This is a genomic window from Comamonas composti DSM 21721, assembly GCF_000429845.1.
Taxonomy (GTDB): domain Bacteria; phylum Pseudomonadota; class Gammaproteobacteria; order Burkholderiales; family Burkholderiaceae_C; genus Comamonas; species Comamonas composti.
Genome location: NZ_AUCQ01000030.1, coordinates 1 through 56960 on the forward strand (window position 1 = coordinate 1; position 56960 = coordinate 56960).

Consider the following 56960-nt stretch of genomic DNA (forward strand, 5'->3'; position numbering starts at 1 on the left):
CAAGGGGATGACGGGCTGTGAACAACTTCCCAAAAAATGTCTCGGAACTTGAGGTTATCGAAGATACAAGGGGGAAGACGCGCAGCGCCTCAGGGGGTGCTTGTATATTCCCGGAGATACCGCAAATTGCGCTGCGAGGTGAACGAGGGAATGGTGCAGCCCGGCGCCAGAATGAAGTTCTGGCGGCCCGCCTGGGCAAAGCTGTCCTCGACCTCGGCCGCGATCTCGGGCAGGGTACGCTCCTGGATCTTGGTCTCGTCGATGCCGCCCATCAGGCACTTGTCGCTCATGGCGCGCAACTGGCTGAGGTTGGGGTTGCTGGGCAGGCGGTCGGAGACGCTGAGCACCTCGAACGGATAGCCTTGCACGCGCTCCATCTCCAGCGAGCTGCCATGCACATGCAGCACACGCGCCATGCCTTCGGCGGCCTGGAGCACGGCCACGGTGAAGGGCTTCTGGAACACCTCGTGCTGCTCCTCGGTGGCACCACGTGCCACATGGGCGGGAATGGCGCCGTTGATGGACAAAAACATGCCTTCAATGCCCATGGCCTTGACGGCGGCGATGTACTCGCTCATCACCTCGGTCACCACCTCCAGCGCGGCCAGGGCCTCGCCACGGTGGCGGTAGAGGTTTTGCACCTGGGAAAAGCCGATGTTGCGCACGATCTGCTGGTAAGGCTCGAAGCCGGTTTCCAGCAGCGGCGTATCCGGGCAGGCGTCCTGGATGCGCTGCAGGCATTCGAGCTGGGCCACAAAGCTCGGGTCCTTGAGCGAGATGCGCTGGTAGGCGCGCAGGCTGGAGACATCTTCCAGGGTCTGCACTCCGGCCGGCACGGGATAGCGGTAGTCGTTCATGACCTTGAGCACGTCCCACTGGTACTCGCGCAGGAACTCGATATGCAGGTCGGCGGTCTGGCGGCCTTGCAAATGGTCGGACAGAAAGTGCACCCAGGCCGTGACCGGGGGGCGGTCCACGGGCTGGCCCTTGACGGCGGCGTGAAAGCGTTGGCGTTGATTCATGTTGTTATCGAAAGGCAAGACTACAAAACTCTGCAGAACTCAGGCAGCGCTCACTGAGGCTGGACATTGGCGCCGCGCAGCAGCTCGCCCACGGTGAGCATGCTGTCCTGCAGGCGCTTTTGATAGGCCACAGGCGAAGCGCTGGGCGCGGGGAACATGGCCTGGCCCTCGACGGCCGAGCGGAACTCGGGGTCGTTGACCACCTTGGTCACCTCGGCGTAGAGCTTGTCGATGATGGGCTGGGGCGTGCCGCCAGGCGCGGCCACGCCGATGCGCGTCACAAAGCGGTAGTTGGGAAAGCCGGCCTCGGTGGTCGTGGGCACCTCGGGCAGCATGGGCAGGCGCTTGGCCGAGGTCACGGCCAGGGCCTTGAGCTTGCCGCTCTGGATATGGGGCATGGGCGTTTGCGGCAGATCGAACATGACCTGGATGCGGCCGGCCAGCAGATCGAGAATGGCCTGCGATGCGCCCTTGTACTGCACGTGATTGAGCTGCACGCCGGTCTGGCGCGAGAAGTTCTCGCCCGCCAGGTGCAAGGTGTTGCCCAGGCCTGCCGAGCCGAAGTTGACCTCGCCCGGATGGGCCTTGGCGTAGTCCACGAACTCCTTGAGGTTGGCGGCCGGGAACTGCGGCGGCACCGAGACCACCAGCGGCGACTCCACAAGGTTGGTGATGCCCGCAAAGTCCTTGACCGGATCGAAGGGCAGCTTGGCGTTGAGCGCGCTCAGCGAGGCATGGGTGAGCTCGCCAATCAGGTAGAAGGTATAGCCATCGGGCTTGGACTTGGCGATATGTTCGGCCGCGATGATGGTGTTGCCGCCAGGGCGGTTGTCAACGATGAAGCTGTGCTTCATGTTGTCACCCATCTTGCGCACCAGAAGCCGCGCCAGAAAGTCCGAAGAGCCGCCGGCTGCATAGGGCACGACCAGGCGTATGGGGGTATTGCCCGAGGGATAGGCGGTAGCCTGGGCCTGAACCGAGGCGGCGGCCAACAGGGCGCCTGCGCCCAAGGCAAAACTGCGGCGGGAAATAAAGGACATGCTTGTCTCCTTCTTGGGGGTCAGAAAAGTCACAGAAAGTAATCTAAGGTTACTCTTGAAATAAAGTTGACTCAGGCTACGGATACCAGAGCCGACACCTTGTGCTGCGTGCAGTGCTCGGCGGCCTCCAGCCCCTGCAGCAGATCGGCCGCGAGGTCGCCCGCATCCTCCAGTCCCGCATGGATGCGCACCAGCGGGCCTTGCAGATCCCAGGAACGGGTATCGCGCCGGGGCCTGTCCATGGGCACGACCAGGCTTTCATAACCGCCCCAGGACAGGCCGATGCCGAACAGTTGCAGGTTGTCGATGAAGGCTGCCAGGGCCTGGCGGTCCATGGGCTTGAGCGCAATCGAGAACAGGCCGCTGGCGCCCAGGAAGTCGCGCTTCCACAGCGCATGGCCGGGGTCGGTGGGCAGGGCCGGATGCATGACGCGCTCCACCAGCGGATGGCGCTGCAGCACCTGGGCCAGGTGCAGGCCCGTGGCCCAGTGCTGCTGCATGCGCAGCGCCAGGGTGCGCATGCCGCGCAGCGCCAGAAAGACATCGTCCGGGCCTATGGTCTGGCCAAAATCCTGCACCCCCTTGCGCAGCAGCGGCCAGGCGCGCTCGTTGGCCGTGACCAGACCCAGGATGGCATCCGAATGCCCGACCAGGTACTTGGTGCCGGCCTGCACGGACACGTCCACCCCATGCTCGAAGGGCTTGAAGAACAGCGGCGTGGCCCAGGTGTTGTCCATGACCACATAGGCGCCCACGGCATGGGCCTTGCTCGCGATGGCAGGAATGTCCTGCATCTCGAAGGTGCCCGAGCCCGGCGCCTCCACGAACACCACGCGGGTGCGCAGGCGGATCTGGTCGGCAATGCCCGCGCCTATGCCGGGATCGTAGAACTCGGCCTCTATGCCGAAGCGCGGCAACACCTGCTCGGCAAAGGCGCGCGTGGGGCCGTAGACGCTGTCGGGCACAAGCACATGGTCGCCTGCACTGACCATGGCCAAAATGGCATGCGTGCAGGCCGCCAGGCCCGAGGGCAGGACCAGAGAACGGTAGCCGCCCTCGGCCTGGGCCACGATTTCCTCCAGCGCGCCCGTGGTGGGCGTGCCAAAGCGGCCGTAGGAAGCATAGGGGTTGTCGGGCTGCTTGCGGCTTTCCCACTGATCCAGCGTGGAAGACAGAATGGTCGAGCCCCGGTAGATGGGCGTGTTGACCATGCCGTGGTGCTGCTCGGGGCGGCGGGCGGCATGGGCAAGAAAGGTCGAGGCTTGAGGTTTTTTGGACATGGAGGCAGGAAAACGAGGCTGGTTGCTGGGTCTTGTAATGCGCTCCAGTCTAGAAACGATGGCGTGGAAAAGGGATTCCTTTTTAGAGGCTTTTTGACACTTAGTGGCAAAATAATTCCACATAAGAATTCATATATAGAATTTTTTACTCATGGACCGTATAGACATAAAAATCCTGTCGCTGTTGCAGGAAGATGCCAGCCTGTCGCTGCAGCAACTCAGCGAAGCCGTCCACCTCTCGCCCACGCCCTGCTGGCGCCGACTGCAAAAGCTGGAGCAAGAGGGCTTCATCCAGCGGCGCGTGGCCCTGCTGTCGCCGCAAAAGCTGAATGTGGGCGTGACGGTGTTTGTGTCGATACGCACCACCCAGCACAACGACCAGTGGATGCACGAGCTCACGCGCGTGATCAACGAGATCCCCGAGATCGTGGAGTTCTATCGCATGAGCGGCGATATCGACTATCTGTTGCGCGTGGTCGTGCCCGACGTGAGCGCCTATGACGCGGTCTACAAGCGCCTGGTCAAGGGCATAGAGCTGTCGGGCGTGTCGTCGAGCTTTGCGATGGAGCAGATCAAGTGGACTACGGCCTTGCCGCTGGGGTATATATCCCCCCCCTGAGTCGCCTTTGGCGCCCTCCCCCTGAACTGGGAGACAAAGGGACAGCACCTTCGCCGCGAGGCGGCTCTTGCTGGACGTTCCTGGCTTGAGAGCACTCTCGATGAAGAGGCCAAGCAACTCTTTTTTGATAGCTGCCAGCGCTTGCTACACAAGCGCTAGAGGCCTGAAACACCAAGAATCAGGCCAGGGGCTTGGTCATCAAGACCGTGGTCAGGCCGCTTTCCCACTCCTCGTCGGGGTAAGTGGCTTCGCACTGGTAGCCGTTGCGCTCGTAAAAGCCTATGGCGGCCTGATTGAAGGTATCGGTCTCCAGCCTGGCCTTGCCATGGCCTGCGGCACGCATCGCGGCCTCGGCATGGGCCAGCAGGGCACGGCCCAGGCCTTTGCCCTGAAAGGCAGGCAGCACATGCAGGGCGTGAACGAAGTCGTCCTCCCAGTCCAGCATCGCGGCCACCACGCCGTCGCACTCGGCCAGCCAGAACAGCTCGCCGCGCGCTTTCACATACCGGGCGGGATTGTCCTCGGCGCAGATCTTGGCGTGCTTGGCCGCCGTGATCTCGGGCTTCCAGGTGGTTTCATATGTGGCCCACAGGATGGCGCGCAGGGCCTGGGCATCTTCGGGCCGTGCCTGACGCAGCACGGGACTCGGGGATAAGAACATCACAACTCACTTCAATGGACTGGAACGCAGGCGGTCGACCTCGGCATGCAGGTCCTTGGCCCAGGCTCGGCGATCGCGCCCCTGGGCCTGCTGGGGCTGGCCATAGTGGACCACGGCCACCAGATCGTCGGCGCACAGCGTGCGCCAGATCGAGCCCAGCAGGTTTTCATCGCCCTCGTAGCTCGGCGCCCGGCTGATGGCACCTGTCCCACCTTCGACAAAGCGCAGGCCCACGGGCAGCACCGGGGCATCGACCTGCACGGCGGCCTGCAGCAGGTTCGAGTGGAAAGGCAGCAGATCATGGCCGTTGCCGGTCGTTCCTTCAGGGAACACCGCGAGGATCTCGCGGCGGCTCAAAGCCTCGGCCATGCTCTCCATCATGCGCCGCGCATCGCGGCGCGAGCTGCGCTCTATGTAGAGCGTGCCCGCAGCCGTGGCCAGCCGGCCTATCAGCGGCCAGCCCCTGACGTCGGACTTGGAGATGAAGCGGCAGTGTCTTGCCGCATGCAGCACGGGGATATCGAGCCAGGAGATATGGTTGCTCACCATCAGCGCAGGCCCGCCCTGCGGCACCTGGCCCTGGATCTGCAGCCTCACGCCGGCCTTGGCCATGAGCTGGGCCGCCCAGACTTGCACATGGGCCTGCTGTCGCTGCTCGGACAGGCGCGGAAAATGCAGCAGCACAATCCACAGGCCTTTGAGCACATGGCCGAGCAAGCACAAGGAGCGGCAGACGGCTCTTGCCTTGCGGGTCAGAAGGTCTTTGCGGGTCTTGGCGCTGATTTCCATGATGGGGAGGTAAGAGCGGAGCGATTCAGCAGTTTTTCATGCAGGGATGCGATCACGCCGCGTCAGGAAAAGCCAGGGCCCGGTCCGCAAAGCCTGCAGGGCCGGTCTCCAGGCCCGATCGTAAACCGATTCCCGGCCTGCTTTTCTCTAGCCGCAGCAAGCCCTGCTCAGCCCAAAGCCAGCGCCGTCACGCCCGCAGCAATGCAGACCGCGCCCGCAATGCGCACCAGGCGGTCGCCTTCGCTGAGCAAATGCCCACCGATCAGGGCTGCAAACAGCATGGAGACTTCGCGCGCGGGCGCCACATGGGACAGGGGCGCCTGCTGCATCGCATAGAGCACGAGCACGTAGGCAATGGGACTGACCAGGGCCACCAGGGCCGCAAAACGCCATTGCTGGCGCCACAGGCTGCGCGCCTCGGGCAGGTTGCGCAGCACCACGGGCGCCAGCAGGGCCACGCGCACGAAGTTGCCCATGTAGTCGATGAGAATCGGCGACATCAGCAGCAGCTTCACGCCATAGCCGTCGACCACGGTATAGCTTGCGATGAAGGCGCCCGTGAGCAGCCCATACCAGAGGCCGTGCCTGAGGCGCTCATGTGCCTGGGGGTCGCTGCGCAGACGCAGCAGGCCGGGCCCGCCCGCGATCAGAAAGACGCCGCCGACCACGCCGGCAATGCCCACCATGCCCAGCGAGGAGATCTGCTCGCCCAGAAAGACGATGGCCACCATGGACGACAGCAGCGGCCCGCTGCCGCGCGCCAGCGGATAGACCACGGTGAGATCGGCCTTGCTGTAGCCGCGCAGCAGCACCACGAAGTAGCCCACGTGCAGCAGGCCGCTGGCCGCGACGATGCCCCATTCGGCAGCGCCCCACAGCGGCACGGCCTCGCGCCCCATCCACCAGCCCAGGGGAGCCCAGATCAGCATCATGATCGCCGAGGTGAAGAACGCGAAACGCGAATCGCCGCCAGCCTTCTTGGCAACGATGTTCCACAGCGCATGGATGAGTCCGGCGACGATGATGAGGGCAAAGGCTTGCAGGGACATCGCAGAGAAGGCGGCAGGCCACGGGGCCGTCGAAAAAGAAAAGGCCGCGCAGAGCGCGGCCCCTGGGGGTGAATGGCCTAGCGGTTGCGGCCTGGCAGCAGAGCCAGGAATTCGCGGCGCAGATCGGTGTTCGTGAGAAAGGCGCCGCGCATCACGGAGTTGAGCATCTTGCTGTCCATCTCGCGCACGCCGCGCCAGGACATGCAAAAGTGCGAGGCCTCCATGACCACGGCCAGGCCGTCGGGCCGGGTCTTTTCCATGATCAGGTCAGCCAGCTGGATGATGGCCTCTTCCTGGATCTGGGGGCGGCCCATGATCCAGTCCACCAGACGCGCGTATTTGGACAGGCCGATCACATTCGTGTGCTTGTTGGGCAGCACGCCGACCCAGATCTTGCCTATCACCGGGCACAGGTGGTGGCTGCAGGCGCTGCGCACCGTGATCGGGCCCACGACCATGAGCTCGTTGAGATGCTCGGCATTGGGGAATTCGGTGATGGCGGGCTGGGGCGCATAGCGGCCCTTGAACACCTCGTTCACATACATCTTGGCCACACGGCGTGCCGTGGCCTGGGTGTTGTGGTCGTTGCTGGTGTCTATGACCAGGCTGTCGAGCACACCCTGCATTTTTTCCTGCACTTCGTCGAGCAGCTTTTCGAGCTCGCCGGGTTCGATGAAGCCGGAAATATTGTCGTTGGCATGAAAGCGCTGCTGGGCCTGTTTCAAGCGTTCGCGAATCTTGACCGAGACGGGCGTGCCCTCGGTCTGGCTGTCTTGTTTCATGTCAACGAGATCTCTGAACATGGCAGGCATGGTACCAGCGAAATTTTCAACCGGCTGGGCAAGGGGCTAGTGCATGAAATCCACGGCCACGCTGGCCGCCAGCGCTCACCAATCCATAGCAGCCGCACCAGATCAGAGCTGGAACTCGGCAATCAGCGGCAGGTGGTCGGACATGCGCCACCAGATACGGCCCTGGGGAACATAAAGCCCCAGCGGCCGCAGGCCGCGCACATAGATGTGGTCCAGCTGGGCCAGCGGCAGGCGCGAGGGGTAGGTGAAGACGTCGCGCGCACCCTCGAACTCGAACAGGCCGAAGCCCGCAAGCATGCGCTTGATCTCGTTGCCCCAGTCGTTGAAGTCCCCGGCCACGACCAGGGGTGCATCGGGCGGCACCTCGCGTTCGATGAAGCGGTGTATCTGGGCGATCTGGCGCAGACGGCTGCCCGCGATCAGGCCCAGGTGCACGACGATGGAGTGCACGCGCCGGCCCATGATGTCCAGCTCCACATGCAACAGGCCGCGCTGCTCGAAGCGGTGGTCGGAGATGTCCTCGTGCTGGTGGCCGACCACGGGCCAGCGCGTGAGCAGGGCGTTGCCATGCTCGCCATGGCGGGTATAGGCATTCGTCTGGTAGACCGACTCGTAGCCCAGGGGCGCAAGATACTCGGCCTGGGGCACTTCGGGCCAGCGCTCGAAGTAGGCGGCCTCCTTGTGGTTCATCTTGCGCACTTCCTGCAGGCAGACGATGTCGGCATCGAGCTGCTCCACGGCCAGGCCCAGGTTGTGGATTTCCAGCCTGCGCACAGGCCCCAGGCCTTGCACGCCTTTGTGGATGTTGTAGGTCGCAACGCGCAGTATGGGGGAGGCGTCGGCCTGGGTCGTATGGTGTTGTTCAGTCATGCACAAGTCAGGCTCGCGAAACGCGAAGACCCGGCCCTAATCCAGGCCGGCGCAAAAGCTGGGCAGCAGGAGCACGGCTTCCGCGTTCGAGGGTGAATAGCAACGATTGGCAGCTTGGCGCCAGTTATGCCACTCAAATGCGGTGTGTTCGCGCGGATTCAAGCGTGGGCGGATGTAGGACGGTATCCGCAGGCCGAAAACGCGCTCGCGGTTTTCCCAGACGCCGGGAGCATAGCGGTGCTGCCACGCAGGGTAGATGGTGTAGATGTTCTCGAGTTCCCAGTCGCGCAGCAGACAGTCTCCGGCCAGCGCGTCGATGCCGGTTTCCTCGGCCACCTCGCGCACGGCCGTTGCCTGCCAGGATTCGTCCTCATGATCCTTGCTGCCGGTCACCGATTGCCAGAACGCCCCGCCCTCGGGCGCGGGTGCCGTGCGCCGCAGCAGCAGCACCGTGCCGTCATCGCGGTAGATGACGACCAGCACCGACTGCGGAATCTTGTACATGGGCAAAACCGGGCTCCCGCAGCGATCAGCCCCGGCCCGCGCGCGTGGCCACGGGCGGCGGCAGCTGCTTGGCCTGCAAGGCGCGCAGCTGAAAGACCAGCTGGTTGTGGGCATGCAAAAAGGCCGCGGCAATCACCTTGCCCTCATTCGTATTGCTCCAGCCCGCGCCCCCGGCACCGCCGATCTTGCCCAGCACCAGACCGCCCACGCCCAGATCGGTGGCGCGCGCCGAGCCCGTGGAGGCCGCGACCTGCTCGGTGGTTTCGGTGTCCGACAGGAACAAGGCCGTCTGCGCCTCCTTGAGCTTGACCTGCTCGGCCAGGCCCACGAGCCCTGCCACATCGCGCAGCACGGGAATCGCGCCCACAATGCCGCCCAGGCCACCGCCCGCGTTCTGTTCGCTGAAGGTCAGGCTGGGCACCATCTGGTACTGGGCCTCGTAGCCGCGACCCTTTTGCACCGTGCCACCCTGGCGCAGCACGCCCGAGTCGCGCAGCTCGCCCTCGCGTATCGTGCCCTGCAGGCCGGCGTTGCGGTCGACCACGCGAAAGCAGCCGCTTTGCTGGGCCAGCAGGCGGATCAGCGGCACGGGCGAGGGCGGCAGCTGGCCGTTGCCATAGGGCATGACATAGCCGCGCGGATTCTCGACCAGGGCCACGGTGGCAATCGGCGCCTCGCATTTCTCCAGCGAGGGCGCGGCATTGCGCGCGCCCTCGGGCCCGGCCGAGCCCGAAATCTCCGATCCACCCTCCCCCAGCTGGGTCTGCTGCCTTTCGCAGCCCGCGAGCAGCGCCACCCCCAGCACGCCGAGCCACAGACTGTAGCTAGCAATATTCATAGCTGACACCGCCCGGTGGGCTTGGTTTTCAACCTTCATCTTGTGTCAAATCCAAGTGGAGCCAGCGCTGCCAGCTATCAATAAAAAAGCGCCAGAGGCTTTCGGCCGTCTGGCGCTCGCACTATCGCACAAAGACTTTTCAGCACAAAGTCCCGGGCGCGGTTTGGCTTCGCAAGGATTCGCCGGCGCCCGGGCAGGGGCGCCGCCGCTCAGGGAGTGCCCGCAGGATTGCGCAGACGGATGTGCAGCTCGCGCAGCTGCTTTTCGTCCACGGGCGAAGGCGCTTGCGTGAGCAGGTCCTGGGCGCGCTGGGTCTTGGGGAAGGCGATCACGTCGCGGATCGATTCCGAGCCCGTCATCAGCGTGATCAGACGGTCCAGGCCAAAGGCCAGGCCGCCGTGCGGGGGCGCGCCGTATTGCAGCGCATCCAGCAGGTAGCCGAACTTGGCGCGCTGCTCCTCGGGCGTGATGTTCAGGGCCGCAAACACCTTGGCCTGCACTTCGGCGCGGTGGATGCGCACCGAGCCGCCGCCGAGTTCCCAGCCGTTCAGCACCATGTCGTAGGCCTTGGCAATGCACTGGCCGGGGTCCGTGTCCATGAGGTCTTCATGGCCGTCCTTGGGGCTGGTGAAGGGGTGGTGCACGGCCACCCAGCGGTCGGCTTCCTCGTCATGCTCGAACATGGGGAAGTCCACCACCCACAGCGGCGCCCAGCGGTCCTCGAACAGGCCATTGGTCTTGCCAAATTCGCTGTGGCCGATCTTGATGCGCAGCGCACCGATGGCGTCGTTGACGACTTTTTCCCTGTCGGCGCCGAAGAAGATCAGATCGCCGTCCTGCGCGCCCGTGCGCTGGAGGATCTCGGCAATCGCCGCGTCGTGGATGTTCTTCACGATGGGCGACTGCAGGCCCTCGCGGCCCTTGGCGACTTCATTGACCTTGATCCAGGCCAGGCCCTTGGCGCCGTAGATCTTCACGAACTCGGTGTAGCCGTCGATCTCGCCGCGCGAGATCTGGGCGCCGCCGGGCACGCGCAGGGCGACGACGCGGCCGCCCTTGGTGGTGGCGGGCGTGGAGAAGACCTTGAAGTCCACGTCCTTCATGACGTCGGTGAGCTCGGTGAACTCGAGCTTGACGCGCAGGTCGGGCTTGTCCGAGCCAAAGCGGCGCGCCGCATCCTGGTAGCTCATGATCGGGAACTGGCCCAGCTCCACGTCGAGCTGGGTCTTGAAGACCGCGCAGATCATGCGCTCGAAGATGGCACGGATCTCCTCTTCATTGAGAAAGGAGGTCTCGCAGTCGATCTGCGTGAACTCGGGCTGGCGGTCGGCGCGCAAGTCCTCGTCGCGGAAGCACTTGGTGATCTGGTAGTAGCGGTCGTAGCCGGCCACCATGAGCATCTGCTTGTACAGCTGGGGCGACTGGGGCAGAGCGAAGAATTCGCCGTCGTGCACGCGCGAGGGCACGAGATAGTCGCGGGCGCCTTCGGGCGTGCTCTTGCCCAGCATGGGGGTCTCGATGTCGACGAAGCCTTCGGCATCGAGGAAGTTGCGCACCTGCATGGCCGTCTTGTAGCGCAGCATCATGTTGCGCTGCATGGCCGGGCGGCGCAGGTCCATCACGCGGTGCGTGAGGCGCGTGGTCTCGGACAGATTCTCGTCGTCCATCTGGAACGGGGGCGTGACCGAGGCGTTGAGCACGGCCAGCTCATGGCACAGCACCTCGATCTGGCCGCTCTTGAGCTTGTCGTTGGTCGTGCCCTCGGGGCGCGCGCGCACCAGGCCCTTGACCTGCACGCAGAACTCGTTGCGCAGGTCTTCGGCGGTCTTGAACATCTCGGGGCGATCGGGATCGCAGACCACCTGCACATAGCCTTCGCGGTCGCGCAGATCGATGAAGATCACGCCGCCATGGTCGCGGCGACGGTTGACCCAGCCGCAAAGCGTGACGGTTTCGCCCATCAGGGCTTCGGTCACAAGACCGCTGTAGTGGGAACGCATGGCCATTTCAAAAATCTTCCTGCGCCTTGGGAGGCGCCAACAGTTTGTTATTTGGAATCCGTGACGGCGGTGACATCGGGTGGCACCACCACGCCCATGGAAACAATGTATTTGAGCGCCGCATCCACGCTCATCTCCAGCTCGATGCAATCGCTTTTGCGCACGATCACAAAGTAGCCGCTGGTCGGGTTGGGCGTGGTCGGCACGAAGATGCTCAGATACTCGTCGCGCAGATAGGCCGCGACCTCGCCGCTGGGCGTGCCCGTGACAAAGCCCACGGTCCACACGCCTTCACGCGGCCACTGCACGAGCACGGCCGTGCGAAACGCATTGCCGCTGTCCGAGAACACCGTGTCCGAGACCTGCTTGACGCTGGAGTAGATCGAGCGCACCACGGGAATACGGCTGACCACGGCATCGCCCCAGGCCACGAGCTTGCGACCGATGAAGTTGCTGGCCGTAGCGCCGACCAGCAGCAGGATCACCAGGGTGAGCAGCACGCCGAAGCCCGGGATGTGAAAGCCCAGCAGCCGGTCCGGGTGCCAGGCCTCGGGCAGTATGGTCAGCGTCTGGTCCAGCGTGCCGATGATCCAGTTGAGCACGCCCAGCGTGATGACCAGCGGAACAATGACCAACAGGCCGGCAAACAGCCATTTGCGCAATGCGGACATGAACTTCCTTGTCAATCAGCCGCCGCCGTGGCTGCGGGCGCAGGCGCGGTGGCCGGTGCTGCAGCAGGTGTGGGGGCTGGCGCGGGCGCAGCGCTGCCGCTGTTCTTGAAGTCCGTGGCGTACCAGCCCGAACCCTTGAGCTGAAAGCCCGGTGCCGTGAGCTGTTTGGCAAAGGCCTGTGCCCCACAGTCGGGGCAGGCGGTCAGCGCAGGATCCGAGAGTTTTTGCAGCACGTCCTTGGCATGGCCGCATGCGCCGCACTTGTATGCATAAATCGGCATGGTGCGTTATTCGAAAGAGATAAGACAAAAGCCCTCGATTATAAGGCTGCGCCCGTTTTTGCTGCGCCGCCATATCAAACCCCGTGCAGGCAACCGGGCTCAGAGCGTGTTCACGCTCTCAGGCCTGGCTCATGCCCACAGGTTGTGCGGGCTCCTGGCGGTTGCTGAACTTTTGCGGCAGCAGCGATCCCGCGACCATGCCGCCCATGGCCCCCAGCAGGCCGGCGAGCTGCTGCGGAAAGGCCTCGTGCAGGGCCGGGGTGAGCATGAACACGCACCACACGCCAATCCCCAGGGCCACGGCGCACAGCGCGCCCTGGGTGGTGGCGCGCTTCCAGTACAGGCCGAAGACCAGGGGCACGAAGGCACCGACCAGGGGCACCTGATAGGCGCTGGAGACCAGCTCGTAGATCGGCGTGCCCTCCATCCTGATCGAATACCAGAGCACGGCGATCGCAAACACCAGCACGCTGATGCGCATGGTGAGCAGCATCTCGCGGTCGTCGGCACCGGTGCGAAACTGGCGCCAGATGTTCTCGGTAAAGGTCACGCTGGGCGCGAGCAGGGTCGCCGAAGCGCAGGACTTGATGGCCGACAGCAAGGCACCGAAGAACAGCACCTGCATGATGAAGGGCATTCTGTCCATGACCAGGCTGGGCAGCACCTTCTGCGGATCGTCCTTGAGAAGGGCCGCCGTCTCCTCGGGCATGATGATCAGCGCGCTGGCCACAAGAAACATGGGCACGAAGGCGAACAGGATATAGGCCGAGCCGCCGATGACCGTGCCATGGGTGGCGGCCTTTTCGCTGTCCGCCGACATCACGCGCTGGAACACGTCCTGCTGGGGGATGGAGCCCAGCATCATGGTGATGGCCGCGCCGAAGAAAAAGAGGATCTCGTGCCAGCTGGGCTCGGGCCAGAACTTGAACAGATCGCGGCTCACGGCCAGGTCAATCACCTTGCCCGCGCCGCCGGCCATGTCGCTCGCGAACCAGGCCAGCACCAGCAGGCCGCCGACGAGGATGATCATCTGGATGAAGTCGGTCACGGCCACCGACCACATGCCGCCCCACAGCGTATAGACCAGGATGGACAGCACGCCGATCGTCATCCCCATGGGAATGCTGATGGAGCCGCCCGACAGCAGGTTGAACACCAGCCCCAGGGCCGTGACCTGGGCCGAGACCCAGCCCAGATAGCTGAGCATGATGATCAGCGAGCAGATGATCTCGATGGAGCGGCCGTAGCGCTGTCGGTAGTAGTCGCTGATCGTCAGCAGCGTCATGCGGTAGAGCTTGCCCGCAAAGAACAGGCCCACCAGGATCAGGCACATGCCTGCGCCGAACGGGTCCTCGACCACGGCGTGCAGTCCGCCCTCGATGAACTTGGCGGGCACGCCCAGCACGATCTCCGAGCCGAACCACGTGGCAAACGTGGTCGTGATGATCATGTACATCGGCAGATGGCGACCGGCGACCGCGAAGTCCGCCGTATTCTTGACCCGCTTCGCGGCCCACAGACCGATGCCTATGGTCACAAGCAGATAGAGAACAATGAACGTGATCAGCATGGTGCCGGCCTCCGAACTCCCTGGGGTGGTCAAAAAACAGCTGCGGATTATGGGCGTTGCCACCCCCTGTCACGCTGCTGTAAAGCCCTGCTCGTCAAGATTCGTTGAATTAGTCTGATCGGCACCACAGCCACTATAAAAAAGAGAGCTGCAAGCGCTTGACCATCAACAAATTCAGTTATCAACACAACTAAAACCGTTTAATGACCTGTGCTTGCAGCTCTCTTTTTCAGAGCATCATACGTTTACCAAAGCATTTGCACCAAGACCCTCATGGCCAGAAGGCCTAACAGGAAACCCATACCGCCATAAAGCAAGGCCTGCAGCAGCCGGTTGGTGCGCTTTTGCTCGCGTATCAACTCCTGCAATGCCTTGTGCTCGTCCTGCCCCTTGCGGCCCAGGAAGTCGTACAGCAGACGCGGCAGCTCGGGCAACAGCTTGGCGTAGCGCGGCGCCTCGGCCTTGAGCTCGCGCCACAGGCGCTGCGGGCCCATTTGCTCGAGCATCCACTTCTCCAGAAAAGGCTTGGCCGTGCTCCAGAGGTCGAGGTTGGGGTCGAGCTGGCGCCCCAGTCCTTCGATGTTGAGCAAGGTCTTTTGCAGCAGCACCAGCTGAGGCTGTATCTCCACCTGGAAGCGCCGCGAGGTCTGGAACAGGCGCATGAGCACCATGCCCAGCGAGATCTCGGCCAGCGGGCGGTCGAAATAGGGCTCGCAGACCGCGCGTATCGCGGCCTCGAGCTCGTTGACCCGGGTCTCGGGCGGCACCCAGCCGCTTTCTATGTGCAGCTCGGCCACGCGCTTGTAGTCGCGGCGGAAAAAGGCCGTGAAGTTCTGCGCCAGGTACTCCTTGTCGAACTCGGTCAGCGTGCCCACGATGCCGAAGTCCAGCGAGATGTAGCGACCAAAGGTCTGGGGCTCCAGGCTGACCATGATGTTGCCCGGGTGCATGTCGGCATGGAAGAAGCCGTCGCGGAACACCTGGGTGAAGAAGATGGTCACACCATCGCGCGCCAGCTTGGGGATGTCGACCCCGGCCTCGCGCAGGCGCTCGATCTGGTTGATGGGCACGCCCTTCATGCGCTCCATGACCATGACCTCGGTGCGGCAGAAATCCCAGAAGATCTCGGGGATCAGCACCAGATCCAGGCCTTGCATGTTGCGCCGCAGCTGTGCGGCGTTCGAGGCCTCGCGCACCAGGTCCAGCTCGTCGTGCAGATAATTGTCGAACTCGGCCACGACCTGGCGGGGCTTTAAGCGCTTGCCGTCGGCCGACAGGCGCTCCACCCAGCCGGCCATCATGTGCATCAGCGCCAGATCCTTGTCGATCACGGTCTTCATGCCCGGACGCAGCACCTTGACCGCCACCTCGCGCTCCCGGCCCTGGGCATCGCGTATCAGCGCAAAGTGCACCTGGGCAATCGAGGCACTGGCCACAGGCACGCGCTCGAACTGCACGAACAGCTGCTCCAGCGGCTTGCGAAAGGCACGCTCTATGGTGTCCACCGCGATCTGCGAATCAAACGGCGGCACGCGATCCTGCAGCTTGGCCAGCTCCTCGGCCACGTCGGGCGGCATGAGGTCGCTGCGCGTGGACAGCACCTGCCCGAACTTCACGAAGATCGGGCCCAGCTCCTCCAGGGCCTCGCGCAGACGCTGGCCGCGCGGCTTGTCCAGCCGGCGCCCAAAGGTCAGCACGGCGCGCATGCGGCGCAGCCAGGGGTGGCTGAAGCCGGACAGCACCAGCTCGTCCAGGCCGTAGCGGAGCACCACCCAGACGATGGTCAGGCCACGCAGAAAACGGCTCATGGCTGACCGGGTTCCATGCCGGGCATGGCCACCACGGCCGCCTTGCCAGGAGCCGGCGCATCGTGGCCCGAGGCTGCGGTCGGCTGCGGCTCTGCGGAGCGCGCCATGCGCGAGCCCACAAAGCCGCGCAGGCCCTGGGCCGCCGTGCGCGCCAGCGTGGCCAGCGTATGCGCGGGCGCATCGCCGATGACGCGCGCCAGGTCTTCCTCCACATCCCATTCAACATGGTCGACCAGCCAGTTGATCTCGGCCGCCAGTTGGACATCGCCTTCGATGCGGATCGGCGGCTTGTCGCCGCGCAGCGCGGCCTGGGCCAGGGTGATGGGCGAGGTCTCGGTGATCTCCAGCCGCAGATCGGGCTCGGCACCCTCGGGCGCCACATTGAACAGCCCTGCAGGCGTGATCTGCAAGGCCATGGAATAGGCACGCCACTGCACGCGCGCAATCCGCCCCTTCTGGCGCACCAGCCTGTCCATGGCCTCCTGCTCCTGCATCAGCACATGGTTGAGAAAAAGCACCAGACGCTGATGCACTTCATGCACCAGCCACTGCGGCGGCTGCGGTCCAGCCATCACGCGTTCCATGAGGCCGTTCAGAAAGGAAAAGGGGGACTGTGTTGGCATAAGTCTGATTATCACCCCCTGAGTCGCTTACGCGCCTTCCCCTCTCTCTTCGGGAGGGGGACGACAGCCTCGCTGCGGGGGCGACCCTGGCTCGCTGCCTCTGGCTTCAGGCAGCGCCGGCATCAAGCGCAAGGCTTATTGCTCGGAGCAGTATGAAATGATGGGATAAAGGTCTTGAATTTTGAAAACAGTGGCTCGCCTCGCGAGGAAAGCAACAGCCTGCCATCTCTTGGCTTGGGCTGCGCGGGCATCTTCGAAGCGTATTGAGCGCTTGATCTGAGAACGTGTTTACGATCTCCTCGGTGCCGCGCCAGTGTCTTTGCGGGATGGGATGCAAGGCGCGATACCGCAGCAATAGCCGTGCTATTGCGAGGATTCGCAACGCTGTAGACCGCCCGCAAAGGCACTGGCCCGAAGGGTTGGAGCGAAATCGGGCGATTTCTTCGCGCTGGCCCTTGCTTGCACCCCGGTGCAAGCTGCGCCCCATCGCTTTGAACTCATCCCGATTGCGCTCCAACGCGGCAGCGTAGAGATCGTAAACACGTTCTAAGCCCACAACAACAATACAGCCCCTCAGGCTGGGTGCCGGACCACTGACCGTACTTTCGTACGGCAAGGGCCGGCAACAACGCATGAGGGGCTGTATTGGCGTCTTTCAACGACTAGCCAGCCGATCGAAAGATCACAAGATTTATTGCAGCGCCTGCACTCCCGCGACCAGCCAGCCGCTGGTGCCGCTCTTGGGCTTGGTCATGTTCCAGACCTCGCGGAACGGTGTGGGACCGGCGCCCGCCTCCTCGCGGATCATGCCCGAGAACTCCACGCTGGCCATGTAGTCCTGGCCCAGATCCTCGATGCCCAGCAGTTGGGCGTCGAGCATGACCACATCGGTGTGATTGGGCTCGCCAGGGCGCTGGGCCTCGCGTTCGGACAGCTGGGAGCGGATCTCGGCCAGCATCTCGTCGGTCATCATGGAACGCAGCGTGACGATGTCCGAGCGATCCCAGGCTGACTGCAGGTTCACGAAGTTGCGCTTGGCCGCTTCCAGAAAGCCGGGAGCGTCAAAGTCGGCAGGCGCACCCCAGCCTTGGGAGCCAGCCAGCGCAGAGCCGATCTGCGCGCCGCAAGAGGCCGTGTCATGACCATGTTCCCAGGGGCGGGCCGAAGCGTCATTGCCAACCTTCTCGGGGTTGTACTGGCGCGCCATCTGGGCATTGCCGCTCGCACCCTGAAAGGCGAAGGGGCTGTTTTGCACCGCAGGGCGGCGTGAGCGCATGATCCAGCCGATGACGGCCACGGCCACCAGCGCCAGCAAGGCCATCAGCAAGATATTGGCAAAGGCTGCCCCCAGACCCAGGCTGTTGGCCAACCAGGCCAGGCCCAGGCCCGCAGCCAGGCCGCCCAGCATGGCGCCCCAGGGCTTCTTGGGCTGGGCCGCAGGCGGCGTTGCGGGCTTGGCCGCGTTCTGAGTCGCCGCGTTCTGCGACTGCTGGGGATTGTTCTGTGCAGGTGCGCGCGAAGCCTCGCGCTGGGTCACATTGCTGGACTGCCTGCCCATCGACGAGCCACCCCCCATGCGCTTGGCATCGGCCACGCCATGGGCCACGACAAGCACAGCAACCAAGACTACCGACCACAGCTTCTTCATGTCTTCTCCAGATTCATAGTAATTGAGCCAACCATCGTGCGTCCTGCACCTTCAACACTTGATACCGACGTGCAGTGCTGCCACCCCCGCCGTCATGTTGTGATAGTCCACATGGCCAAAACCGCTGTCCTGCATCAAGGCCTTGAGCTCTTCCTGAGCAGGGTGCATGCGTATCGATTCGGCAAGATAGCGGTAGCTTTCCGCATCCCCTGCCACCAGGCGCCCCATGAAGGGCAGAATATTGAACGAATACCAGTCGTAGGCCTTTTGCAAGGGCTTGGCCACGGTGGAGAACTCCAGTACCAGCAGCTTGCCGCCAGGCCTGAGCACGCGGTTCATCTCCCTGAGCGCTTGATCCTTGTGCGTCATGTTGCGCAGACCGAAGGCCACGCTCACAAGATCGAAGTAGTCGTCGGGAAACGGCAGGGCTTCGGCATCGCAAACCAGGGTCGGCAAAATCACACCCTTGTCCAGCAACCGGTCCCGCCCAACGCTGAGCATGGACTGGTTGATGTCCGTGTGCACCACCTGCCCCGAAGCACCCACCTTCTTCGAAAAGGCCAGCGCCAGATCGCCCGTGCCGCCCGCGATGTCCAGCGCCCGGTCACCCTCCTTGAGGTTGGCCACCATCACCGTATAAGCCTTCCAGGCTCGGTGCAGGCCGCCCGACATCACATCGTTCATGACATCGTATTTGGAGGCCACCGAGTCGAACACGCCACGCACGCGGCGAGCCTTGTCGCGCTCATCTACTGACTGGAATCCGAAATGTGTGGTGCTCATGACAAGAATGCTAAGCAAGCAGCAGTGATGCGTACAGCCACTGCCCCTCTACGAGCTCAGGCTTTGCAACACCAGGGTTTTCAATGACAGGCCATTGCAAATGGCTTTGGCTCCATCGTTTCTAGCTACTTTTAATATAGCACCACGGGAAATAACCTTTGCTTCCGGCCCAATTACCGCCCTCTTGAAACGCAAGAGGTAATACAAAAAAGATACAGATTCAATGAGAGCTGCAGCCGTGACCGGCGCCGCCCTTGCCCACCATGGGCGCATCTCGCTCCAGACCTGCGGCCTCCAGCTTGTGCAGATACTGCTGCCAGAAGTCCTGCTGCCGGCTGCCCAGCTCGTACAAATACTCCCATGTATAGAGGCCGCTTTCGTGGCCATCGCTGAACAGCGGCTTGATCGCGTAATTGCCCACGGGCTCGATGCCGTTGATGACCACCTCGCGCTTGCCGGTCTGCAGGGTTTCCTGACCAGGGCCGTGGCCTTGAACCTCGGCCGAAGGCGAATAGACACGCAGCAACTCGAACGGAATGCGAAAGCTCGCACCATCGGTGTAAGCCACCTCGAGCACACGCGATGCTCCATGCACGGTCAATGCCTGGGGGCTTGGTGTATCGGGTTTCAGTCCTGCCATGATTTCTCTTCCTCTCTATCTATCCGTGTACACCTGCCAGGCTTGCAAGGCCTGGGCCAGGGCCGCATCAACTTCGGCCAGCCGGGCCGCCACTGCCGCTTCGCGCTGCGCATCGCGCTCGCGCTGGGGAGCAGCCCAGACTGCACCCGGGAAATGGCTGTCCCAGTCGAAGCGCGCAATCACATGCCAATGCAGATGGGCCACCATGTTGCCCAGCGCCGCGAGGTTGATCTTGGTCGGCGCCAGCTGCTCGCGCAGCACCTGTTCGACCAGGACCACGGCCTGCATGCAGTGCAGCCGGCCGGCTTCGTCGAGATCCGAGAACTCGGCCACATGCGTATTCCAGACCACGCGGTAAAAAGCCGGAAAGCCCTCCTCCCGGGCACGGATCACGCGCAGATGCCGGCCTTGCCAGACCGACAGGCCGCCTTCATCCACACACAGTGGACACTGCCCTACCAACATATCAGCACTCCCGGGCGCAACGGACGAAACCGGCGCGCCCCATCTCAAGGACACCGAGGAAGAGTCGCCCCGCACCGACGCTGTCATCCCCCTTGGGGGAAGGCGCGAAGCGACTCAGGGGGTCAAACCAATACTCGTTCAATGCCGCCGGCGTTCGCACGCTGCACATACTCGGCCATCCAGTTCTCACCCAGCATCTGCCTGGCCATTTCAACCACGATGTAGTCGGCCTCCAGCAAGCCATTGCTCAAGTCATTGCCATAGCGCGACAGGCCTTGCAGGCAGCTGGGGCAACTGGTCAATATCTTGAGGTTGTCCCTGGCAGCAAGCTGCCCGCTCTCGCGCAGCACCACTTCGCTCTTGCGGATTTCCTCGGTCTTGCGAAAGCGGATCTGCGTGGAGATATCGGGCCGCGTCACGCCCAGCGTGCCCGACTCGCCGCAGCAGCGCTCGCTCTTGAGCACCTGCTCGCCCACCAAGGCCTTCACGGTCTTCATGGGGTCCTGCTGCTTCATGGGCGTATGGCAAGGGTCGTGATAGAGGTAGGCGTTCTTGGAGTCGAGCTTGAGGCCCTTTTCCAGCAGGTACTCGTGAATGTCGATGATGCGGCTGCCCGGGAAGATCTTGCCGAACTCATAGCCCTGGAGCTGGTCATAGCAGGTGCCGCAGGACACGACAACGGTCTTGATGTCCAGGTAGTTGAGCGTAGTCGCCACCCGGTGAAACAGCACGCGGTTGTCCGTGATCATCTTGTCGGCCTTGTCGAACTGGCCGCTGCCGCGCTGGGGATAGCCGCAGCACAGATAACCTGGCGGCAGCACGGTCTGCACGCCCGCATGCCACAGCATGGCCTGCGTGGCCAGGCCGACCTGACTGAACAGGCGCTCCGAGCCGCAGCCCGGGAAATAGAACACGGCCTCGGTTTCAGAGCTGGTCACCACCGGGTTGCGAATGATGGGCACATACTCCTTGTCCTCGATGTCCAGCAGCGCGCGCACCGTCTTGGTCGGCAGACCACCGGGCAGTTTCTTGTTCACGAAGTGGATCACCTGCTCCTTGAGGGCAGGCCGCCCCACCGAAGCCGGCGGGTTCGCTGCCTGCTTCTTGCCCAGCCCCTGGAGCATGTCGGCCGCCAGGCGCTGGGCCTTGAAGCCCACGCCCACCATGGCCGTGCGCATGAGCTTGATGGTGTCGGGATTGGTGGCGTTGAGCATGGCCATGGCCAGCTTGTTGCCGGGCCTGAAGCTCTTCTTGCCCATCTTGCCCAGCAGATTGCGCATGTTCATGCTCACATCGCCGAAGTCGATCTTCACCGGGCAGGGGTTCAAGCACTTGTGGCACACGGTGCAGTGGTCGGCCACATCCTCGAATTCCTGCCAGTGCTTGAGCGATACGCCGCGACGCGTCTGCTCCTCGTAGAGAAAGGCCTCGACCAGCAGCGAGGTCGCAAGAATCTTGTTGCGCGGGCTGTAGAGCAGATTTGCACGCGGCACATGGGTGGCGCATACGGGCTTGCACTTGCCACAGCGCAGGCAGTCCTTGACGCTGTTGGCGATATCGCCAATGTCGGACTGTTTCATGATCAGCGACTCATAGCCCATGAGCCCGAAGCTGGGCGTGTAGGCATTCGTCAGGTCGGCAAACATCAGCGACTCGCGCGGCGAGCGCCCGTCGTGCGTCTGGCCCACCGTGGCCTGCAAGCGCGGATTGCGGATCAGCTTGCCCTTGTTGAAGCGTCCCTCGGGGTCCACCTTCTGCTTGTAGGCTGCGAACGGCGCGAGCTCCTCGTCGCTCAGGAATTCGAGCTTGGTGATGCCTATGCCGTGCTCACCCGAGATCACGCCGTCCAGGCTGCGCGCCAGATCCATGATGCGCGCCACGGCCTCATGGGCGGTTTGCAGCATCTCGTAGTCGTCGCTGTTGACGGGGATATTGGTGTGCACATTGCCATCACCCGCATGCATGTGCAGTGCCACCCAGACACGGCCCTTGAGCACGCGCTGATGGATGGCATTCACGGCAGCGAGCAAGGGCTGGAAGGCCGCGCCCACGAAGATCTGGGCCAGCGGCGCCTTGAGCTGCTGCTTCCAGCTTGCGCGCAGGCTGTGATCCTGCAGCTCGGGGAACAAATCGTCCACATCGGCCAGCCAGCCCTGCCACAGCGCGCGCACCTCGTCCACACAGGCCAGGGCCTGCTGCACGCGATCCTCGAGCAGCTCGGCTGCGGGAAGCTCGCCCGAGTCGCCCTGCTTGCCCAGAGGCAGGTCGCCAAACCTGAAGAAGCTGATCAGCTCGTCGCAGAGCTTGAGCTTGTTGCGCAGGCTCAATTCGATGTTGATGCGCTCGATTCCGTCGGTGTACTCGGCCATGCGCGGCAGCGGAATCACCACGTCCTCATTGATCTTGAAGGCATTCGTATGGCGCGAGATTGCGGCCGTGCGCTTGCGGTCCAGCCAGAACTTCTTGCGCGCCTCGGCGCTCACGGCCGTAAAGCCCTCGCCATTGCGCGAGTTGGCGATGCGCACCACTTCGGCAGCCACACGGGCCACGGCATCGGCATCGTCGCCGGCAATGTCGCCCAGCAGCACCATCTTGGGCAGATGGCCGTTGCCCTTCTTGCTCTTGGTCGCGTAGCCCACGGCCTTGAGATAGCGGTCGTCCAGATGCTCGAGGCCGGCAAGCAGCACGCCCGAACGCTTTTGCTCGGCGAACATGAAGTCCTTGATCTCCACGATGGAGGGTACGGCATCCTTGGCGTTGCCGAAGAACTCCATGCACACGGTGCGCGTGTGCTCGGGCATGCGGTGCACCACCCAGCGCGCGCTGGTGATCAGGCCGTCGCAGCCCTCTTTCTGTATGCCGGGCAGGCCCGAGAGGAACTTGTCGGTCACGTCCTTGCCAAGGCCCTCCTTGCGGAAGCTCCTGCCCGGAATGTCCAGGCGCTCGCTGCGCACCGGCGTCCTGCCGTCGGCCTCGAAATACTGCAGCTCGAAGCTGGCCATCTCGGCATCATGGATCTTGCCCAGGTTGTGGCCTACGCGAGTGACTTCCAGCCACAGCGCATCGGGCGTGACCATGCGCCAGGACACGAGATTGTCCAGCGCCGTGCCCCACAGCACGGCCTTCTTGCCACCCGCGTTCATGGCGATGTTGCCGCCAATGCACGAGGCTTCGGCGCTGGTCGGGTCCACGGCAAACACAAAACCTGCGCGCTCGGCCGCATCGGCCACGCGCTGGGTGACCACGCCGGCCTCGGTGAAGATGGTCGGCACCTCGTGACCCACGCCGGGGATGCGCCGCATCTCGACCTCGGTCATGGCCTCGAGCTTTTCGGTGTTGATGACCACGCTCTTCCAGGTCAGCGGAATGGCGCCGCCCGTATAGCCCGTGCCGCCGCCGCGCGGAATGATGGTCAGGCCCAGCTCTATGCTGGCGCGCACCAGGGCCGCCATCTCGGCCTCGGTATCGGGCGTGAGCACCACGAACGGATATTCGACGCGCCAGTCGGTGGCGTCCGTCACATGGGCCACGCGCGAGAGGCCGTCGAACTTGATGTTGTCGCGCGCCGTATGCTTGCCCAGCTTTTTTTGCACGCTGCGGCGCAACTGCTCGGCCTCGACGAAGGTGGCATTGAACTCCCGCACCGCGTGGCGCGCAGCCTCGACCAGCTGACCCACCAGGGCATCTCGGACCGCATCGGCCTCGGGTTCGCGCCGCTTGTCTATCTCGGCCAGGCGGTGCTCCAGCGCATCGACCAAAGCCTTGCGTCGCTCGGGGCTGTGCAGCAGATCGTCCTGCAGATAGGGGTTGCGCTGAACCACCCAGATATCGCCCAGCACCTCGTAGAGCATGCGGGCCGAGCGACCTGTGCGTCTTTCCTGACGCAATTGATTGAGCACTTCCCACATGGAACTGCCCAGCAGACGAATCACGATCTCACGATCGGAAAACGAGGTGTAGTTGTAAGGAATCTCTCGCAGTCGAGCGGGTTCGGCTGCCTGCGCCTGCAAGGCAGCCAACGCAATCGGTACATTCATGGGGTGGACCCGTATCGGGCGCTCGCGCGGCGCCCCTTAGCCAGTGGGAGCGCAATTTTATGCGAGCGTCCCGTTTCATGCGCTGCAATGGCTTTTAAGTTCCCCCTATTTGCGGGATGTTCCCATCCTCTAAGCCCTGCTGTAATAAATCGCGTCAACGGACACGCTCTGCACAGCCGTTGACCATCCACACGACGGACACTTTATGAACAGCATTCAGACAACCTTTTACCTGACTTTAATGGCGCTTTTGGCTGGCTGCGGCGGGGAAGACGAGATTCAAGGCCCCGTCTGGGTTAGCAAGGGCAACTTCTCCGACGAATCAGGTTCAGGCATTGCCGATGCCAGGATCTCGGTGGAGTTGGACCGAACTTACTCAGCCACAACCGACGCCTATGGCAACTACCAACTGAGACTGCCCAAAGACTATAACTATCCTGAGCATTTTTCTGGCTTGGCTCTCAAAGACGGAATACTCCCCAAGCCAGTGCTGTTCAGTTACAAAAATGCCATGCTGTCATTCAACAACAAAGTAACTTCACGGCCGACTAAGGAATCTGATGTCATCTTTCAGTCAAGCCTGAAAGTTACCCATCTAGGCGACTCCAACTACGGCGGAACCGTCAACTCCCAGTTCCAACTATCCCAGGCCCAAGCCACCTACTGGTTCGACAGTTTCACGTTTAGCGAAGTCCAGAAGAGCAAGTATTCCCGACTATGCCTAAGCTTTTACGTTAAAGGCCTGCAACGCATGTCTGGCAATGCCCAATCGACTATTTCTGTGTCTAAGAACGGTCAGCCAGGCAGCTATGTCGTCTCCCCCCTGATGCCAAGCAATGCCGATGGCTCCTACACCCGAACCAGTGACTGTTTCTCCCTTGCCTTGTTTCAGGCACAGGATGTGATCCGTGTCCAAGTCAACTCCCTTGCTAATTCAGGCGGGGATTTCGATGATTTCGAGTTCATCGCCATGACTGGCACACTCGAATAGTCACGCCACCAGTAAGCTGCACAAGCAAATGCAGGCTACCCTACCCGCCACCATCCTCTTGAAAACGTATTTGTGATCGCTAGGCAGCCGCGCTGAGGTGTAAGCAGGCCGAATTCGAAGTAACGGGACGCAGAAAATCAGCACAGCGCTACTTCAGAAAATCGAACTGGCGCTGCCGGCATGCCTGCCCTCAACCAAGGGCGGGTTCCCCTTGGATGAGCGACGAGATGGCGCTAAACAGCATCCTGTTCAAGCTGCGCACAGGCAGCCCTTGGAAAGGACTGCCGCAGGGACTGGGTTTGGGCTCCGGCATGACGTGCTGACGACTACGCGATTGGCAGGTTACAGACGTGTGGCACGAGTCGCACATGCTGCTCAATGAATTAGGCAAGACAGGCAAGCTTGACTTCAGCAGATCCAGCGCAGCTGGGCCAACGTTGTCACCCCGGGGAGAGGCTCACACACAGACCCAAACCCGACAGATCGCAGCAAGCTCGACCGCAAACGCCACCTCGTCACGAACACCCAAGGCATCCTCGTGATGTTCTGCGTCACCGGGACCCAAGGGCATGACTCGGAGGGATTTGAAAAATGATCGCTGCCCTGCCCGTAGTGGCAAACAAGCGCAGCCCCCCCGACGACGCCCTGGCAAGCTGCACGCGACAAGGTCTATGACTATTCGCGATGTCCACCTCAAGCGCCGAGACATCAAGAATCGCATCGCACGCAAGGAGATCGAGCGCAATGATCTCTCAAGCGCTATCGCTGAGTCGTTGAGCGCACTCATGCCTAGTGGTCGCTTTCGGCAAGTTGCGTACTCGCTTCAAGCGTCGCATCGACATTTGTATCGCATAGCTCTCCTCGGCCTGCTGTGTCACCTGCCTTCGATCTTTATCAGCGTTTAGCTAGCGCCTCCAAGACCAAAAAAACAAAAACGCGTCAAATCGAATCGAGACAATTCCTAAAAGAAATTACATTGAATTAAAATAGCGGCGTTTTGAGTCACCTGGAGGGGGGGGTCAGCCGCTTTCCTCACAAGGCCTCGTGGACAAGCCCAAGGGGACATCAAAACACAAGCCAACAATGACATGGACATGTCACAAGTCGCACCTAGTGTGATTGCATCGTGATTTTTGTCATAGACCGTTAGAGGAGCTTTCATGCAATTCAAGCAGCTGGCCTTGGCCACCGCCATCGCAGCCACCGGCATCTGTGCCCAGGCACAGACTGAAATCCAGTGGTGGCACTCCATGACCGCCGTGAACAACGAGTGGGTCAACGATCTGGCCAAGCAGTTCAATGAAAGCCAGAAGGAATACAAGATCACGCCCACTTTCAAGGGCACCTACGACGAGTCCATGACGGCAGCGATTGCCGCCTTCCGCTCGGGCAATGCGCCTCACATCCTGCAGGTGTTCGAAGTGGGCACGGCCACCATGATGGCCTCCAAGGGAGCCACCGTGCCCGTGGCCAAGGTGATGGGTGACGCCGGCGTGGCCTTCGACCCCAAGGCCTACATCCCCGCCGTGGCCGGTTACTACACCGCCCCCAACGGCCAGATGCTGAGCTTTCCCTTCAACAGCTCGACCACCATCTTCTACTACAACAAGGACGCCTTCAAAAAGGCCGGGCTGAACCCCGACAAGGCGCCCACCACCTGGCCCGAGGTGTTCGAAGCAGCCAAGAAGCTCAAGGCCAGCGGCCACAGCTGCCCCATGACCCTGGCCTGGCAGGGCTGGACCCAGCTGGAGTCCTTCTCCACCTGGCACAACGTGGAATTCGCCACCGAACAAAACGGTCTCTCCGCCAACGGCTACAAGTCCCGCCTCAAGATCAATTCGCCATTGCATGTGAAGCACATTGGCAACCTGGCCGAAGCCGCCAAGAACGGCGAATTCGTCTACAAGGGTCGTGGCAACGTCCCCGAGTCCACCTTCGTGGCCGGCGAGTGCGCAATGATCCAGACCTCCTCGGGCTTTTACGGCAACGTGGCCAAGAACGCCAAGTTCGCCTACGGTCTGTCCACCCTGCCCTACTACCCCGATGTCCAGGGCGCGCCCCAGAACACCGTGATCGGCGGTGCTTCGCTGTGGGTCATGGCCGGCAAGAAGGCCGAGGAATACAAGGGTGTGGCCAAGTTCTTCGAGTTCATCTCCGAAACCAAGGTGCAGGCTGCCAGCCACCAGCGCACAGGCTATCTGCCCGTGACCATGGCCGCCTACGACCTGACCGAAAAGTCCGGCTTCTACCAGAAGCACCCCGGCACCGATACCGCCGTGACGCAGATGATCCGCAAGGTCACCGACAAGTCGCGCGGCATACGCCTGGGCAACTATGTGCAGATCCGCACCATCGAGGACGAGGAGCTTGAGCAGGTCTGGGCCGGCAAGAAACAGCCCAAGGAAGCACTGGATGCCATCGTCAAGCGCGGAAACGAGCTGCTGGCCCGTTTCGAACGCTCCTACAAGAAATAAGCACGCAGCCGTCGGCGCGGCAACGACGCCGACAGCTGCACCATTCCCGGGCAGAAGGTTCCACCGAACCGGCCGCCCGGCTCCCCGGACCGGCGGCTCACCATGAGTCCCGGTGTTTTTTTATTCTGACCCCATGGAAAAACGCGTACTTTTCCGCTCTGCCTGGCTACCCTGGGTGCTGATAGCCCCCCAGCTCGCCATCATTGCCATCTTCTTTTTCTGGCCCGCCGCCCAGGCCGTCTTGCAGTCATTCCAGATGGAAGATGCGTTTGGCATGAGCACCGAGTGGGTGGGGTTGGAGAACTTTCGCAACCTCTTCCAGGACGAAGGCTATCTGGACTCGTTCTACCGCACGGCCCTGTTCTCCGTGCTGGTTGCTGGTCTGGGCATTGCCATCTCCCTGGGCCTGGCCATCTTTGCCGACCGCATCGTTCGCTTTGCCATGGTCTACAAGACCTTGCTCATCATTCCCTATGCCGTGGCCCCGGTGATCGCAGGCGTATTGTGGGTCTTCATGTTCTCGCCTTCGCTGGGCGTGGTGGCCTACGGCCTCAACAAGCTCGGCTACAACTGGAATCACCTCATGAGCGAGGGCCAGGCTATGGGCCTGATCGTCATGGCCTCGGTCTGGAAGCAGATCTCCTACAACTTTCTGTTCTTCCTCGCGGGTCTGCAGTCGATACCCAAATCCTTGATCGAGGCTGCCTCCATCGACGGTGCCGGCCCCTGGCGCCGCTTTCTCAACATACAACTGCCTCTGCTGTCGCCAACCACCTTCTTCCTGCTGGTGATCAACATCGTCTACGCGTTCTTCGACACCTTTGCCATCGTCGATGCGATGACGCGCGGCGGCCCGGGCCAGTCCACGACCATTCTGGTCTACAAGGTCTATCTGGACGGCTTCAAGGCCCTGGACCTGGGCGGCTCGGCCGCGCAGTCGGTGATTCTGATGTTCATCGTGATCGCGCTGACCGTGGTGCAGTTTCGCTATGTCGAAAAGAAAGTGCAGTATTGAAATGCACTCCCTGAGTCGCTTGCGCGCCTTCCCCCTCTCTCTTCGCAAGGGGGATGGTGCCCTCGCTTCGGGACAGCCCTTGCTCACTGTCTCTGACCTGGGCTGCGCCAGTTTCATAGGCCGTGTGCCGCGCCTGCATCAGTCCTTTATTGCTATGAATTTTGTGAACCTGGAGATCCCCCGTGGTTGATCGCCGTCCCTGGCTCAATGTCCTGTCTCACGCCGTGATGATTCTCGGCGTGCTCGTCGTGGCCTTTCCGCTGTACCTGGCGTTTGTGGCATCCACCCATTTGTCCAGTGACATCGTGCAGGCTCCCATGCCCTTGTTGCCCGGCATGCACCTCTGGGAGAACTACCAGGCCGCACTGTTCGGCTCGGGCAAGCTGGGCTCGAACAGCACCGTGGTCAACATGATGTGGGTGAGCTTTGTGACGGCCATGGTGATTACCGTGGGCAAGATCGCGATCTCGCTGCTGTCGGCGTTTGCCATCGTCTACTTCCGCTTTCCGTTCAAGATGCTGTGCTTCTGGGCGATCTTCGTCACGCTCATGCTGCCCGTGGAAGTGCGCATCCTGCCCACCTACAAGGTGGTGGCCGAGCTGGGCCTGCTCAACAGCTACGCAGGCCTGACCCTGCCCCTGATCGCCTCGGCCACGGCCACCTTTCTGTTCCGCCAGTTCTTTCTGACCGTGCCCGACGAACTCGTCGAAGCCGCGCGCATTGACGGCGCCGGCCCCATGCGATTTTTCAAGGATGTGCTGCTGCCCCTGTCCAAGACCTCGGTGGCTGCGCTGTTCGTGATCCAGTTCATCTATGGCTGGAACCAGTATCTGTGGCCCTTGCTCATGACCACCTCGGAGGACATGTATCCCGTGGTCGTCGGCATCAAGGCCATGCTGGGCGGCGGCGGCGATGCGGCCGTGGACTGGAACATCGTCATGGCCACGGCCTTGCTGGCCATGCTGCCGCCCACGGCGGTGGTGATTCTGATGCAAAAGTGGTTTGTCAAAGGCCTGGTGGATACCGAGAAGTAAGCCCGTCCCACCGTACAAACGATTGAACGAATTTTTCCTATGGCTTCCATTACCCTCAAGAACATCGTCAAGCGCTACGGGCGCGGACCTTCGGCCAACCAGGTCATCCATGGCGTGAACGCCGAGATCAAGGATGGCGAGTTCATCGTCATCGTCGGCCCCTCGGGCTGCGGCAAGTCCACGCTGCTGCGCATGGTCGCCGGCCTCGAAGAGATCTCGGGCGGCGAGCTGCTGATTGGCGACAAGGTGGTCAACACCATGGAGCCCGCCCAGCGTGACATCGCCATGGTGTTCCAGAACTATGCGCTCTACCCGCATATGACCAACTACGAGAACATGGCCTACGGCCTCAAGATCGCCAAGGTAGCACCCGAGGAGATCCGCCGCCGCGTGGACAAGGCGGCCAAGATTCTCGAGCTCTCCCACCTGCTTGAGCGCAAGCCGCGCGAGCTCTCCGGCGGCCAGCGCCAGCGCGTGGCCATGGGCCGCGCCATCGTGCGCCAGCCCAAGGTTTTCTTGTTCGACGAGCCGCTGTCCAACCTCGATGCCAAGCTGCGCGGCCAGACCCGCATCGAGATCCAGAAACTGCATGCCGAGCTTGGCATCACCAGCCTGTTCGTGACCCACGACCAGGTCGAAGCCATGACTCTGGCCCAGCGCATGATCGTCATGAACGGCGGTGTGATGGAGCAGTTCGGCACGCCAGAGGAGGTCTACCACACACCGGCTTCGACCTTTGTGGCCAGCTTCATAGGCTCTCCGCCGATGAACCTGCTCAAGAATGCGCCCGGCAGCATGCCGGGTCGCATTCTGGGCATACGCCCCGAACATCTGCAGGTCGTGACCGAAGGCGGCTGGGAAATTCAGGTCGACACCGTGGAAATGCTGGGCGCCGAGCGCCTGGTCTACGGCACGCTGAACGGCGAGGCCATGACCATACGCATAGACGAAGGCGCGCCCTTCCCCAGGGCTGGCGAAAGCATCCGCGTCCAGCCCTCCGGGGAGCAGCGCCTGCACTGGTTCGATGCATCCAGCGGGAAAAGGATTTAACCCCTGAACGGCTTTGCCGGCTTGACAGGCCTTGGGGCCCTCCGGCATGCGATCTGGGCTGCGGGCTTGCGAAGCGCCTCAGGCGCCCTATCTCACCCCGGCATTCACCCAGCAAGCTCACCTGATGGAAAGGATTGGCGATGACCGAAAAACTCAAGCCCTGGCCTTACCCGCTTTGGATTGCCCACCGCGGGGCGGGCAGGCTTGCGCCCGAGAACACCATGAGCGCTTTCCGTCTGGGCGCAGCCCACGGCTGGCGCATGTTCGAGTGCGATGCCAAGCTCAGCCGGGACGGTGTGCTGTTTCTTCTGCATGACGCCGAGCTCGCGCGCACCACCAACGGCCAGGGCCTGGGCAGCGCACACGGCATGGGAGAGCTCGCACAACTCGATGCCGGCAGCTGGCATTCACGTGCCTATGCGGGGGAGCCTCTGCCCACGCTGGAGGCGCTGGTGCGCTGGTGCCTGGCGAATCACTTGCTGCTCAACATCGAGATCAAGCCCACACCGGGCCAGGAAGAGCCGACCGGCCGCGCCGTGGCTGAGCTCTTGAAGCGCATCTGGCCCCGCGACACGACGCCGGCACTGCTGACCTCGTTCAAGCCTGTCGCCCTGCAGGCGGCACGCGAGACGGCACCCCATATTCCACGCGGCCTGCTCGCGGACAAGCTGGCCGGCTCACCCGGCGACGAGTCCGGCGATGCCGAGCTCTTCACTGCGCTGGAGCTAGGCTGCTCGGCCATGGTGCTCAACCATGCGCTCTGGGATCAGTCCCTGGTGGACAAGGTTCACGATGCCGGCCTGCGCTGCCTCAGCTATACCGTCAACGATGCATGGGCTGCCGAACGCCTCATAGCCCTGGGCACGGACGGCATCATCAGCGATCGCGTGGACTTGTTCAGCCCCGCCCAGGTCTGAACTGCGGGGCGTTCTTCCCAGGCTCCGAATGCACTTCCCCCTGGCCGGCCTGCGGCCAGTCTGCAGCCTTGGGACTCAAGGCCACCAGATCCCGGGTCTCGTTGAACAGCACACGGGTGCGCAGCCTGAGCGGCAGGCACCAGGAAATCAGCCAGGTCTTGAAGGCACTGTGTCCATAGACGATGCGTGGCTTGTCCTTTTGCAGGCAGCGGATCACGTGGCGCACGATGTCCTGCGGCTCGGTCTTCAGGTATTTTTGCGTGAGCAGCTCGCCCAGCGGAACATGCTTGGCGATATTGGTGCGAATCCCGCCCGGATGCACAAGATGGACCTGGACCGGCGTGTCATGCAGCTCGACCATCAGGGCTTCGGTCAGGCCGCGCACCGCGAACTTGCTGGCGCAGTAGTCGGTATTGCCGGGCATGCCGATCAGGCCGAACACGCTGGAGACATTGACCAGGGCTGCACTCTCTTGCGCCATCAGCTGCGGCAAGAAGGCCTGGCAGCCATGGAGTACGCCAAAGAAGTTGACCTGCATGAGGCGCTCGAACTCGGCATCGTCCTGCTCGGTCAGAAAAATGCCCTTGCCCGAGACCCCCGCATTGTTGATGAGCACATGGGCCGGCCCCAGGCGCTGCCTGGCCTGCTCGGCAAATCCATAGACGGCATCGCGCCGGGAGACATCAAACGCCTCGGCGTAGACATGCGCTGCAGGCAGGCCCTGTTGCTGCAACAGCCCCAGGGTTTCATCCAGGGCCTGCGCGTCGGCATCGTTGAGCGCCAGATGCGCACCAAGCCGGGCGAACTCCAGTGCATAAGCCCTGCCCATGCCGGCCCCGGCGCCGGTAATCACCACGGTTTTTTCACGAAAGCTCTTCATGCCGGCACTCCTGTCGGTGAGAGGTAAGAGGATGGGCCTGAGCCCTGGCGGCCGGCTCGGATGCGGCTGCATGGCCTGCGCGCTGCGCATGCCCGTCGATCAGGTCTGCCAGGGTAGGCACCAGGGCCCGAGGAATGAAATGCCCCATGTCATGCAGTTGCACCAGCACGGCGCCGGCAATGGCCCGGGCCGTGGCCAGCCCGCCGCTGGGGTGCACGAGCAGATCGGTGTCGCCATGAATGACCAGCGTGGGCGCCCTCACTCCATGCAAGGCCCTGGTGCGGTCGCCGGACTTCATGATGGCCTCCATCTGCCGCCGCACGCCCCGATGGGCCTGGGCGCCGTCGCCACGATCCCAGGCCTGGCCGGCTTCCTTGCGCAATTCGGCTTCATGCAGGTCGAATGACTTCGGGCCTATGTGCCTGAACAGCGCAACCAGGCGCTCTGCGGCCTCGGCCCTGTTCTGTGGAGGCTTTCGGAACAGCAGGCGCAGGGTAGAGACAGCCGGCTGGCCCACGGAGGATGCGCCCGTGGTGGAGAAGATCGAGATCAGCGACAGCACCTGCGGCCCGGCCATGCTGGCCATGGCCTGGGCAATCATGCCGCCCATGGACATGCCGGCCACGTGGGCGGCTTCGACCTGCAGATGCTGCATCAAGCCGAGCACGTCGCCCGCCATGTCTTCGAGCGTATAGGCCTGGGTACGGGGGCGGCGCAGCATCAGCGTCATGCGGCCCGCAGGAGGATGGGCAGCGCGCGATGAGCGCCCTATGTCACGGTTGTCCAGCGTGATCACACGATAGCCGCGCTCGGCCAGGCCCGCGATCAGGCTCGGCGGCCATGAGGTCAGTTGCATGCCCAGCCCGGCAATGAGAATCAGGGGTGCTCCGTCGGGCGGGCCCGTGACCCGATAGCACAGCCGCACCCCCGAGGCCAGCTCGCAAAAGCAATCTTCGCCAGCCTCTTGCTCCGTGCTGTCGACTGCCCAGGATGGAGCGCAGCCACCGTGGCCGCTGGTGGATGCGACTGCGCTGGAGAACTGCAGGCATTCGTCCTCCACGGGGCCACGGCGCAGCACCTTCACGTCCTCGCGGTAGTCCATGGACATCAGCCAGGGCCACTCAAGCCCCTGGCGCGGCATCGAGGAAAGCGCGCGCTGCACATAGCCGGCGCCGAAGTCCAGCAACGGGCGGGTTGGCATTTCCGGGTTCTTCAGAACGGGCATGCAGACCTGGTGGCCTTGCTCATCCATATGTGCGAGCAGGCGGCAAAAATGCTCGCACAACAGGCCGACCTTCAAGGTCCAGGAGGCATTGGTATAGCCGACTATCGTGCAGAAATTGGGCAGGCCGCTGAGCATCATGCCCTTGAAGGCCACGCTTTGGGACAGGTCCACAGGACGGCCGTCCACCAGCAACTGCATGCCCCCGCACTGCTGCAAATCCAGCCCCGTGGCCGTGACGATGATGTCGGCCTCCAGGAACCGGCCCGAGCGCAGGCGCACGCCGCCGGGCGTGATGCGCTCTATGTGATCGGTGACGACCGAGGCCTTGCCGCTGGCTATGGCCTCGAACAGATCGCCATCCGGCACGGCGCACAGGCGCTGGTCCCAGGGCTGGTAGGGCGGGTTGAAGTGCTCGTCCACGGGATAGCCCGGAGGCAGGGCCTTGAGGTTGAACTTGCGAATCCTGGCCCTGGCCTTGTCCGGGTGCTTGCGGCAGTAATTCCAGATCATTCTGGAGATCGCGAGATTCTTGCTGCGCGTGAGCGCATGCGCCGTGCGTGCGGGCAGCCAGCGCTTGAGCCAGTTGGCAATGCGATCCTCCGAGGGAATGGCCATCACATAGGTCGGCGTTCGCTGCAGCATGGTCACATGCCCGGCCTGTTGCGCCAGGGCCGGCACCAGGGTCACGGCCGTGGCCCCGCTGCCGATGACGACGATGTTGCGCCCCGCATAGTCCAGCTCCTGCGGCCAGTGCTGCGGATGGATCACCTGGCCGCCAAAGTCGCCGATTCCCTCGAATTCGGGCGTATGGCCTTGCTCGTAGCGGTAGTAGCCGGCCGCGCAGAACAGCCAGCGGCAGCGCATCTCCAGGCGCTGCTGCGTGTCGGTGCGCAGCACCGTCACCTGCCACAGCCCCTCACGGGAGTCGAACTGCGCTTGCACCACCTTGTGGTTCAGGCGGATGTGCGAGGTCAGGTCATGCTCGGCCACGGTCTCGCGCAGGTAGTCGAGTATGGCCTGACCGTCCGCAATGGCCTTCTTGTGCTGCCAGGGCTTGAACTCGTAGCCAAAGGTATGCAGGTCCGAGTCCGAGCGAATGCCCGGATAGCGAAACAGGTCCCAGGTTCCGCCCGTGGCGCTGCGCGCCTCGAGCAAGGCAAAGCTCTTGGCCGGCTGCAGCTTTTGGAGGTAGCAGGCCAGCCCGATCCCGGACAGCCCTGCGCCCACGATCAACACATCCACATCATCGCCATGATTCATGTTCCATCATCTCCAGGACAGACAAGAGGGCAATGCCCATGATCTGTGCAGCACGCACAGGCGACAAGACGCAAAGCACATGCTTTGGGGTGCAATTTGCGGCATCTTGCATGGATGCAAAGACTATGCTGGATTCAAGCGTCGCAGTGTCTTTTGCATGTCTGCTCATCCGGGCAGGGCGGAGCCGGCAAGCCCAGGCCTTTGGAAAAGCAATGCCTTGTTACTCTTTTGATAGCTGCAAGCGCTTGATGGATAAGGGCTACAGCCCAAAAACACTCAAAACCATGTTTTCTGCACGGCTCCACCACCATCCGCTGCCGGTGCTTTTGAGCGCCAGCTGCGGCGGCTCGGAAGCTGTTGACGATCTCAAGCCCGGCGGATCGCCGCCACGGCGGCGCTCCCGGCCTTCGCCACCTGTGGGTGGTCATGGGCGCGGCACTGCTCTGCGATGAGCAACAAATCCGGCCTCGGGCGCTTGCCGATCTCGACCGCCACGGCCTCGGCCAGGAAAAAATTGCCCCCGCCGACCAGGCGCTGCAGCAGCTCAAGGTCCTGAAGATCCAGGCTGGGGATCAACTCAAGCGCCATCTCCTCGCCCTGCTCGTCCTCGCACAGCGCCTGCATGAAGCCGGACAGCCCAGGCTGGTCCCGGCACGGAGGCGAGAGCGCCGGGTGCAGATCACTCAGAGGGCATTCCTGTTGCGTGGCCCTCTGTGCAGCATCGAGAAGCTGCGCAAGAGACTCGAAGACGATCCGCGTGTCGCCATCGTGGCTCAGGTAGAGCACCTGTCCAGCCAGCGGCGATTTCCTCGCGAGGACATGGTGGTCACTGGTCCCCGGGTCGTCCAGAACAAGGCCGCCCAGCGCCTCGATCGTTGGATGCCAGCTGAGTTGCTCAGTCGCATCCCGGGCCTGGTCCCTGGCGAGCAGATTCAGATCACGGCCAGGGCATCGTGCAGCAAGCCGTTCAAAATATGCATCAAGTTCTGCAGCGCAATTCATCAATGGTTTTCCTTGGCGACGGCCCCGATTCCGGCATGCAGGAAAACCGGCCATGACGGGCAACCACCGCTGGCCGAACGCCATCTGCCGCGCAGCACTAACCCCCTGGAACAGGCCATGCGCTCTGCTCTGGCCGCAGCAACTCCAGCGCCCGGCAAATCCTCAGCACGCCCAGATCATCAAAACGCCGGCCCGCCACCTGCAGGCCTACGGGCAGGCCCGCAGACTGGCTCCAGGGCAGAGAGGCCGCAGGCTGCTCCGACATGTTGTAGGGCACGGTAAAGGCAATGTGCTCCAGCGCCCGCAGCGGGTCGTTGGTCGGGCAGGGCAGCTCGGCGGCAAAGGCCGTGATCGGAGCCACGGGCGAGATCACATAGTCATAGGGCTCCGTCGCATGGACGGTGGCGACGCGCACCAGATGGGATTGCTGGCTGGCCATGAAGACATCGCGGCCCGTGAATGCGGCGGCGCTTTCGGCCCAGGCGCGGATGAAAGGCAAGACCCTGGCGCGCTGCCCGGCATCCAGATTCTGCAGCTCCACATGGCTGCGCATGCGCCAGAAATGGTCGAGCCCGCGAAGCATCTCGGCCGTGAGCCAGGGCTGGATGGACTCGACCTCCGCGCCCTCTCCCTCCAGGGCCTGTGCCGCCTGCTCCACGGCAGCGCGCACCTCAGGGGCGGTGGCCAGGCCGCAGCCCGCATCCAGCAGCAGGCCTATGCGCAGGCCGCGCAGTGTGCCGGGCGCCATGCCTCCCCCCTGCCAGTCAATGGCTTGCGCCGGCAGGCTCATGCTGTCGCGCGCATCGGACAGGGCCAGGGTCTGCATCATGAGTGCGGCATCGGCCACGTTGCGCGTCATGGGGCCGGCGCAGCGGCCTGTGTAGGGTGGATCTATGGGCACGCGGCCCAGGCTGGGCTTGAAGCCGAAGATGCCGCACCAGCTCGCGGGCAGGCGTATGGAGCCGCCGATGTCCGTGCCCACATGCAAGGGGCCATAGCCTGCGGCGGCGGCCGCGCCCGCTCCGGCGCTGGAGCCGCCCGGGGTCTTGCTCAGATCCCAGGGGTTGTAGGTGTTGCCGTAAAGAGAGGAAAGGCCCGAGGACAGCATGCCGTAGTCGGGCATGGTGGTCTTGGCAAAGCAGATGGCGCCGGCCTCGCGCAAGCGCGCAGCCGGCGGTGCGTCCCGGTCTGCGGGCGTAAGCGGCGCAGCAGCCGTACCCACGGGCGTAGGCTGGCCCTGGGTGGCGATGTTGTCCTTGATGCTCACGGGCACGCCGTCCAGCGCACCCATGGGCTGGCCCTTGAGCCAGCGCGCCTCGCTGGCGCGGGCCTGCTCCAGGGCAGCCTCGGGCAGCAGCAGGCTCAGAGCGCCCAGCCGGGGCTCGCAGGCCTGTACATGGACCAGCAGCGCCTGCATGACCTCCACGGGCGAGAGGCTTTGCGACGAATAGGCGGCCAGCAGCTCCTGGGCAGAAAGCTGGTACAGGGCCGTGCGACAAGAGGCTGTGGACGAGGCTTGGATCATGACACTCCTGGAGTCTCTAAGAACGTGTTTACGATCTCTACGCTGCCGCGTTGGAGCGCAATCGGGATGAGTTCGAGTCGATGGGCCGCAGCTTGCACCGGGGTGCAAGCAAGGGCCAGCGCGAAGAAATCGCCCGATTTTGCTCCAACCCTTGGGGCCAGTGCCTTTGCGGGCGGTCTACAGCGTTGCGAATCCTCGCAATAGCACGGCTATTGCTGCGGTATCGCGCCTTGCATCCCATCCCGCACAGACACTGGCGCGGCACCGAGGAGATCGTAAACACGTTCTAAGAGCGGGTTGAGGCGCTCAGTGTGCGCCCCGCAAGCACCTGCGTTTGTCGCCTTGGCTGCAGATCGGCCTGGGGTTTACGCTGCCCAGTGCAGAGCCGAGAGATCGTTGACGAAGATCGGCATGTCCTTCCACAGGCCGCGCAGGCTCTTGTGCGCCACGGTCACCCACTGGGGCGCGAAGAGAAAGGCGTGCACCGACTCCTGGGCCAGCATGCGCTGGGCCTCGCCCAGCAGGCGCGAGCGGTCGGCAGGGCGTGCGCTGTGCTTGATCCTGTCGTACAGGGCATCGAACTGGGCCGACTGGTAGCCCCAGTAGTAACCGGGCTTGGAGAAGTTGCCCAGGTCCAGAGGCTCCACATGGGAGATCATGGTCAGGTCGTAGTTTCTGTTGGTATAGGTGCCCGACAGCCACTGCGCCCATTCCACGTTTTGCAACTGCACGCGTATGCCTATCTTGGCCAGCATGGCGGCGATGACTTCGCCCCCCTGGCGCGCATAGGGCGTGGGCGGAAGCGTCATGGTCAGCGCAAGCGGCGTATTCACGCCCGCCTCGGCCATCAAGGCCTTGGCCTTGTCCAGGTCGTAGGGGTTGATGCCCGTGGTGTCCACATAGCCGAAGGCCGTGGGCGCGTAGTAGCTGCCTATGGGCTGGCCATAGCCGTCGGCCGCGCCTTCGATCAACGCCTTGCGGTCTATGGCGGCAGCAATGGCGCGGCGCACGCGCACATCGTTCAGGGGCTTGCGCGCATTGTTCATGGCCAGGATGGTCTTGGCGCGCGAGCCGCTGACCACGACCTGAAAACGCGGATTGTTCTTGAGCTGGGCCACGCTGCGTGGCGTGACGCGCGCAAACACATCGACGTCGCCGGCCAGCAGCGCCGCAACCTGGGCCGCAGGATCGGGAATGAAGCGGAACACGGCCCGGCGTATGCGCATGCTGGCGCGGTAGCCGGGCCAGGCAGCCAGCGTGACCGAAGAGCCTCGGCTCCAGGCCGCGAGCTTGTAGGGGCCGGTGCCCACGGGGCGTGTGTTGTTGCCGGCAGCACTCTTGGGCTCGACCATGATGGCTGTGGCCTGGCCCAGGGAAAAGAGCATGTCGGGATCCGCATCCTGGTTGCTCACGATCACCGTGTGTTCGTCCACCACCTTGGTGCTCAGGGCTGCAAAGCTGGCCTTGTCCTTGTTCGTGCTCTTGGCATCGCCGGCGCGCTCGAGCGAGAACTTCACGCTTTGCGCGTTGAAGGGCTCACCGTTGTGAAAGCTCACGCCCTTGCGCAGCCTGAAGGTATAGCTCTTGAGGTCGGACGAGACATCCCAGCTCTCGGCCAGCAGGGGCGAGACGCTGCCATCGGCATTGATCTTGGTCAGCGTCTCGAACAAGTTGTAGAGCACGATTTCGCCGATCGACGAAGCCGCGCCCGCCGTGGGATCCAGCCCAGGGGGCTCTAGCGTCATGGCCAGGGTGAGGCTGTCTTTCCTGGTCTGTGCGAGCGCGGGAAAGGCAGTCCAGAGCGAAAGGCTGGCAGCACTGCCAGCCAGCACATTGCGGCGATTGAGCATGAAGGTCTCCGAATGGGTTTGGGCAGCGCAGGCGCCAGGGCCTTGCCCATGAGCGGCCTGCTGCAGGGCGCAGGCCGGTAACAAAGCAATGACCCGTTTTTACACCAAGCCGGCCAGGCCTTGCCGGGGCACGGCCTGGACCAGGGACCGGGTATAGGGGTGTTGCGGCGCATGGAACAGCCTGCTGCAGGGACCGCTCTCCACGATGCGGCCTTGCTGCAGCACGATGGCCTCGTCGCAGACATGCTGGACCACGGCCAGATCATGGCTGATGAACAGATAGGACAGGCACAGCTGCTGCTGCAAATCCTGCAGCAGGTTGAGCACCTGGGCCTGGACCGAGACATCGAGGGCGCTCACGGGCTCATCGGCCACGATCAGCCTGGGCCGCGTGATCAGGGCGCGCGCAATCGCTATGCGCTGGCGCTGGCCGCCCGAGAACTCATGCGCGTACTTGTCCAGGTCCTGCAGGCGCAGGCCCACCTGTTCAAGCGCCTGACCGGCCAGGATGCGGCGCTGCTCTCTTGGTCCATGGCCGGCCTGGGCCGTGAGCGGCTCGCTCACCAGGCGCTCCACCGTAAGACGCGGGTCCAGCGACCCATAGGGGTCCTGAAACACCATCTGGAAATCGCGGCGTGCGGCACGCAGCGCTGCAGCATCGAGCTGGTGCAAATCCCGGCCCAGCAACTGGACACGGCCACGGCTGGGCCTGTCCAGCGCCATCACCAGACGCGCCAGCGTGGACTTGCCCGAGCCCGACTCGCCCACCACGCCCAGGCTGCGGCCGCTACCGAGCTCGAAACTCACGCCGCGCAAAGCCTCCACCCTGGGCGGCGCGCGCCACAGGGAGCGGCGCGGCAGCTGGTAGTCATGGCACAAGTCGCTGACGCGCAGCAGCAAAGTCTCCTCCGCCGCCATGTGGGCCTCGGGCGAAGCGCTCATGGGCGCACCTCCATGCTTTGCACGGCCTCGGGCCGCAGGCAATGCAGGACATGGGGCTGGATCCAGGGCCCCAGCGAGGCCGGGGCGGACTGCGGGGCCCATTCCAGTGTCAGGGGCTCGGGGCGCAGGCTGTGGCACGACGGCTCGGTGAATGCGCAGCGGCCCGCGAAGCGGCAGCCGGCCGGCAAATCCACGAGTTCGGGCACGCTGCCCGCAATCGTGGGCAAATGCCCGCGCCGACCCTGGGGTGCCAGCGGCAAGGCCAGCCTGGGCTGGGCTGCGAACAGGCCCCGGGTATAGGGATGGGCCTGGTATGCAAACAAGGCCTGGCTCATGCCGCTTTCCACCACGCTGCCGCCATACATGACCAGCAGGTGCTCGGCACTCTGGCCTATGACGCCCAGATCATGGGAAATCAACAGCAAGGCCATGGAGTGCTCGGCCACCAGCTCCTGCAGCAGATTCAGGATCTGCTGCTGCACGCTCACGTCCAGCGCCGTCGTGGGCTCGTCCGCAATCAGCAGATCGGGACCACAGGCCAGCGCCATGGCAATCGTGATGCGCTGGCGCTGGCCGCCAGAGAACTGGTGGGGGTAATCGTCGAAGCGCTGTCCCGCGCGGGCAATGCCTACGCGCTCCAGCATCTGCACTGCGCGCTCGCGGGCCTCGCGCGCGCCAAGCTTCTGGTGCCAGCGCAAGGGCTCGGCCACCTGGCGACCAATACTGTGCACAGGATTGAGCGCCGTCATGGGCTCCTGGAAGATCATGGCCAGCCGGTTGCCGCGCAGCTTGCACAACGCGGGCTCGGCAAGACCTGTGAGCTCCTGTCCCTCGAATCTGATGCTGCCCTGGACCTGGGCATGGCCGGGCAACAAGCCCATGAGTGCCAGGGCCGTGAGCGATTTTCCGCAGCCCGACTCGCCAATCAGGCCCAGGGTGGAGCCGCGCTCCAGCGTAAAGTTCAGATCGCGCACGGCCAGCGCCCGCCCGCGCGGGGTCTGCAGGCTGAGGCTCAGGTGGGAGACTTCAAGCAAGGGCATGCGGGCCTCCTCAGCGCTGACGCGCAAGCTGCGGGTCCAGAAGATCGCGCAGACCGTCGCCCAGCAGGTTGAGTCCGAGCACGGTCAGGGCAATCGCCAGCCCCGGCCAGACCGCCAGCAGCGGCGCCTGGAACATCAGGGTCTGGGCTTCGCTGAGCATGCGCCCCCAGGATGGCTGGGGCGGCTGCGTGCCCAGCCCCAGATAGGACAGCGCGGCCTCGGCCAGAATGGCCTGGGCAAACAGCGTGCTGGCCAGCACCATGAGCACCGGCAGGATGTTGGGCAGCACATGGCGCAGCGTAATGCTCGCCGGGCCGTGGCCGCAGGCGCGTGCCGCCTGCACATATTCGCGCGCCCAGATGCTCTTGCCCGAGGCACGCGTCATGCGCACGAACTCCGGAATGTTCGCAATGCCGATGGCAATGATCGCATTCACCATCCCCGGCCCGTAGACGGCCGTGAGCATGATGGCCGACAGCAGGGCCGGGAACGCAAAGCTGAAATCGGTCAACCGCATGATGATCTCTTCCACCCAGCCGCGCGCTGCCGCTGCAAGCAGGCCCAGGCCGACGCCGAACACCAGGCCTATGCCCACGGCGATCAGGCCGACCAGGATGGAGCTGCGCGCACCGATGAGCAGTTGCGAGGCCAGGTCGCGCCCATAGGCATCCGTGCCCAGCCAGTGCTGCGCACCGGGCGCGGCGAGCTTGGCCGCCATGTCGATGTCATAGGCCGAGCCCGGTGTCCAGAACAAGGACAGCAGGGCCGCTGCCAGCAGCAGACTGCAGAGCACGGCGCCCAAAAGAAAGCTGCGATGACTCAAGGCCCTGCGCCAGGGTTGCGGCAAGGCAGGCGTCGGGGTGTTGGAAAGACTCATAAATCACTGGCCGTGATGCGTGGATCGATGAGGGCGTAGAGCAGATCCACGATGAAGTTCACGGCAACCACCATGGCCGACAGCAGCAGCACGCAGTTGCGCACCACGATGAGGTCGCGGTTGGCTATGGACTGAAAGATCAGCCGGCCAAGGCCCGGCAGATAGAAGACGCTTTCCACGACGATGGTGCCGGCCAGCAGGCTCGCGAACTGCATGCTCATGAGAGTGAGCACGGGAATCATGGCATTGCGCAGCACATGGCGCCAGAGCGCGGCGCGGCGCGACAGGCCCTTGGCACGCGCAGTGCGCACAAAGTCCTCGCGCAGGGCTTCGAGCACGGCCGAACGCGTCATGCGCGCCAGGATGGCGGCCTGGACCACGGCCAGCGACAGGGCGGGCAGCAGCAAGGCCTTGAGGCCCGGCCCCAGGCCCCCGCCCTCATCGGCGCTCCAGCCCGGAAAGCCGCCGGCGGAAAACCATTGGAGCTTGACGGAAAACAACAGGATCAAAAGGATGGCGAACCAGAAATTGGGAATCGCCATGCCCAGCTGGCTCAGACCCATGATGCCGGTATCGCCCCAGCGCCTGTGCTGCGAGGCAGCGAATACGCCGGCCGCCAGTGCCAGCACCGTGGTGATCAGCATGGCCAGCACGGCCAGGGGCACGGTCACGGCCAGGCGCTCGAGCACGAGCTCGGCCACGGGCGCACCATAGGCATGGCTTTGGCCCATGTTGCCCTGCAAAAGCCCTCTTATCCACTCGAAGTAGCGCTGCCATGCGGGCCGGTTCAGGCCCAGCTGCTCGGCCAGGGCCGCCACGGCCTCGGGCGGCGCTTCGGGCCCCATGATCATCTGGGCTGCATTGCCTGGCAGGATCTCCAGCACGCCAAACACCACCAGCGAAGCCCCGAGCAGGGTGGCTGCCAGGATCAGCAGACGTTTGAACAGAAACAGGCTCATGGCTGTGGCCGCTGCCGGGCTGTGCACCGGGGCGAGCGAACAAGGAGTGGGGCGTGGAAGTGGAAACTATTGGATGCGGCGCCGCAGCAAAACGGCAATGCGCGCAGCATAGCGGCAAATCCGTGTTTGCACAGAACTTGCACTTGCCCGTGCACGGGTCAGGACTATGACGGGACGGGATAATGTGCGCATGATCCGTTTACCCTTGTCTCAGGCCTGGGCGCCGCTTGAAGACCTGGACCGCCAGCCAGGGGAGGCTGCGTCATGGCATTGATGATCACCGACGAGTGCATCAACTGCGATGTCTGCGAGCCCGAGTGCCCCAACGACGCCATCTCCATGGGCCCGGAGTTCTACGAGATTGCTCCTCACAAGTGCACGGAGTGCGTAGGCCATTTCGACGAGCCCCAGTGCGTGCAGATCTGCCCCGTGGCCTGCATACCCGTGAATCCCGACCATGTGGAGAGCCGGGAGAGCCTGATGCAGAAATATCTGCGGCTGACCAGCGTCTCCTGAACCATCCTGCCTCATCGCAACGGCCCGGCAGGTCTGCGACGCGGCGGCTGAAGCAGCTCAGTTGGCGATGGACTGGCGCACATGGGCCGCGACCACGGCCATGAGTTCGCGCAGATGCGCGCGCAGCGGCTCGAAACCTGCATTCGGCTCGCGCGTGTCCTCATCCATGTAGACCGGGCGGCGTATCTCTATCTGCAGCGAATGCCGCCCCTGCTGCGGCCGGCCTATGCGACCTATGAGCTCCACGCCCTTGTAGGGCTCGTTATAGGCCACGCTATAGCCAAAGCCTGCCAGCGTGTCGCCTATGAGGCGGATGAACTCGGGCGCGCAGCTCGTGCCGTCACGGTCACCGAGCACGAAGTCGGCCAGTGGCGGCGCATCGGTACGGCCCAGGCGCTGGTAGACATCATTGGGCATGGAATGCAGATTCAGATGCCAGACACGGCCAAAGCGCTGCACACTGGCATCAATCGCCTGGGCCAGGGCCGCGTGATAAGGGCGCCAGTAGCCGGCAATGCGATGCTCGATCTGCGCCACGCTGCGCCTGCGCTCATACAAGGGCGTGGCCACGCCGTTCCTGCTGATGCGTTGCCAGATCAGGCCCAGACCTTGGCGTGTCTTGATGCCGGGAGACAGCGGCCCGGGCCAAGCCCCGTCGATCTGCTCCGGGTCCAGGTCGGTCTCGGCACGGTTCGGATCGATGTAGGTGCGCGGAAACGTGGCCTCGATCAGCGTGGCGCCGTGCGCGGGCCACTGGTCCCACAGTGCCGCCACATGCGTGTCCTCGCCACGGCGCAACAGCTCCATGGGCAGACAGTGGCCAAAGTCCGCAGGATAGGCCGTGCCGCTGTGCGGCGAGTCGCAGACTATGGGCAGGACCGGGCCGCTGGCTGCATGGACCAACACCGGCTCATCAGGCCTTGGCCGCAGAAAATCAGCATGATTCATCAAAGGCATTCGTTATCCCCTGGCAGCTGCGTTGCACCCGCAGAACATGAAGCTGGCGCGACCTAGCCCGCAGACACCGAGGCAGGGCCGCCTCGCACCCAGGGTGTCGCCCTCCTTCCAGGAAAAGCGGCGGCGCCACTCAAGGGGCATCCATTTCAATCCAGCTTGATATTCGCGCGCCTGGCCACGGCCGTGTAGCGCTCGATCGCAGCCTTGATCTGCTTCGCAAACTCTTCGGGCGTATTGCCCATGGACTCACCGGCAATGGACTTTTGCTTTTCCAGATAGTCGGGCATGGCCATGGCCTTGTGGGCCGCAGCATTGAGCTTGTCGATGATGGGACGCGGCGTGCCGGCGGGCGCCACCAGGCCGAACCAGCCGCCGTCGCCCATCTGGGCAAAGCCCAGCTCGGTATAGGTGGGCACATCGGGCAGCACCTCGGCGCGCTTGAAGGCCAGCACGGCCAGGGGGCGCAGCTTGCCATCCCTGATATGCGGCAGGGTCGAAGGCAGGTTGTCCGTCATCGCATTCACCTGCCCGCCCAGCGCATCGGTGATCGCCTGGCCCGCGCCCTTGTATGGGATGTGCAGCAGATCGATGCCGGCCAGGTTCATGAAATTCTCGATGTTCGCGTGGCCCAGCGAGCCCGTGCCCGGCGAGGCAAAGCTGTACTTGCCGGGGTGGGCCTTGGCCAGGGCAATGAATTCCTGCATGTTCTTCGCGGGCACGCTGGAGTTGACGACGAACACGCTGGGTACGCTCATCACATTGGTGATGGGGGCAAAGTCCTTGATGGCGTCGTAGGGCAGCTTGCGGAAGATCGCGGGGTTGGAGCCATGGGTGGACACCGTGGCCATGCCGATGGTGTAGCCGTCGGGCGCGGCCTTGGCGATTTCGGCCGCACCAATCGATCCGCCAGCCCCGCCCTTGTTGTCCACGACCACGGACTTGCCCAGGATGCCGGTCATCTTCTCGGCCAGCAGGCGCGCCACCATGTCGGTGGAGCCGCCTGCGCCAAAAGGCACGACCAGGCGTATGGGCCGGCTGGGGTAGTCGCCCGCCTGGGCCCAGGCTGCAGGGGCCAGCAGAGAGCCGACGGCACAGGCAGCCAGGCTGGACAACAGGGTGCGGCGGTGGGTCATGGTGTTCTTCCTCTCATGGTGAATCTGGCGCCGATTCTGGTCAGCTCACGCTGCGAGGAAAAGAGACAAGAAGGCACGCACTCATGACAAGTAGTCATAATTGCGCCCGTCATGCGCATGCACTCGCCGTCGATTTCCGAGCTGCACGCCTTTGCGGCAGCAGCGCGCCTGGGCAGCTATTCACTTGCGGCCAGGGAGCTTTACGTCACCCAGGGAGGCATCAGCCGTGCCATTGCGCGGCTGGAGGAGCACCTGGGCCAGGCCTTGTTCGAGCGCCAGGGGCGCAGCAATCAGCTCACCGCGGCGGGGCGCGACTACCTGGCCTGCGTGGAGCCTGCGCTGCAAAGAATCGAAGCAGCTTCGTCCGCCTTGCGCCGGGGTCATGGCAAACCTCAGTTGCGCCTGTCGGTCACACCCACACTGTTCAGCCACTGGCTGATTCCGCGACTGCCCGCGTTCAGCGCTGTGCACCCCGGCATTGCACTGTCGTTTGCGCCCTATCGCCGCGATGACCCGCTGACCGCCCCGGAGATCGATGCCTGGCTGCGCGTGGGCAGCCTGCCCTGGCCATCCCATGTGCAGGCCGACTATGTCATCGGCCGCGATCTGGTGCCCATCTGCCACCCGCGCGACCTGCAAGGCCCCAAGGCCTTGCGCAGCAGTGCCGACGTACTCGTCCGCCCCTTGCTCGCCCATACCAACTACCCCGGCAACTGGTCGCGCTGGGCCGCGGCTCAGGGCCTGGAAGATGCCTGTCCCGCGCCCACGGCCGACTTCGAAACCGTGGGCTTGCTGGTTCAGGCCGTGGCTGCAGGCCTGGGTCTGGCCGTGGTGCAGCGCTGCCTGGTTCAGGACGATCTGGACGCGGGCCGCGTGGCCCTGGCGCTGGATGCGCCTGTCAACATCGAGCGCGGCTATTTCCTCTGCCGCCCAGTGGTTCGCGCGCCTTCCAGGTCTTTCGAGCAGTTTCGCGACTGGCTGCTCGCCCAGGCCGCGCCTCTGGCCGTGCCCATGGATGCATGAATTTTGATCCACATCAACAAAAACAGGGACTCAGACCAGTCCTGCGCCACGGCAAATCAGCGCCAGCCCCTGGAAAGCAGCCACTGGCCCAGGCCCATTCCAAGCACCAACGCCGCATAGGTGGCCATTTTTCCGTCGCTGCCGAACCACCACAGCCCGCCCAGTAAAAGCAGGCTTCCCACAATCATATTGATAGCTGCCTGCACCCACCAGTAAAGCGCTGCAGCCGATTTTCCCCAAAAAAATCTGGCACACAGAACCAGGGCCAAAGCCATGAAGAAAGCCGGTGCCAGAAAGTTCAGCCAATGATTGGCAAGCGCCATTGCATCCATGCTCAAAAACTCCAAATCCAGGGTGTTGTCCTCAGGGATGCCTGAAACAGCGTGAAATTTTATAATCCAGCTCTATGGCAGTTTGGGCACTCGGAATCAACCACCACTCGGCCCCGTTGGATATGCGGGGCCGTTTCGCGTTCGCGCTCGATCAGATCGCGCCTACGCTACAGGGTTTGCGTACCTCGCTGACCGGCGCGGGCCGTCTGCACAACGGGGTGGAAACTGCGATTCTCTCCACCTGCAACCGCACGGAGATCTACTGCGCCGCCGACATGCCGGCGCTGGACCATACGGTGCACTGGCTGGCCCATAGCGGCGGCATCAGCACCGACTTGCTGCGTTCGCACTCCTATCTGCTGCAGGACGGGCATGTGGCGCGCCACGCGTTCCGCGTGGCCAGCGGCCTGGACTCCATGGTGCTGGGCGAGGCCCAGATCCTGGGCCAGATGAAGAACGCCGTGCGTGCGGCCGAAGATGCGGGCGCACTGGGGCGCACGCTCAACCAGCTGTTCCAGCGCAGCTTTGCCGTGGCCAAACAGGTACGCAGCTCCACCGAGATCGGCGCCCACTCGATCTCCATGGCCGCCGCCGCCGTGCGCCTGGCCAGCCAGCTGTTCGAGGATTTATCGAGGACACGCGTGCTGTTCGTGGGCGCAGGCGAGATGATCGAGCTCGTGGCCACGCACTTCGCAGCCCGCAACCCGCGCCAGATCACGATCGCCAACCGCACGCAGGAGCGCGGCGAGAAGCTCGCCGCCCAGTTCGGCGCCAGCACCATGCGCCTGGCCGACCTGCCCGAGCACCTGCACGAATACGACGCGGTGATCAGTTGCACCGCCTCCAGCCTGCCCATCATCGGCCTGGGAGCCGTGGAAAGCGCGCTCAAGAAACGCCGCCACCGCCCCATCTTCATGGTGGATCTCGCCGTTCCGCGCGACATAGAGGCCGAGGTCAAGGACCTGGGCGACGTCTACCTCTACACCGTGGACGACCTGGCCAGCGTGGTGCGCACCGGTCAGGCCCAGCGCCAGGCCGCCGTGGAGCAGGCCGAAGTCATCATCGACAGCGGCGTGCAAAGCTTTATGCACTGGCTGGACCAGCGCCGCCCCGAAGGCGGCTCGGTCTCGCTGATACGCGACCTCCATGCCCAGGCCGACACCTGGCGGGCGCTGGAGATCGCACGTGCCAAGAAACTGCTGGCCAGGGGCGAGAACATCGATCAGGTGCTCGAAGCCCTGTCGCGCGGCATCACCCAGAAGATGCTGCACGGCACCATGGCCGAGCTGCACAAGGGCGATGCCGAGCAGCGCGCCCAGACGGCGGACACCGTCTCGCGGCTGTTTCTGCGCTCGTCCAGGCCGCCAGCCTCCGAGCAAGAGCCCTCGGCCGTCCCCGGCACCAAGAAACTTTAGCGGCGCTTGATACGCTTTGCGCATGGCAGGCCTGCCATGCGCGCCCTCCTCACCATCAAGCCCCGGCCGCTGGCACAAGGCGCGCTCCAACTCCCGACCCATTTATGCAAGACTTTTTGCGCCATCAGCTCGAGCGCTATACCCAGCGCCTGCAAGAGCTGGACTTTCTGCTCTCGCGCGAAGACATCATGGCCGACATGCAGCAGTACCGCACGATCTCGCGCGAGCATGCAGATGTCACGGCCGTGGCCGGCCGCTATGCGCGCTTTCAGCAGTGCGAGGCCGACATCGCAACCGCACGCGAAATGCTGCAGGACCCCGAAATGGCCGACATGGCCGAGGAAGAGATCGCCAGCGGCGAGGCCGAGCTGATCCAGCTCGAAGACGAGCTGCAGCGCCTGCTGCTTCCCAAGGACCCCGACGACGAGCGCAACGCCTACCTGGAAATCCGCGCCGGCACGGGCGGCGACGAGTCGGCGCTCTTCGCCGGCGATCTGGCGCGCATGTACACGCGCTACTGCGAGACCGTGGGCTGGAAGGTCGAGATCATGAGCTCCAACGAGAGCGAGCTCGGCGGCTACAAGGAAGTCGTGCTGCGCGTCGAGGGCGACGACGTCTATGGCAAGCTGCGCTTTGAGTCGGGCGGCCACCGCGTGCAGCGCGTGCCCGCCACCGAGACCCAGGGCCGCATCCACACCAGCGCCTGCACCGTGGCCGTGATGCCCGAGCCCGACCAGACCCAGGCCATCACGCTCAACCCCGCCGACCTGCGCATAGACACTTTCCGTGCCAGCGGCGCGGGCGGCCAGCACATCAACAAGACCGACTCGGCCGTGCGCGTGGTCCACATCCCCACGGGCATCGTCGCCGAATGCCAGGACGGACGCAGCCAGCACAGCAACAAGGCCAAGGCCTTGCAGGTGCTACAGGCCCGCATACAGGAGAAAGAGCGCAGCGAACGCGAGGCCAAGGAAGCCGCCATGCGCAAAGGCCTGGTGGGCAGCGGCGACCGCAGCGACCGCATACGCACCTACAACTTCCCCCAGGGCCGGCTCACCGACCACCGCATCAACCTCACCATCTACAAGCTGCTGGCCGTGATGGAGGGCGATCTGGGCGACGTGATCGATGCCCTGCAGGCCGCACGCGAAGCCGAGCTCCTGGCCGAGCTGGAGAACCACTGAACTGCCGCCCGACTGCCGTGTCCTCGTCCTCCCCCCCGCCCACCATCGCCCTGGCCTTGCAGCAGGCTGCCGCCCAGGGTCTTGCGCGCATCGATGCACAAATCCTGCTGCTGCATGCCCTGGACCGGTCCGAAGCCGGGCGCGCCTGGCTGATCACGCATGACACCGAGCCGCTGACGCTCGCCCAGGCTGCGCTGTGGCAAGACCTTTGCAGGCGCCGGCTGGATGACGAGCCCGTGGCCTATCTGACCGGGCACAAGGAGTTCTTCGGCCTGAACCTGCAAGTCGATGCGCGCGTGCTCGATCCCCGGCCCGATACCGAAACCCTGGTCGAGTGGGCTCTGGACCTTATGCCCGAAGAACAGGCAATGCGAGTCGTGGATCTGGGCACGGGCAGCGGCGCGATTGCACTGGCCTTGAAAAGCCAGCGCCCGCAAGCCCGAGTCCTGGCCGTGGATGCGAGCGAGCAAGCCCTGGCCGTGGCACAGGCCAATGCTGAGCGACTGCAACTGGCCCTGGAGTTCGCCCGGGGCAGTTGGCTGGAGCCCCTGGCCGGCGAGCGCTTTGCGCTCATCGTGAGCAATCCGCCCTATATCCGCGAGGACGACGAGCACATGCCTGCACTGCGCCATGAGCCGCGCCAGGCGCTGACCAGCGGCGCCGACGGGCTCGACGACCTGCGCGCCATCGTTGCCCAGGCAGCAGCCCATCTTGAACGCGGCGGCTGGCTGCTCATGGAGCATGGCTGGGACCAGGCACAGGCCGTGGCGGCGCTGCTTGAGCAGTCAGGATTTACCCGGATAGAGCACCGCCAGGACCTGTCGGGCACTGCGCGCTGCACGGGCGGGCAATGGCCGCTGGCTGCGGCCGCATAACCGCATACCGTCCGAGACTGTGCAGACAATGAAATAATCTCCTGTTATTCCGCCAGCCGGCGGTCCCACCCAGATCCGGAGCACCACAATGAGCGACACCCAGCAACGCATAGACCAACTGGTCAAGAACAACGACATCTTGCTGTTCATGAAGGGCAATGCCAGCTTCCCGATGTGCGGCTTCTCGGGCCGTGCCATGCAAATCCTCAAGGCCTGTGGTGTGGACCCCAAGGCCATCGCCACGGTGAACGTGCTTGAGGACCAGGAAATCCGCCAGGCCATCAAGGACTACAGCAACTGGCCTACCATCCCCCAGCTTTATGTGCACGGCGAATTCATCGGCGGCTCGGACATCATGATGGAGATGTACGAGTCGGGCGAGCTCCAGCAGGTGCTCGCAGCCAAGCCTTAAACTTCCCCCGCTTCAAAGCAGCCAAGCCACCTTAGGGTGGCTTTTTTGTGGCTTTTTGGGCCCTCCCCCCTCAAATGGGGGATGGCCTTTAAGCCCTTCAATTGTTTCAATCCATTGCAAAACCAATCACCTGTTTATTTTCTGGACTTCAGGAGACGTTATGCAAAGCCCCAACTGCCGACAGCCCCCTACAGGCGCGCGCCTTTTCCCCATGCTCGGCAGCAACAGCGGCCCTGCCTGAGCAGCCTGCAAGCCCTCTTGACACAAGCCCTCCAGCCTTCCGATCCAAGGGCTGCCCATCAAGCATGGTGCCTGCAGCAATAGAAACACCGAACTCTGCAGAGACAGCCTGAGCACCATCAATCTCTGGCAATGAATTCATAAATCCGCCAGGCATTATTTCTGCAGTTTCAGTTCTTTATTTTTCTGGATATTTATTTCTGTCCGGGGGAAGAGCTGTGCCTGATTTTCATTCAAGGCCAGAAACTTCAAGAACCACGCCAATATCGCATATGAAAAAATTCAAATCCCATCAGATCTGCACGTCCAGCCTTCTTCTATGGTCTTGCATCTCGCATGCGCAAAATTTCGCCACCAACAAGCCATTCGATCTTCTTGTCAGTGTCAATGGAAGCTATGTATTCGATCAGGATCTGATGGTTGGCGGTGACCAGTCCGGGTATCTTGGCTATTCTTCGGTCAATAACATGTTCAATGCCTTGAGCGGTAGCAAACTGGGCAGCATCAACCCCGGTTACAACGACGATAGCGCGGCCATGATTCGCCTCGGCTACCGTGGCCTGCCCTTGATTTTGGAGACTCAGGCCAACTCGCCGGCCATTACCCTGATGATACCGGCGCTGAATGAAGTCCATGTCTTCGATGCCCAGGCCACCAGAGACCTGAACCGGGACGACCTCAAGGAATATCTCAAGAACTCTCGCGGAAACATTCTGGACAGGCTGCAAAAAGCTTTGGCCAGATACTCTCCTATAGACCCCGTCGCCGGAAACCCCGGGTCGATGCAGTTTCAGATGGTTGCCTCAGATTTCGAGAGAGGCTTTGCCTCCAAGGCCTCCAGCATCAAGAACAACAATGGTGCGGCCCTGGGCCTGCGTCTGGGCCGGTATTCGAGTGGCTCTCTGAGCAACAGCATCTACACCCTGCCTCTTTCCTATTCCTGGGAAGTCGGCGAAGAGAGAAAGGACGAGCTCATGCTGGCCCTCCCCATCTCCTATGGAGCAGTGGGCGGAGCCAAGTCCTTTGGTGCCAATATCGGCCTTGGCTACAAGAAGAGCATCAATGACTCCTGGTCGCTGACGCCATCCATTGGTTATGGCATCTCGGGCTCCGTGGATCTGGGGTCCGTGGCCAGCATGGTTTCCGGATCGTTGACCAGCAATTACGTCATGGATTTTCCCGGCTACAGCATCGCCCTGGGGAACATGATCGGCGTCTACCAGACACTCAAGCTCAGTGGCGGCGGATATTCAAGCAACCCGGACATCAGAAACCATATCTTTCGCAATGGCATCATGCTTGCCAAGCCCCTCCCCCTTTCATTTTTCGGCAGCAAGGCAAGCATCGAGCTTTCCTACGTGAACACCATTTATACCGGTTCGGATATTTATTCAAAAAAATACCATGAATTCGGCATAACCCTGGGAACTGACAGACGAGAGGAAAGCGATTCCCAGAATATGCGGGTCGGGCTCAATTACCTCAAAGGAGAAAACGGAATTCATGGATTTTCCGTCTCCTTTGGTTATTGGTTCTGAGAATATCTTCACAGGCCCGGGCAGAGAATCTGCCCCTGCCGTCGGCTGGTGCATATCGTGCCCCACTCTGGCGCACCTTGGCGCACGTCAGCACATGCCTTGGGCCAAGACCCCATGGGCCAGTCGTCCGGGCAGAGATACGGGATCCAGACTCTCTTCTGTGTTCTTGCGAAGGCCGGAAAGCCGCTGAATTTTCCCCGCAGGCATAAGGGCACAGCCTAGTGAACTAGAGGCTTATTGCTTTGTATGCTCGAATAGGCATATCTATTGCTTTAACAAAGCCTTCGCGGGCTTTGTTCCCTGCCTATGAGTCTGTCCCAAAGTCTGTTGGTGATTGCTGCACTGATTCTTGCCAGTGCTTTTTTTTCCGTGGCCGAAATTTCGCTGGCCGCCTCGCGCCGTCTGCGGCTCAGGCAAATGCTGGAAGATGGAGAGCCTCGGGCCGAGCTGGTGATGAAGATGCAGACCCAGCCCGGCGAGTATTTCACCGTGACGCAGATTGGACTCAACGCCGTCGCCATTCTGGGCGGCGTAGTCGGCGAGGGTGCGCTCACGCCGTTTCTGTCGGACCTGCTCAGCCTGGGCATGAGCACGGGCCGGGCCCAGACCATGGGCTTCTTGCTTTCGTTCGCGTCGGTGACCTCGCTGTTCATTTTGTTTGCCGACCTGCTGCCCAAGCGGCTATCCATGGCCGAGCCCGAGGCCTTTGCCGTGCGCGTGCTGCGCCCCATGCTGTGGTGCATGACCGTGCTCAAGCCCCTGGTCTGGTGCTTTAGCAAGCTGGCCGACCTGGTCGCCAAGCTGCTGGGCCTGCCCACGGTGCGCGACGAGCGCATCACCTCCGAGGACATTCTGGCCATGACCGAGGCTGGCGCGCGCGCAGGCCTGCTGGCCGCGCAGGAGCAGCAGGTGATTGCCAATCTGTTCGAGCTCGATTCGCGCACTGTGGGCTCGGCCATGACCCAGCGCGACCGCATCGCCTTTTTCCGCCTCGACGACCCCGACGAGGTGATACGCGCCCGCATTGCCGAGGAGCCGTTTTCCACCTACCCCATCTGCGATGGCGACATCGATCATGTGGTCGGCTATGTGGATGCCAAGGACTTGTTCCAGCGCGCGCTCAACAACCAGCCGCTGTCGCTCAAGGACGGCGCCCTGGTGCACAAGGTGCTGATCATTCCCGACCGCCTGACCCTGGCCGAGGTGCTGGAGCAGTTTCGCCAGGCGCACGAGGACTTTGCGGTCATCGTCAACGAGTACAGCCTGGTCGTGGGCGTGGTCACGCTCAACGACGTGATGAGCACGGTCATGGGTGACCTGGTGGGCCCCGACGACGAGGAGCACATCGTGCGCCGCGATGAGAACTCCTGGCTCATCGACGGCATCACGCCTATCGAGGATGTGATGCGCGTGCTCGACATCGACGACCTGCCCCATGCCGAGGACTACGAGACCCTGGGCGGCTTTCTCACCGTGATGCTCAGACGCGTGCCCAGGCGCACCGATACCGTGCAATGGGGCGGCTACCGCTTCGAAGTCATGGACGTGGACAGCTACCGCATAGACCAGGTCCTGGTCTCCCTGGGCATGCCGGCCCCGCTGCCCGAAGGCGATGGCAAACCCAGCGCAGCCGCAGCCTAGCAAAGAACAATTGAGTAGCGGCTAGCGCTTGCCACGTCTGGGTTTCAGATAAAAAACCATCTAAAACCCATGTACAGCAAGCGGTAGCAGCTACTCTTTTGTAGTATCAAGGGCCAAATCCAGCTCCGGGTTTGGCTGGCAGCCCCTCTCCCCACCCCTTGTTTCCGCATGCGCCAAAGGGGCGAGGGAGTAAAGCCAGGGGCGCAGCGCAGAAAGCCGGCGCGGCCCAGCCCAGGGATGGCGAGCAAGGGCCGCCCCGCAGCCAAGTCATCGTCCCCCTCGGGGGATAGGCGCCGCAGGCGACTCAGGGGGCTATATCCACCTTTTCTGCGCAGCAAACACCGCATTCGGGTACTGGGGCTTGCCGCGGCTGCCGTTGTAGCGGCCCAGGGCCATGTACATATCGCCCTTTTCGCGGTCCAGGTAGTGGCGCAGGATCACGCAGCCAAAGCGCAGATTGGTCTGCATGTGGAACAGTTTGCCCACGTCGCCATCGCCGATCAGCCGCATCCAGAACGGCATGATCTGCATGTAGCCACGTGCGCCCACGCTGGAGATGGCGTATTTGCGGAAGGCGCTCTCGACCTGGACCAGACCCAGCACCAGCGAGACATCCAGCCCTGCGCGCCGGGATTCGTACCAGACCGTCTGCAAAAACTCCTGGCGCGTGGCCTGGTCGGGCTTGCGCGAGCGCAGCTTGCCGCTGTGGGCGGCCAGCCAGCGCAAATACTCCATGCGCGCCTCGGTGCTGGCAAATTCAAGCTCGGGTGGGGCCTGGCCGATCACGGCCGCGCTCAACGCCGTGCGCACCGAGTCCATCAAGGGCTCTTCAAGCTGGCCGCCGGCCCAGGCCGCGCCCGGCAGCCACGCCGGAGCCGCACACGCCAAAGCCGCCGGGACTGCACCCAATAAACTGCGCCTTTTCAACCGCATGACTTACAGACCCAGGCGCTCCTTGAGATGGGCCAGCACATCGCCCAGGGCCAGCTTGCTGGCCTCGGTCTCGCGGCGGTGCTGGTATTCGAGCTGGCCTTCCTTGAGGCCGCGCTCGCCGAGCACCACGCGGTGCGGCACACCGATCAGCTCCCAGTCGGCAAACATGGCGCCGGGGCGCTCGCCGCGGTCGTCAAGAATCACGTCCACGCCCAGCGCCAGCAATTCGGCATGCAGCTTTTCGGCCTCGGTCCTGACAAGCTCGCTGCGGTCCATGCCTATGGGGCAGATGACCACCGTGAACGGCGCAATCGCATCGGGCCAGATGATGCCGCGCTCGTCATGGTTTTGCTCGATGGCCGCAGCCGGCAGGCGCGTCACGCCAATGCCGTAGCAGCCCATCTCGAACAGCGCAGGCTTGCCGTTCTCGGCAAGAAAGCTGGCGTTCATGGGCTCGGAATACTTGGTGCCCAGATAGAACACATGGCCGATCTCTATGCCGCGCTCTATGGCCAGCTCGCCCGCGCCGTCGGGCGACTTGTCGCCAGCGACCACGTTGCGCAGGTCGGCCACGAGATCGGGCTCGCCCAGGTCACGGCCGAAGTTCACGCCGGTGAGGTGAAAACCTTCCTCGTTGGCGCCGCACACCCAGTCGGCCATGACCGCGACTTCGCGGTCCACCACCAGGCGCACAGCCTGCTTGAGCGCAACAGGGCCCAGGTAGCCGGGCTTGCAGCCAAAGTGAGCCTCGATCTCGGCCTCGGTCGCAAAGCGAAAGCCCGCGTCCAGCCCCGGTACCTTGCCGACCTTGATCTCGTTCATCTCATGGTCGCCGCGCAGCAGCAGCAGCCAGATCTGGCTCTTGAGCAGCTCGCCCTTGTCATCGAGCACATCGGTGGCCAGCACCAGGGACTTCACGGTCTGGGACAACAGCAGGCCCAGTTGCTCGGCCACGGCCTCGCAGGTACTGCGGCCGGGCGTCGCAATCTTTTCCATGGGCTTGGTGGCCGCGGGGCGCGGGCCGGCGGGTGCCAGGGCCTCGGCCTTTTCGATATTCGCCGCATAGTCGCTGCCCGGGCAGTAGACGATGGCGTCTTCGCCCGTGGCGGCAATCACCTGGAACTCCTCGCTCAGATCGCCACCGATCGCACCGCTGTCTGCGCGCACGGCACGGTACTGCAGGCCGAAGCGGTCGAAGATGCGCTTGTAGGCCTCGCGCATGGCCTGGTAGCTGATCTGAGCGGACTCCCTGTCCTTGTCGAAGGAGTAGGCATCCTTCATGATGAACTCACGCCCGCGCATCAGGCCGAAACGCGGACGGCGCTCATCGCGGAACTTGGTCTGGATCTGGTAGAGATTCTTGGGCAGCTGCTTGTAGCTCTTGATCTCCTGGCGCGCGATATCGGTGACCACCTCCTCGCTGGTCGGCTGGATCACGAAGTCGCGGCCATGGCGGTCCTTGATGCGCAGCAGCTCGGGCCCCATGCTCTCGAAGCGGCCCGTCTCCTGCCACAGCTCGGCGGGCTGGACCACGGGCATGGTGACCTCCACGGCACCCGCTCGGTTCATTTCCTCACGCACAATGGCCTCGACCTTGCGGATCACGCGCAGTCCCATGGGCATGTAGTTGTAGACGCCTGCACCCAGACGCTTGATCATGCCGGCGCGCATCATCAGCTTGTGGCTGGTCACTTCGGCATCGGCCGGAGC

51 protein-coding genes (1 of these 51 running past the window's edge) are annotated in these 56960 nt (G+C 63.3%); 15 read left to right on the plus strand and 36 right to left on the minus strand.

Annotated features, from left to right (window positions below; genetic code table 11):
- Positions 1-89 precede the first annotated feature (89 nt).
- From G486_RS0114225 to metC, 3 genes are all read right to left on the minus strand, one after another.
- Positions 90-1022 (minus strand): uroporphyrinogen decarboxylase family protein, encoded by a 933-nt coding sequence (locus G486_RS0114225; protein WP_027016147.1) that lies wholly within the window; start codon positions 1020-1022, stop codon positions 90-92.
- A gap of 50 nt (positions 1023-1072) precedes the next feature.
- Entirely contained in the window at positions 1073-2062 is a 990-nt protein-coding gene (locus G486_RS0114230) for a Bug family tripartite tricarboxylate transporter substrate binding protein (protein ID WP_027016148.1), read from the minus strand.
- A 71-nt stretch (positions 2063-2133) separates the two neighbouring features.
- Positions 2134-3342 carry a cystathionine beta-lyase gene (metC, locus tag G486_RS0114235; RefSeq protein WP_027016149.1) on the minus strand — a complete coding sequence of 403 codons (1209 nt, stop codon included), beginning with the start codon at positions 3340-3342 and terminating at the stop codon, positions 2134-2136.
- 151 nt (positions 3343-3493) lie between these two features.
- Here metC and G486_RS0114240 point away from each other — a divergent pair, with 151 nt between their 5' ends.
- On the plus strand, positions 3494-3961 hold the full coding sequence (locus G486_RS0114240; RefSeq protein ID WP_027016150.1) for an Lrp/AsnC family transcriptional regulator: 468 nt from the start codon (positions 3494-3496) through the stop codon (positions 3959-3961).
- On the opposite strand, the gene G486_RS24800 is transcribed toward G486_RS0114240, so the two are convergent.
- From G486_RS24800 to G486_RS0114330, 19 genes are all read right to left on the minus strand, one after another.
- Positions 3924-4133 carry a hypothetical protein gene (locus tag G486_RS24800; protein ID WP_407059800.1) on the minus strand — a complete coding sequence of 70 codons (210 nt, stop codon included), beginning with the start codon at positions 4131-4133 and terminating at the stop codon, positions 3924-3926. The genes G486_RS0114240 and G486_RS24800 overlap by 38 nt on opposite strands.
- A 6-nt stretch (positions 4134-4139) precedes the next feature.
- Positions 4140-4622: a GNAT family N-acetyltransferase gene (locus G486_RS0114245; RefSeq protein ID WP_034387784.1), complete on the minus strand. Its 483-nt coding sequence runs from the start codon at positions 4620-4622 to the stop codon at positions 4140-4142.
- 6 nt (positions 4623-4628) lie between these two features.
- Positions 4629-5411, minus strand: a complete 783-nt coding sequence (locus G486_RS0114250; protein ID WP_034387787.1) for a lysophospholipid acyltransferase family protein — start codon at positions 5409-5411, stop codon at positions 4629-4631.
- Positions 5412-5578: 167 nt separating this feature from the next.
- A complete protein-coding gene (locus G486_RS0114255; protein WP_027016153.1) occupies positions 5579-6460 on the minus strand; it encodes a DMT family transporter in 882 nt (293 codons plus the stop codon).
- A 77-nt stretch (positions 6461-6537) separates the two neighbouring features.
- Positions 6538-7263 (minus strand): GTP cyclohydrolase I, encoded by a 726-nt coding sequence (folE, locus tag G486_RS0114260; protein ID WP_051303534.1) that lies wholly within the window; start codon positions 7261-7263, stop codon positions 6538-6540.
- A 111-nt stretch (positions 7264-7374) separates the two neighbouring features.
- Positions 7375-8142: an endonuclease/exonuclease/phosphatase family protein gene (locus G486_RS0114265; RefSeq protein WP_027016155.1), complete on the minus strand. Its 768-nt coding sequence runs from the start codon at positions 8140-8142 to the stop codon at positions 7375-7377.
- A gap of 36 nt (positions 8143-8178) precedes the next feature.
- Positions 8179-8646 (minus strand): dihydroneopterin triphosphate diphosphatase, encoded by a 468-nt coding sequence (gene nudB / locus G486_RS0114270; RefSeq protein WP_027016156.1) that lies wholly within the window; start codon positions 8644-8646, stop codon positions 8179-8181.
- A 25-nt stretch (positions 8647-8671) separates the two neighbouring features.
- Positions 8672-9484, minus strand: coding sequence for a CsgG/HfaB family protein (locus tag G486_RS0114275; RefSeq protein WP_034387790.1), 813 nt, complete (start codon positions 9482-9484; stop codon positions 8672-8674).
- 209 nt (positions 9485-9693) lie between these two features.
- Positions 9694-11490: an aspartate--tRNA ligase gene (aspS, locus tag G486_RS0114280; protein ID WP_027016158.1), complete on the minus strand. Its 1797-nt coding sequence runs from the start codon at positions 11488-11490 to the stop codon at positions 9694-9696.
- A 41-nt stretch (positions 11491-11531) separates the two neighbouring features.
- On the minus strand, positions 11532-12155 hold the full coding sequence (locus G486_RS0114285) for a DUF502 domain-containing protein (RefSeq protein ID WP_027016159.1): 624 nt from the start codon (positions 12153-12155) through the stop codon (positions 11532-11534).
- Between the two features lie 11 nt (positions 12156-12166).
- Positions 12167-12436, minus strand: a complete 270-nt coding sequence (locus G486_RS0114290; RefSeq protein WP_027016160.1) for an FmdB family zinc ribbon protein — start codon at positions 12434-12436, stop codon at positions 12167-12169.
- A gap of 118 nt (positions 12437-12554) precedes the next feature.
- Positions 12555-14006 carry a sodium:solute symporter family protein gene (locus G486_RS0114295; RefSeq protein ID WP_027016161.1) on the minus strand — a complete coding sequence of 484 codons (1452 nt, stop codon included), beginning with the start codon at positions 14004-14006 and terminating at the stop codon, positions 12555-12557.
- Positions 14007-14251: 245 nt separating this feature from the next.
- On the minus strand, positions 14252-15814 hold the full coding sequence (gene ubiB, locus G486_RS0114300) for a ubiquinone biosynthesis regulatory protein kinase UbiB (protein WP_027016162.1): 1563 nt from the start codon (positions 15812-15814) through the stop codon (positions 14252-14254).
- Positions 15811-16437, minus strand: a complete 627-nt coding sequence (locus tag G486_RS0114305) for a ubiquinone biosynthesis accessory factor UbiJ (RefSeq protein WP_027016163.1) — start codon at positions 16435-16437, stop codon at positions 15811-15813. Before G486_RS0114305 ends, ubiB begins: the two co-directional genes overlap by 4 nt.
- Positions 16438-17128: 691 nt before the next feature.
- On the minus strand, positions 17129-18085 hold the full coding sequence (locus G486_RS0114310) for a Tim44 domain-containing protein (protein ID WP_027016164.1): 957 nt from the start codon (positions 18083-18085) through the stop codon (positions 17129-17131).
- 51 nt (positions 18086-18136) lie between these two features.
- Positions 18137-18868, minus strand: a complete 732-nt coding sequence (ubiE, locus tag G486_RS0114315; RefSeq protein WP_027016165.1) for a bifunctional demethylmenaquinone methyltransferase/2-methoxy-6-polyprenyl-1,4-benzoquinol methylase UbiE — start codon at positions 18866-18868, stop codon at positions 18137-18139.
- Between the two features lie 220 nt (positions 18869-19088).
- A complete protein-coding gene (locus tag G486_RS0114320) occupies positions 19089-19508 on the minus strand; it encodes a gamma-butyrobetaine hydroxylase-like domain-containing protein (RefSeq protein ID WP_027016166.1) in 420 nt (139 codons plus the stop codon).
- 15 nt (positions 19509-19523) lie between these two features.
- Positions 19524-19973 (minus strand): HIT family protein, encoded by a 450-nt coding sequence (locus G486_RS0114325; protein WP_027016167.1) that lies wholly within the window; start codon positions 19971-19973, stop codon positions 19524-19526.
- A 122-nt stretch (positions 19974-20095) separates the two neighbouring features.
- Positions 20096-24010, minus strand: a complete 3915-nt coding sequence (locus tag G486_RS0114330) for a DUF3683 domain-containing protein (RefSeq protein ID WP_027016168.1) — start codon at positions 24008-24010, stop codon at positions 20096-20098.
- Between the two features lie 205 nt (positions 24011-24215).
- Here G486_RS0114330 and G486_RS0114335 point away from each other — a divergent pair, with 205 nt between their 5' ends.
- The 6 genes from G486_RS0114335 to ugpQ all read left to right on the plus strand — a co-directional run bounded on the left by G486_RS0114335 (position 24216) and on the right by ugpQ (position 31491).
- On the plus strand, positions 24216-25001 hold the full coding sequence (locus G486_RS0114335) for a peptidase associated/transthyretin-like domain-containing protein (protein WP_027016169.1): 786 nt from the start codon (positions 24216-24218) through the stop codon (positions 24999-25001).
- A gap of 1160 nt (positions 25002-26161) precedes the next feature.
- The gene (gene ugpB / locus G486_RS0114345) at positions 26162-27475 is read left to right on the plus strand and encodes a sn-glycerol-3-phosphate ABC transporter substrate-binding protein UgpB (RefSeq protein WP_027016171.1); all 1314 of its coding nucleotides are present in this window, start codon (positions 26162-26164) and stop codon (positions 27473-27475) included.
- A gap of 133 nt (positions 27476-27608) precedes the next feature.
- Positions 27609-28490, plus strand: coding sequence for a sn-glycerol-3-phosphate ABC transporter permease UgpA (gene ugpA / locus G486_RS0114350; RefSeq protein ID WP_027016172.1), 882 nt, complete (start codon positions 27609-27611; stop codon positions 28488-28490).
- A 182-nt stretch (positions 28491-28672) separates the two neighbouring features.
- On the plus strand, positions 28673-29524 hold the full coding sequence (ugpE, locus tag G486_RS0114355) for a sn-glycerol-3-phosphate ABC transporter permease UgpE (RefSeq protein ID WP_027016173.1): 852 nt from the start codon (positions 28673-28675) through the stop codon (positions 29522-29524).
- Between the two features lie 39 nt (positions 29525-29563).
- Positions 29564-30574 carry a sn-glycerol-3-phosphate ABC transporter ATP-binding protein UgpC gene (gene ugpC / locus G486_RS0114360; protein ID WP_027016174.1) on the plus strand — a complete coding sequence of 337 codons (1011 nt, stop codon included), beginning with the start codon at positions 29564-29566 and terminating at the stop codon, positions 30572-30574.
- Positions 30575-30714: 140 nt separating this feature from the next.
- Complete coding sequence (ugpQ, locus tag G486_RS0114365) at positions 30715-31491, plus strand: glycerophosphodiester phosphodiesterase (RefSeq protein ID WP_027016175.1); 777 nt, start codon at positions 30715-30717, stop codon at positions 31489-31491.
- On the opposite strand, the gene G486_RS22380 is transcribed toward ugpQ, so the two are convergent.
- The 9 genes from G486_RS22380 to G486_RS0114410 form a co-directional block, all read right to left on the minus strand.
- Positions 31472-32371 carry an SDR family NAD(P)-dependent oxidoreductase gene (locus G486_RS22380; protein WP_084455294.1) on the minus strand — a complete coding sequence of 300 codons (900 nt, stop codon included), beginning with the start codon at positions 32369-32371 and terminating at the stop codon, positions 31472-31474. The two genes, ugpQ and G486_RS22380, sit on opposite strands and share 20 nt — an antisense overlap.
- Entirely contained in the window at positions 32355-34856 is a 2502-nt protein-coding gene (locus G486_RS23625; protein WP_084455295.1) for an alpha/beta fold hydrolase, read from the minus strand. Before G486_RS23625 ends, G486_RS22380 begins: the two co-directional genes overlap by 17 nt.
- 366 nt (positions 34857-35222) lie before the next feature.
- Entirely contained in the window at positions 35223-35858 is a 636-nt protein-coding gene (locus G486_RS0114380; RefSeq protein ID WP_027016176.1) for a hypothetical protein, read from the minus strand.
- 97 nt (positions 35859-35955) lie between these two features.
- A complete protein-coding gene (locus G486_RS0114385) occupies positions 35956-37383 on the minus strand; it encodes an amidase (RefSeq protein WP_034387799.1) in 1428 nt (475 codons plus the stop codon).
- Positions 37384-37748: 365 nt separating this feature from the next.
- Entirely contained in the window at positions 37749-39233 is a 1485-nt protein-coding gene (locus G486_RS0114390; RefSeq protein ID WP_027016178.1) for an ABC transporter substrate-binding protein, read from the minus strand.
- A 99-nt stretch (positions 39234-39332) separates the two neighbouring features.
- Entirely contained in the window at positions 39333-40175 is an 843-nt protein-coding gene (locus G486_RS0114395) for an ATP-binding cassette domain-containing protein (protein ID WP_027016179.1), read from the minus strand.
- Positions 40172-41215: an ABC transporter ATP-binding protein gene (locus tag G486_RS0114400; protein WP_027016180.1), complete on the minus strand. Its 1044-nt coding sequence runs from the start codon at positions 41213-41215 to the stop codon at positions 40172-40174. The genes G486_RS0114395 and G486_RS0114400 overlap by 4 nt, the downstream gene beginning before the upstream one ends.
- Before the next feature lie 10 nt (positions 41216-41225).
- Positions 41226-42092: an ABC transporter permease gene (locus G486_RS0114405; protein WP_027016181.1), complete on the minus strand. Its 867-nt coding sequence runs from the start codon at positions 42090-42092 to the stop codon at positions 41226-41228.
- Positions 42089-43051: an ABC transporter permease gene (locus G486_RS0114410; protein ID WP_027016182.1), complete on the minus strand. Its 963-nt coding sequence runs from the start codon at positions 43049-43051 to the stop codon at positions 42089-42091. The genes G486_RS0114405 and G486_RS0114410 overlap by 4 nt, the downstream gene beginning before the upstream one ends.
- Before the next feature lie 264 nt (positions 43052-43315).
- On the opposite strand from G486_RS0114410, the gene G486_RS0114415 reads away from it, so the two are divergent.
- Complete coding sequence (locus tag G486_RS0114415) at positions 43316-43567, plus strand: YfhL family 4Fe-4S dicluster ferredoxin (RefSeq protein ID WP_027016183.1); 252 nt, start codon at positions 43316-43318, stop codon at positions 43565-43567.
- Between the two features lie 57 nt (positions 43568-43624).
- Here the strand turns inward: G486_RS0114415 and G486_RS0114420 are convergent, their stop codons facing one another.
- Positions 43625-44515 (minus strand): N-formylglutamate amidohydrolase, encoded by an 891-nt coding sequence (locus tag G486_RS0114420; protein ID WP_156920037.1) that lies wholly within the window; start codon positions 44513-44515, stop codon positions 43625-43627.
- A 155-nt stretch (positions 44516-44670) separates the two neighbouring features.
- Positions 44671-45657 carry a tripartite tricarboxylate transporter substrate binding protein BugE gene (locus G486_RS0114425; RefSeq protein ID WP_027016185.1) on the minus strand — a complete coding sequence of 329 codons (987 nt, stop codon included), beginning with the start codon at positions 45655-45657 and terminating at the stop codon, positions 44671-44673.
- Positions 45658-45768: 111 nt separating this feature from the next.
- Here G486_RS0114425 and G486_RS0114430 point away from each other — a divergent pair, with 111 nt between their 5' ends.
- On the plus strand, positions 45769-46680 hold the full coding sequence (locus G486_RS0114430) for a LysR substrate-binding domain-containing protein (protein ID WP_027016186.1): 912 nt from the start codon (positions 45769-45771) through the stop codon (positions 46678-46680).
- Positions 46681-46736: 56 nt separating this feature from the next.
- Here G486_RS0114430 and G486_RS0114435 read toward each other — a convergent pair whose 3' ends face one another.
- Positions 46737-47012 carry a hypothetical protein gene (locus tag G486_RS0114435; RefSeq protein ID WP_027016187.1) on the minus strand — a complete coding sequence of 92 codons (276 nt, stop codon included), beginning with the start codon at positions 47010-47012 and terminating at the stop codon, positions 46737-46739.
- 74 nt (positions 47013-47086) lie between these two features.
- Between G486_RS0114435 and hemA the strand changes: the two genes are divergently transcribed.
- From hemA to G486_RS22395, 6 genes are all read left to right on the plus strand, one after another.
- Positions 47087-48427, plus strand: coding sequence for a glutamyl-tRNA reductase (gene hemA, locus G486_RS22390; protein WP_051303530.1), 1341 nt, complete (start codon positions 47087-47089; stop codon positions 48425-48427).
- A gap of 104 nt (positions 48428-48531) precedes the next feature.
- The gene (gene prfA / locus G486_RS0114445; protein WP_027016188.1) at positions 48532-49611 is read left to right on the plus strand and encodes a peptide chain release factor 1; all 1080 of its coding nucleotides are present in this window, start codon (positions 48532-48534) and stop codon (positions 49609-49611) included.
- A 17-nt stretch (positions 49612-49628) separates the two neighbouring features.
- Complete coding sequence (gene prmC, locus G486_RS0114450; protein WP_027016189.1) at positions 49629-50486, plus strand: peptide chain release factor N(5)-glutamine methyltransferase; 858 nt, start codon at positions 49629-49631, stop codon at positions 50484-50486.
- Between the two features lie 88 nt (positions 50487-50574).
- Positions 50575-50898 carry a Grx4 family monothiol glutaredoxin gene (gene grxD, locus G486_RS0114455; protein ID WP_027016190.1) on the plus strand — a complete coding sequence of 108 codons (324 nt, stop codon included), beginning with the start codon at positions 50575-50577 and terminating at the stop codon, positions 50896-50898.
- 512 nt (positions 50899-51410) lie between these two features.
- The gene (locus G486_RS0114460; protein ID WP_027016191.1) at positions 51411-52676 is read left to right on the plus strand and encodes a hypothetical protein; all 1266 of its coding nucleotides are present in this window, start codon (positions 51411-51413) and stop codon (positions 52674-52676) included.
- A gap of 306 nt (positions 52677-52982) precedes the next feature.
- Entirely contained in the window at positions 52983-54317 is a 1335-nt protein-coding gene (locus tag G486_RS22395) for a hemolysin family protein (RefSeq protein ID WP_051303532.1), read from the plus strand.
- Between the two features lie 312 nt (positions 54318-54629).
- Here G486_RS22395 and G486_RS0114470 read toward each other — a convergent pair whose 3' ends face one another.
- Positions 54630-55250, minus strand: a complete 621-nt coding sequence (locus G486_RS0114470; RefSeq protein WP_027016192.1) for a lytic transglycosylase domain-containing protein — start codon at positions 55248-55250, stop codon at positions 54630-54632.
- Positions 55251-55253: 3 nt separating this feature from the next.
- On the minus strand, positions 55254-56960 hold the 3' portion of the coding sequence (locus G486_RS0114475; protein WP_027016193.1) for a proline--tRNA ligase. The gene runs 39 nt beyond the window's last position; 1707 of the gene's 1746 nt are visible here — the last part of the coding sequence; its start codon lies off the right edge, out of view; its stop codon occupies positions 55254-55256.

What these genes read in the sequence shown, in the direction of transcription:
- metC (WP_027016149.1), bottom strand. Translation starts at nt 3,342, where the DNA reads ATGTCCAAAAAACCTCAAGCCTCGACCTTTCTTGCCCATGCCGCCCGC.
- G486_RS0114265 (WP_027016155.1), bottom strand. Translation starts at nt 8,142, where the DNA reads ATGACTGAACAACACCATACGACCCAGGCCGACGCCTCCCCCATACTG.
- G486_RS0114250 (WP_034387787.1), bottom strand. Translation starts at nt 5,411, where the DNA reads ATGGAAATCAGCGCCAAGACCCGCAAAGACCTTCTGACCCGCAAGGCA.
- G486_RS0114225 (WP_027016147.1), bottom strand. Translation starts at nt 1,022, where the DNA reads ATGAATCAACGCCAACGCTTTCACGCCGCCGTCAAGGGCCAGCCCGTG.
- G486_RS0114400 (WP_027016180.1), bottom strand. Translation starts at nt 41,215, where the DNA reads ATGCCCTTGCTTGAAGTCTCCCACCTGAGCCTCAGCCTGCAGACCCCG.
- G486_RS22395 (WP_051303532.1), top strand. Translation starts at nt 52,983, where the DNA reads ATGAGTCTGTCCCAAAGTCTGTTGGTGATTGCTGCACTGATTCTTGCC.
- G486_RS0114290 (WP_027016160.1), bottom strand. Translation starts at nt 12,436, where the DNA reads ATGCCGATTTATGCATACAAGTGCGGCGCATGCGGCCATGCCAAGGAC.
- G486_RS0114305 (WP_027016163.1), bottom strand. Translation starts at nt 16,437, where the DNA reads ATGCCAACACAGTCCCCCTTTTCCTTTCTGAACGGCCTCATGGAACGC.
- hemA (WP_051303530.1), top strand. Translation starts at nt 47,087, where the DNA reads ATGGCAGTTTGGGCACTCGGAATCAACCACCACTCGGCCCCGTTGGAT.
- G486_RS0114415 (WP_027016183.1), top strand. Translation starts at nt 43,316, where the DNA reads ATGGCATTGATGATCACCGACGAGTGCATCAACTGCGATGTCTGCGAG.
- G486_RS0114435 (WP_027016187.1), bottom strand. Translation starts at nt 47,012, where the DNA reads ATGGATGCAATGGCGCTTGCCAATCATTGGCTGAACTTTCTGGCACCG.
- G486_RS0114390 (WP_027016178.1), bottom strand. Translation starts at nt 39,233, where the DNA reads ATGCTCAATCGCCGCAATGTGCTGGCTGGCAGTGCTGCCAGCCTTTCG.
- G486_RS0114285 (WP_027016159.1), bottom strand. Translation starts at nt 12,155, where the DNA reads ATGTCCGCATTGCGCAAATGGCTGTTTGCCGGCCTGTTGGTCATTGTT.
- G486_RS0114335 (WP_027016169.1), top strand. Translation starts at nt 24,216, where the DNA reads ATGAACAGCATTCAGACAACCTTTTACCTGACTTTAATGGCGCTTTTG.
- G486_RS0114295 (WP_027016161.1), bottom strand. Translation starts at nt 14,006, where the DNA reads ATGCTGATCACGTTCATTGTTCTCTATCTGCTTGTGACCATAGGCATC.
- G486_RS0114425 (WP_027016185.1), bottom strand. Translation starts at nt 45,657, where the DNA reads ATGACCCACCGCCGCACCCTGTTGTCCAGCCTGGCTGCCTGTGCCGTC.
- G486_RS23625 (WP_084455295.1), bottom strand. Translation starts at nt 34,856, where the DNA reads ATGAATCATGGCGATGATGTGGATGTGTTGATCGTGGGCGCAGGGCTG.
- G486_RS0114240 (WP_027016150.1), top strand. Translation starts at nt 3,494, where the DNA reads ATGGACCGTATAGACATAAAAATCCTGTCGCTGTTGCAGGAAGATGCC.
- G486_RS0114255 (WP_027016153.1), bottom strand. Translation starts at nt 6,460, where the DNA reads ATGTCCCTGCAAGCCTTTGCCCTCATCATCGTCGCCGGACTCATCCAT.
- G486_RS0114395 (WP_027016179.1), bottom strand. Translation starts at nt 40,175, where the DNA reads ATGAGCGCTTCGCCCGAGGCCCACATGGCGGCGGAGGAGACTTTGCTG.
- G486_RS0114410 (WP_027016182.1), bottom strand. Translation starts at nt 43,051, where the DNA reads ATGAGCCTGTTTCTGTTCAAACGTCTGCTGATCCTGGCAGCCACCCTG.
- grxD (WP_027016190.1), top strand. Translation starts at nt 50,575, where the DNA reads ATGAGCGACACCCAGCAACGCATAGACCAACTGGTCAAGAACAACGAC.
- folE (WP_051303534.1), bottom strand. Translation starts at nt 7,263, where the DNA reads ATGTTCAGAGATCTCGTTGACATGAAACAAGACAGCCAGACCGAGGGC.
- G486_RS0114230 (WP_027016148.1), bottom strand. Translation starts at nt 2,062, where the DNA reads ATGTCCTTTATTTCCCGCCGCAGTTTTGCCTTGGGCGCAGGCGCCCTG.
- G486_RS0114310 (WP_027016164.1), bottom strand. Translation starts at nt 18,085, where the DNA reads ATGAAGAAGCTGTGGTCGGTAGTCTTGGTTGCTGTGCTTGTCGTGGCC.
- prfA (WP_027016188.1), top strand. Translation starts at nt 48,532, where the DNA reads ATGCAAGACTTTTTGCGCCATCAGCTCGAGCGCTATACCCAGCGCCTG.
- G486_RS0114380 (WP_027016176.1), bottom strand. Translation starts at nt 35,858, where the DNA reads ATGAATTGCGCTGCAGAACTTGATGCATATTTTGAACGGCTTGCTGCA.
- ugpC (WP_027016174.1), top strand. Translation starts at nt 29,564, where the DNA reads ATGGCTTCCATTACCCTCAAGAACATCGTCAAGCGCTACGGGCGCGGA.
- G486_RS0114245 (WP_034387784.1), bottom strand. Translation starts at nt 4,622, where the DNA reads ATGTTCTTATCCCCGAGTCCCGTGCTGCGTCAGGCACGGCCCGAAGAT.
- ugpQ (WP_027016175.1), top strand. Translation starts at nt 30,715, where the DNA reads ATGACCGAAAAACTCAAGCCCTGGCCTTACCCGCTTTGGATTGCCCAC.
- G486_RS0114470 (WP_027016192.1), bottom strand. Translation starts at nt 55,250, where the DNA reads ATGCGGTTGAAAAGGCGCAGTTTATTGGGTGCAGTCCCGGCGGCTTTG.
- ubiE (WP_027016165.1), bottom strand. Translation starts at nt 18,868, where the DNA reads ATGAGCACCACACATTTCGGATTCCAGTCAGTAGATGAGCGCGACAAG.
- G486_RS0114420 (WP_156920037.1), bottom strand. Translation starts at nt 44,515, where the DNA reads ATGAATCATGCTGATTTTCTGCGGCCAAGGCCTGATGAGCCGGTGTTG.
- G486_RS22380 (WP_084455294.1), bottom strand. Translation starts at nt 32,371, where the DNA reads ATGAAGAGCTTTCGTGAAAAAACCGTGGTGATTACCGGCGCCGGGGCC.
- G486_RS0114320 (WP_027016166.1), bottom strand. Translation starts at nt 19,508, where the DNA reads ATGGCAGGACTGAAACCCGATACACCAAGCCCCCAGGCATTGACCGTG.
- G486_RS0114325 (WP_027016167.1), bottom strand. Translation starts at nt 19,973, where the DNA reads ATGTTGGTAGGGCAGTGTCCACTGTGTGTGGATGAAGGCGGCCTGTCG.
- ugpB (WP_027016171.1), top strand. Translation starts at nt 26,162, where the DNA reads ATGCAATTCAAGCAGCTGGCCTTGGCCACCGCCATCGCAGCCACCGGC.
- nudB (WP_027016156.1), bottom strand. Translation starts at nt 8,646, where the DNA reads ATGTACAAGATTCCGCAGTCGGTGCTGGTCGTCATCTACCGCGATGAC.
- G486_RS0114385 (WP_034387799.1), bottom strand. Translation starts at nt 37,383, where the DNA reads ATGATCCAAGCCTCGTCCACAGCCTCTTGTCGCACGGCCCTGTACCAG.
- G486_RS0114430 (WP_027016186.1), top strand. Translation starts at nt 45,769, where the DNA reads ATGCGCATGCACTCGCCGTCGATTTCCGAGCTGCACGCCTTTGCGGCA.
- G486_RS0114330 (WP_027016168.1), bottom strand. Translation starts at nt 24,010, where the DNA reads ATGAATGTACCGATTGCGTTGGCTGCCTTGCAGGCGCAGGCAGCCGAA.
- aspS (WP_027016158.1), bottom strand. Translation starts at nt 11,490, where the DNA reads ATGGCCATGCGTTCCCACTACAGCGGTCTTGTGACCGAAGCCCTGATG.
- G486_RS0114405 (WP_027016181.1), bottom strand. Translation starts at nt 42,092, where the DNA reads ATGAGTCTTTCCAACACCCCGACGCCTGCCTTGCCGCAACCCTGGCGC.
- G486_RS0114460 (WP_027016191.1), top strand. Translation starts at nt 51,411, where the DNA reads ATGAAAAAATTCAAATCCCATCAGATCTGCACGTCCAGCCTTCTTCTA.
- G486_RS0114275 (WP_034387790.1), bottom strand. Translation starts at nt 9,484, where the DNA reads ATGAATATTGCTAGCTACAGTCTGTGGCTCGGCGTGCTGGGGGTGGCG.
- ubiB (WP_027016162.1), bottom strand. Translation starts at nt 15,814, where the DNA reads ATGAGCCGTTTTCTGCGTGGCCTGACCATCGTCTGGGTGGTGCTCCGC.
- ugpA (WP_027016172.1), top strand. Translation starts at nt 27,609, where the DNA reads ATGGAAAAACGCGTACTTTTCCGCTCTGCCTGGCTACCCTGGGTGCTG.